Raw genomic sequence first — 57,671 nt, 5'->3', positions numbered from 1 at the left:
TTCGACGAGAACGACACGTCGTATTTCGTCATGGACTACATCGAGGGCATCTCCTTCAAGACCTACATCGCTAACCACGGCGGGAAGATCAGCGTGGAGGAGACCCTCAACGTGATGATCCCGGTGCTGCGGGCGCTGACCGCCGTCCATGCGGAGGGCTTCATCCACCGCGATGTCACGCCGGACAACATCTACATCACGAAGGACGGAATCGTAAAGCTGCTGGACTTCGGCTCCGCCCGGTACTCCATCGGCGATAAGTCCAAAAGTCTGGATGTCATTCTGAAGGTAGGCTACGCCCCGAAGGAGCAGTACATCAGAAGAAGCCGCCAAGGCCCATTCACGGACGTGTACTCCTGCGCGGCGTGCTTCTACGCCGCCATCACGGGCTTCCTGCCGCCGGAGTCTCTGGAGCGGCTGGACGAGGATACCCTCGTTCCCATCTCCCAATGCGGCATCGACATCCCGGAGTACCTGGACAAGGCGATTTTAAAGGGCTTGGCCGTCCAGCCGGAGGACCGGTTCCAGAGCGCGGCGGAGTTCCTGGACGCCATCGAGTCCCGGCAGGTGGTGGAGGTGCCCGTCTCCGGCGCCGCGGCCCCGGCCCCGGAGAAGAAAAAGGTGAAACCCGCCCGCATTGCCGCCATCGCCGCGGCGGCGGTGGTCGTGCTGGGGGTCGGCATCGCCATCGGCGGGGGCGGCAGCTCGGACGGAGACGGCGGAAGCTCCATCTCGGAGGCGCTGGCGCCCAAGGTCACCATCGCCGGGCAGGAGTTCTCCGCGGCGGAGGAATTTGTGGAGCTGAAAGACACGACGCTGACAGAGGCGGACATCACCACGCTCCAGGGAATGGAAAACCTCCGGAGGATCTACTTTGACAATGTGACGGTGGAAAACAACGATCTGTCCTGGGCAGCCCAGCTGAAAAACCTGACGGAGCTTACCTTCAACGGCTTTTCCGGTGAGGTGGACCTGGCGCCTGTTGCCGGTCTGACGAATTTGACGGAGCTGCGCATCCACAGCACACAGAACGGCGCCGGTTCCGGGGTCTATGTCAAGGATCTGTCTGTCCTGTCCGGCCTTACCCAACTGGAGTATCTTGAATTGGAAGCCCCGGTGCTGGAGTCTCTGGACGGACTGGAGGACATGTCAGCTCTGGAGGAGCTGCGGCTGACCATTGGCCCTGGCCTGCGGGATATCGGTGCACTGTCGGGCCTGACGGAACTGACCTCGCTGCAGATCTCCAACAACGGGGACTACCCCTATATCCGGGACCTGAGCCCCCTCTCCGGTCTGACCCAGCTGAAAACACTGGAGTTCTGGTCCTACGGCATCGAGGATCTGGCTCCGCTGGCCGGCTTGACCCAGTTGGAAGAATTGCGGATCATTGGCAGTGAGGCTGCCTATACCACCACCGCGCCCCTCAGCGGCCTGACCCAGCTGCGTGTCCTCAGTCTGCCCAGCATGGCGGACCCGGCCAACTATCTGGATCTGAGCGGGTTGTCCAACTTGACGGAGCTGACGGAATTCTCCTTCTACGGCGGCGTCACCAGCTATGCCCCCCTGAAAAACCTCACCAAGCTGCAGTCCCTGAGCCTTATGGGCAACTACTATGACGGCGAGGGTCCCGGGGACCTGAGCGCCTTCTCCGGTCTGACGCGGCTCACAGATCTGGAGCTGAGCCTCAGCGTCAATGCCACGGACATCACGCCGCTTGGAAATCTGAGCGATCTGCGTTCTCTCTATCTGCATACAGAGGGCGACCGCCTCCACCCGGGGCTGAAGGACATCGGCCCCCTGTCCAAGCTCCAGGATCTCCAGTCTCTCACCATCAACAGCCGCAGCATCACGGACCTGTCTCCCCTGCGGGAGCTGACAAATTTACAGACGGCGGATATCCGGGCCTACGGAGATGCGGAGATCACCGACTGGTCCCCGGTGGAGCACGTGCCCAATCTGATCAAGGGTTGACCGGCTGCCGGCGCGGGGCAGGGGACGGCTGTTCTCCTGCAGACGAAAAAAGCCTGTGTTCTTTTCGAACACAGGCTTTTCTTCTGCGAGAGGCGCGGCGGCCGCCTGGGGCTCAGCTCTGCTTGATCAGGCGGCGCAGCGTGGTGCGGCTGATGTCCAGCCGCTTGGCGGCGGCAGACTGGTTGCCGTTGGTCTCGGCCAGGACCCGCAGCGCCACGTCCTGGCTGATCTTGTCCAGCGTCTGGTTCAGATCCAGCGGCTCGGAGATGTCCCCCTTCCGGGACGCGTGGGTGTTGCCGTACTGCTCCCGCTGGAGGATGCCGCGGACGCTTTCGGCGGTGATGGTCTGCTGGGCCGAGGCGGTCAGCTCCTCAATCACCCGCTGGAACTGGACATAGTTGTGGGGCCAGGGAAAGGCCTGCAGCAGACGGATGGCCTCCGGCTCGACGCCCAGGACCGGATAGGAGCGGGAGGCGTTCAGAAGGCTCAGGGAAGAGGTGATCTGCGCGGGGATCTGCTCCCGCAGGTTCCGCAGGGGCTGGAGATACAGAACGCGGCAGTTCAGGCGGTTCAGGAACCCGGCGGCCTCCGGGGCCATCTGTTCGCCGGGGCGGCAGGTGCAGGAGAACAGCAGCCGGCTGCGGCGGCACACGCCGGACTCCGCCAGCGTGTCCATCAGCTGCAGGCGGCGGGACGGGGAGAGCGCCCCCACGCGGGAGAAATAGAGCGTGCTGCCGGACTCGGAGAGGGGAGAGTTGTGGCTCTCCAGCAGGAACTCCCAGCTCCTGTCATTCAGCAGGCAGCAGTTGATAAAGACCAGGGGCGCGTCCTGCAGGGGACTTTCCATATAGAGCCGCGCGGCCGTCCGGCTCATGCGGATGCCCTCCTCTCCCGTGATGAGCACGGGGACCATGCTGCCGGCCAGCTGGGCCGCCTCCTCTTCGGAGAGGCCATACATGTTCTGGAAGCTGAAGATGCTGCCGTAGGCCATGCGCTCCGCCTCCTGCCGGGAGAAGCAGCGGATCCCCGTCTGGCTCCTGCCGGAGGCGATCCTGCGGGCGGAGACGTAGACTGCCGTGTAGTCCTGCCCCGCCTCGATGGGGCGGATGCGGAGGCTGTACTGGGTCCCGTTGGCGCTGCGGGTGATGCGGCGCTCCCGGCCCTCGGGCAGCTCGTCCAGCTCCCGCTGCAGCAGGCCGAGAAGCTCCGGCGAGCGGTCGCTCCCCTGGAAAAAGACCGGGTTCTTCTCCTGGTCGAAAACGGCCACCTGGGTGTCCTGCCCGCTGAGCAGGGCGCGGAACAGGGCGTTCTCGTCCCGCAGGTGCTTCTGGCTGCGGCAGAGAGCCAGAGCTCGGTCCAGCGCCTGCCGGATGCTCTCCATCCCGGAGGTGATGAAAATGGTGTTGAGCCCAATGCTCCGCGCGATCATGTCCGCGGTCATGTCGCAGAGCACCGTGTCATACTGGTTGTCCTTCAGGTAGCGCAGGGTGGGCTCCAGCTCTTCGATGGAGTTCACGATGAAAATGTCCACCTGGTAATGCAGCAGATCGCAGAGCGCCTGGGCGCTGATGGCGATGTCGGCATAGGCCACCATGGCGAACTTGCTGTGCAGCCCGCCGGAGAGCTTCAGGGCGTACAGGATGTCATAGAGGGAGATCTCGATCTCCACCACGGGGAGGGGGAGCTCCCGCAGCAGCAGGGCGGTGCCGCCCCGGGAGATCACCGCGTCATACCGGCGGCTGAGATGTTCCCGGGCGATCTCCGCGCCCTCTTCCATATTGCCCACGAACACGTCCAGCTGGACCTGCGGGTACTCCTCCGCAAGGCGGAGCAGGAGCGTTTTCATCCCCTCATAAGGCACGATCCCAAGAAGATGGATCGAACTGTCCAAAATCAGACACCTCCTCTGGAAATTCACAGTCTGATTCTACCATATGGACAAAAATAATACAACAATTTTTATGCCTGGTCAAAAAATGTACAATTCCGACGGAGGAATTCAATTGAATCCCTGTGCAAACAACGGTAAGATAATGATACAGTAATGGACAGGCGGAGGATCGCTGCCCATTTCAAGCGGGACGTTCTCCGGCAGAGGGGCGGCAGCAGACACTGCCCCCTGCCGCATCCCGAGGCAGACCGGCGGGGCGCTTGCCCCGCTGTCGTCCGTCCGGAGGCGGCCCCTCCAGCGGCCCGGGGCGTGGCCAGTCGCACCACCCCCCGCGAACAAATTGAGGAGGAAGAAAGACCATGATCATGCGATTCCTGAAAAAGATCCCGGCCGGTATGATGGTCGTTCCCATGCTGTTGGGCGCGGTCATCAATACCTTCATCCCGGAGGTCACCAACATCGGCTCGTTTACCACGGCCATCTTTACCAGCGCGGGCGCCAACACCGCCATCGGTATCCAGCTGTTCTGCCTGGGCACCACCCTGCGGTTCCGGGAGATGGGCGGCGTTGTCAAGCGGGGCGGCGTGCTGCTGATCTCCAAGTTCGTCATCGGCGCCGCCATCGGCATCGTCGTCGGCAAGGTGTTCGGCCCCACCGGTGTGCTGGGCCTGAGCTCCCTGGCCATTATCTCCGCCGTGACCAACTCCAACGGCTCTGTGTACCTGGCCCTGATGAACTCCTACGGCGACAAGGTGGACCAGGCGGCCATGCCCCTGCTGGCCATCAACGACGGCCCCATGCTGACCATGATCGCCATGGGCATCGGCGGCCTGGCGGACATCCCCTTCATGGCTCTGGTGGCCGCCATCGGCCCCATCCTGGTGGGCATGATCCTGGGCAACATTGACCGTGACCTGTCCGATTTCCTGGCGCCCGCCGGCAGCATCCTGCTGCCCTTCGTGGGCTTCTGCCTGGGCTCCGGCATGAACCTGACCAACATCGTCAAGGGCGGCGCCCAGGGCATCCTGCTGGGCCTGATCACCTGCTTCATCGGCGGCGCCTTCATCGTGCTGTGCGACCGCTTCATCAGCCGCCGTCCCGGCTACGCCGGCTGGGCCGTGGCCACCACCGCCGGCAATGCCGTGGCGGTCCCCGCGGTCATCGCGGGGGCGGACCAGTCCTGGGCCGCCTATGCGGACCTGGCCACCTCTCAGGTCGCCGCCTCTTCTATTCTGACGGCTATCCTGGTGCCGATCATCGTCTCCTGGTGGGCGAAGAAGTTCGGCTGCCCCCAGTTCCCGAAGGACGAGGCACAGAGGGCCCTGTTTGAAAAGCAGGCATAACCGGAACCAACCATTTTTGTTGAGGAACGAAAGGAGTATTACAGTATGTTGAACGGCATGATCGTTGAGCCCGTGGACAACGTGGTGGTCGCCATCGAGCCCGTGAAGAAGGGCGAGACCGTCACCTACATGTGCGCGGGTGAGGAGAAGCACCTGACCGCGGTGGAGGACATCACCATCTATCACAAGCTGGCCGCCTGCGACATCAAGAAGGGCGAGCCCATCGTCAAGTACGGCGAGCACATCGGCCTGGCGGCCCGGGACATCAAGGCCGGCGAGCACGTGCACTGCCACAACCTGGAAGAGCACCGGGAAAACCTGGACAGCAAGGGCTGAGAAAAGGAGGAGACAAGTATGAATTTCTACGGTTACAAGCGTCCGGACGGCCGCGTGGGCGTCCGCAACAAGGTCCTGATCCTGCCCGCCAGCGTCTGCGCCTCTGATACCACCCGCATCATCTCCCAGCAGGTGGTGGGCTCCGTCACCTTCAACAACCAGCTGGGCTGCTCCCAGGTGGCGCCCGACCAGCAGTTCACCATGGACGTCATGGCCGGCTATGCCGCCAACCCCAATGTGTACGGCACCGTGGTGGTGTCCCTGGGCTGCGAGAACTGCCAGATGGACCTGGTGGTGAAGGCCATCCAGGAGCGCACCAACAAGCCCCTGAAGCAGGTCATCATCCAGGAGGCCGGCGGCACCCTGAAGGCCATCGACATGGCCGTCCGCTATGCCAAGGAGATGGTGGAGGAGGCCTCCCTGCTGCAGAAGGAGGAGTTCCCCATGTCCGAGCTGATCATCGGCACGGAGTGCGGCGGCTCTGACCCCACCAGCGGCCTGGCTGCCAACCCCCTGATCGGCCAGCTCAGCGACCTGATCGTCAAGGAGGGCGGCACCTCCATCCTGTCTGAGACCACCGAGTTCATCGGCGCCGAGCATCTGCTGGCCCGCCGCGCCATCAACAAGGAGGTCCACGACCGCATCTTCGAGATCGTCCACCGGTATGAGGACTCCCTGCGCCTGGTGGGCGAGGAGGTCCGCGAGGGCAATCCCTCTCCCGGCAACAAGGCCGGCGGCCTGACCTGCCTGGAGGAGAAGTCCCTGGGCTGCATCCACAAGGGCGGCCACAGCCCCGTCATGGCCGTGTATGACTACGCCAAGCAGGTGGAGGCCAAGCAGGGCCTGGTGATCATGGACACCCCGGGCAACGATCCCTCCTCTGTGGCGGCCATGGTGGCCGGCGGCGCCCAGATCGTGGTGTTCTCCACTGGCCGGGGCACCCCCACCGGCAACCCCCTGGCGCCCGTCATCAAGATCACCGGCAACAAGCTGACCTACGCCAACATGATCGACAACATCGATGTGGACGCCTCTCCCCTGATCTATGGCACCAAGACCATTGAGGAGCTGGGCCAGGAGCTGCTGAAGCTCACCCAGGAAGTGGCCTGCGGCAAGCAGACCAAGGCGGAGTCCCTGGGCTACACCGAGATGGCCATCGCCCGGGTGTGCAACTTCGTGTAAGCTGCGATCCCGGTGCCCATACACCGAACAGAAGGCAGAATGCCCCGCCGGGGCATTCTGCCTTTTTTCATCCGGCGGGGATCGGCCGGCAGAGGGGAAGGGGCGGAGGCTGCCCGCCCCCGTCCGGCTGCGGCCGCCGGTTTGGGGATCCCTTCCCTTGCATTGCGGGACGAATTGGCGTATGCTGAAGGGGAAGACACACGGAGGGGAGGGAGTGCCGTGGCCGGGAGCGCCAAGCGGGCCGCACTGGCCCATGCCGGACGGGCCTTTGTGCTGGCCCTGCTGATCGGCCTGGTCCTGACGGGGGGCGTGGAGTGGAGCCGTCTCCGGCAGGAGCGGGACCGCATGGGGTACATCGCCAGCGCCGTCGGCGCGGAGACCTATGAGTTCCTGCTCTCCGAGATGAGCAAGACCCGGGTGCTGGAGGCGTATCTGCTCCAGACCGGCGGAGATTACTCCGATTTTGAGCGGGTCTCCCACGTCCTGCTGCGGGAGGCGTATGTGCGCAACGTCCTGTTCGCCCCCGGCGGGATCGTGGAGGGCGTCTTTCCCCTGGAGGGGAACGAGGGCGTCCTGGGGCTGGACATGTACGGCGAGGGCGCCGGCAACCTGGAGGCCCGGGCCGCCATCGAAAAGGAGGAGCTGTACATCGCCGGCCCCTTCCCGCTGATCCAGGGGGGTCTGGGCATCGCCGGGCGGCTGCCGGTGTTTCTGACGGATGAACAGGGCCGGCGGTATTTCTGGGGCATCGTCTCCGTGACGCTGGACTTTCCGGAGGCACTGGAGGGCAACTCCCTCACCCGCATCAATGAGCAGGGCTATGCCTGCCGGATCTGGCGCGTCAACCCGGACGACGGGCAGAAGCAGGTGATCCTGGAGACGGAGCAGCCCCTGCCGGAGGGGGCGGAGACCGTGGACCATCAGCAGGCGCTGTTCAACTCCGTCTGGACCGTCTCCCTGGCGCCCCTGAAGCCCTGGTATCTCCGCACAGGGCTGTGGCTGGGGGCGGCGGTGAGCCTGCTGGTGGCGCTGCTGGCGGCGGCGGGGGTCTACTACGCCGGCCGTCTTCGGCAGCTGCAGGAGGAGCGGTCCCAGCGGGCCATCCAGCAGCTGCAGGAGCAGCTGGAGCAGGAACAGGGCAACATGCTGCTGAGCCAGATCCGCTCCCACTTCTTCTATCACACTCTCAACGCCCTGCAGGCGCTGATCGTCCTGAAGCCGGAGGCGGCCTACAAGATGGCCGGGGATTTCGCCCGGTACCTGCGCTTCAGCCTGGACTCCGTCACCGCCGACGGGGGGATCGGCTCCTTCCGGGAGGAGCTGCGGGCGGTCCGGGCCTATGCGGACATCAACCAGCAGCAGCTGGGGGACCGGCTGCACATGGTCTATCAGATCCCGGACGTGGACTTCCCCATCCCCCTGCTGACCATCCAGCCCATCGTGGAAAATGCCATCCTCCACGGCATCAAGCCCAAGGTGGGCGGCGGGACCGTCACCCTGACGCTGGAGGAGCTGCCGGACCACTGGCAGGTGACGGTGACGGACGACGGCACGGGATTCGATCTGGAGGCGGTCCGGAGCGGCGGATCCATCGGGCTGGAAAACGTGCGGCGGCGCATGGCCCGCTTCCCCGGCAGCCGGATGCAGATCACCAGCGCCCCGGGGAGCGGCACCCGGGTCACGCTGATCTATGGAAAACAGGGGAAAAACGAGGGGGATCCCGGGTGATCCTCCCCCAGAGCGTACGGTTTTCGTACGCTCCGTCTGATACAATGATAGAAAAGACAGGGGTGACCGGGCGTGAAGACCATTCTGGTGGACGACATGCTGCTGGATCTGCAGCTTTTTGAACTCAAGTGTGCGGACATGCCCGATTTTGAGATCGTGGGCAAGTTCACCGACCCCCAGGCAGCCATTGAGTATGCTTCCGGCCATGTGGTGGACTTTGCCCTGCTGGACATCGACATGCCGGGCATGGACGGCATCCAGCTGGCCCAGGCCCTGCGGCGGCTGCGCAGCGACATCATCATCGTCTTTGCCACGGCCCACCCGAAGTTCGCCGTGGAGGCGCTGAAGATGAAGGCCGACTACATCATCTTCAAGCCCTTTGACCGGGAGGACATCGCCGACGTGATGGAGCGGGCCAAGCTGCTGCGCCGCCGTCAGCGCAAACGCATCCATTTCCACACCTTCGGGGCCTTTGACATGCTGGTGGACGGGGAGCCGGTGAAATTCCGCTCCGGCAAGGCCAAGGAGCTGATGGCCCTGTGCGTGTATCAGAACGGGCGGCCGGTGTCCATCCACGAGATCGTGGAGAATCTCTGGGGGGAGAACGGCGACGGCGCCGGCTACCGCCGCACCATCAAGGAGCTGGCGGACACCCTGCGGGACTACGGCGCGGAGGAGATGTTCCTGCGCAGCCGGGGCAGCCTGCGGGTGCGGATGGATCTGGCGGATTCGGACTATCAGGCTTTCATGGGCGGCGATGAGGACGCCATCTGCCAGTTCCAGGGGGAGTTCATGCAGCAGTATTCCTGGGCAGAGCCCATGGTCTACACGCTTCAGGAGAAAAAAGAGCTGATGCTTGCCCGCATGGGGAAGCGCCATATGCAAGGAGGGGGCTGATCCTTTGGATGAATTACTGAGAATGGAGCATGTCAGCAAGCGGTTCGGCGACTTTTACGCCAACAGGGACATCAACCTGTCCGTCCGCAAGGGCGAGGTGCACACCCTGCTGGGGGAGAACGGCGCCGGAAAGAGCACGCTGATGAACGTGCTCATCGGGCTGTACCAGCCCACGGAGGGAAAGATCTTCCTGAACGGGAAGGAGGTCCGCATCGATTCCCCCGCCCAGGCGGTGAAGCTGGGCATCGGCATGGTGCACCAGCACTTCATGCTGGTGGAGGCCATGACGGTGTTCGAGAACATCATCCTGGGGGACCGGAACACCCGCGGCATCTTCATCGACAGGGAGGCCCGGCGGAAGGAGATCCTGGAGCTGGCGGAGCGGTACGGCCTGGACGTGGAGCTGGACCGGCCCATCACGGAGATCGCCGTGGGCGCCCAGCAGCGGGTGGAGATCCTGAAGACCCTGTACCGGGGGGCGGAGCTGCTGATTTTGGACGAGCCCACCGCCGCCCTGACGGACATCGAGGTGGAGGGCCTGTTCAAGATCATCCGCAAGCTGACGGAGGAGGGCAAGAGCGTCATCTTCATCAGCCACAAGATGCGGGAGGTGCTGCAGATCTCCGACCGCATCACCATCCTCCGCTCCGGCGAGGTGGTCACCACCCTGGACCGGTCCGAGACCGACGGCCAGGAGCTGGCCAACCTGATGATCGGCCGGGAGCTGTCCCCCTCCCACTATGAGAAGGTGGAGGAGCCGGGGGATCCCGTCATCCAGCTGCGGAACGTGGACTACCACAAGGCGTCCAAGCACGCGGGGCTCAGCGGCGTCTCCCTGACCGTGGGCCGCGGCGAGATCGTGGGTATCGCCGGCGTGGACGGCAACGGTCAGAGCCAGCTGGCCCAGATCGTCACCGGCGTGCTGACGCCGGAGGGCGGCGAGGTGGACATGAAGGGCTCCAAGGTGGCCCAGTTCACCCCCAACGGCTTCATTCTGGAAAACGTCTCCCACATCCCGGAGGACCGGAACAAGATGGGCCTCATCGGCAACATGTCCGTGAAGGACAACATCGTCCTCAAGGCCACGGATTCGCCGGAGTTCTCCAGCGCCGGGGGCTACTTTTTGAAGAAGAAGGCCATCCGCAGCTATGCCCTGCAGATGCAGGAGAAGTACGACATCCGCTGCACCTCCGTGGAGCAGGAGGCCCGGAACCTCTCCGGCGGCAACCAGCAGAAGGTCATCCTGGCCCGGGAGCTGGAGGGCGAGCCGGACCTGCTGGTGGCGGTCCACCCCACCCGTGGCCTCGACATCGGCGCCACCCGCTTCGTCCACGACACCATGATCGGCGCCCGGGACAAGGGCTGCGGCGTGCTGCTGATCTCCGCGGACTTCGACGAGATCCTGGAGGTCTCCGACCGCATCGTGGTCATGTTCGAGGGGCAGATCATGGGCGTGTTCTCCGGCAAAAATCCTCCCATCGAGGAGATCAGCCTGGCCATGGCCGGCAAGTAAGGAGGGAGCGAACGCATGAAAAACAGCGGAAAACTCGTCAGTTTCCTGGTGCCCATCATCTCCATCCTGCTGGCCTTCGTCATCGGGTGCATCATCATGGCCGTGCTGGGCGCCAATCCCTTTGTGGCGCTGGAGTCCCTGTGGATCGGCGCCTTCGGCAGCCTGCGGAACGTGGGCACCACCCTGGCCCGCTCCACGCCGCTGATCTTTACCAGCCTGTGCGCCTGCTTTGCCTATCGCTGCGGCGTGTTCAACCTGGGCGGTGAGGGCCAGTTCCTCATGGGCTCCATCGTCTGCTGCTACATCGCCACCCAGAGCGGGATCGAGGGCCTGCCGGCCATCATCCTCTGTCTCGTGGGCGGCGCCGCGGCCGGCGGCGTCTGGTCCCTGATCTCCGGACTGCTGAAGGTCTACCGGGGCCAGAACGAGATGATCATCACCATCATGCTCAACTACGTGGCCACGCTGTTCATGGGCGTGGTGTACACCAACTGGCTGCGGGACGGCAGCGTCCCCCAGACACAGGCCGTGCCGGACGCCACCCAGCTCAGCCGCCTCTTCGGCCTGCGGGTCACCTCCGCCTTCGTCATCGCCCTGGTGGTGGGCCTGCTGGTGTACTACTTCCTGTTCTACACCTCCAAGGGCTTCCAGCTGCGGGCGGTGGGATTGAACATGACCGCGGCGGAGTTCAACGGCTTTGCGGTGAAGAAGTACATTTTGATGAGCTTCATCGTCTCCGGCGCCATCGCCGGCCTGGGCGGCAGCGCCGAGCTGCTGGGCACCCAGTTCCGGCTCATCAACGGCTTCGGCAACGGCTACGGCTTCGACGGCGTGGCCATGGCCCTCATCGGCCAGCTGCATCCCCTGGCGACCATCCTGGTGGCCATCTTCTTCGCGGCGCTGCGGGTGGGCTCCACCACCATGCAGGCGGCCACCGGCGTGCCCACCAGCGTGTCCGACATCATTCAGGCCCTGGTGATCGTGTTCACCGTGGCGGGCCTGGCCATGGTGAAGCTGCCCGGGTTCAAGGCGTTCCTGGGCAGGCTGACGGAGAGACGGAAGGAGGCCGCGTAATATGGAATTCGTCATGAACATCATCCTCTCCAGTGTCCGCATGGCGACGCCCCTGATCTTCCTGGCGCTGGCGGAGCTGTACTCCCAGCGGGCGGGCCTGGTCCACATCGGACTGGAGGGCCTGGCCTCCATCGGCTCCCTGGTGGGCTTTCTGGTGAGCCTCATCACCGGCAGCCCCATGCTGGGGGTGCTGGCCGGCGCGGCGGTGGGCATCCTGGTGAACATGATCTTCGCCTACGCCACCGTCACTCTCTGCGCGGAGCAGATCGTCTACGGCATGGCCATCAACATCTTCGCCCCGGCCCTGGCGGCCTTCATCTACCGGGTGTACTTCGGCGCCGGGTCCGAGCTGGTGCAGGTGGGGCTGATGAACACCCTGTCCGGCTCCCTGGGCATCACCTCCGACAACTTCCTGGTCCGCCTCCTGCTGGACCAGACCCCCATGGTGTACCTGGCCTACGGCCTGGTGATCTTCACGGTCATCTATTTCAACCGCACCAAGTCCGGCCTGAACTACAAGGCCGTGGGAGAGTATCCCAAGGCGGCGGCCACCCTGGGCATCAACGTCATCGGCGTGAAGTACGCCGCCTGCGTCATCTGCGGCGCCCTGGCCGGCATCGGCGGCGCCTACCTCACCACCTGCTACGCCAACACCTATGTGGACGGCAACGTGGCGGGCCGCGGCTTCATCGCCCTGGCGGCGGTGATCTTCGGCCGGTGGAGCGGCGCCGGCGTGCTGCTGGCGTGCCTGTTCTTCGGCTTCTGTGACGCCCTGCAGATCCGCCTGCAGGTGGGCAGCTTCGGCGTGCCCTATCAGTTCTTCCAGATGATCCCCTATGTGGCCACCGTGGTGGTGCTGGCCAGCATCGGCATGAAAAAGGCCGGACCCAAGAGCTCCGGCAAGCCCTATCTCAAGGAAGAGCGCTGAGCGGATAATCGCCGCCAAAAGCGGCTGTTATCGATAGACCGATCCACAACATCTGAAGAAATTGGAGGAAAGAACATGAAAAAACTGCTTGCGATCCTTCTCACGCTGGCCATGAGCCTGTCGCTGGCGGCCTGCGGCGGCACCGGCACCGACACCACCGGCGGCACCGAGGACGGCGGCGACAGCTCCGGCGAGAGCGCCTACCGCGTGGCCATGATCTGCGACTCCAGCATCTCCGACGGCGGGTGGGGCATGTCCTGCTACAACGCCATGGTGGATGCCGCGGAGGAGCACGGCTGGGAGACCGAGGTCTCCGACAGCATCGCCCAGTCCGCCTACTATGACACCATCGTCTCCTACTGCGACCTGGGCTATGACCTGATCTACGCCCCCGGCAACCAGTACACCGACGCCGTGCTGCAGGCGGCGGAGGAGTTCCCCGATGTGGCCTTCGCCCTGCTGAACGGCGGCGAGGACACCCCCGCCCAGGCCGCCAACGGCAACGTGACCTCTCTGCTGCCCAACGCCCAGCAGGTGGGCTGGATCGCCGGCGCCCTGGCGGGCCTGATGACCCAGAGCGGCACCATCGCCTTCATCGGCGGCATGGAGCTGGACACCACCCTGGGCAAGTACCAGGGCTATCAGGAGGCCGCCGCCTATGTGGGCGAGCAGGAGGGCAAGACCGTCACCACCCTGGACATCGTCTACTCCGGTGACTTCTCCGCCACCGACAAGGGCATCGAGTTTGCCAAGGCCATGATCGACCAGGGCGCCGACGTGTTCTTCGGCGACGCCTCCGCCGTGGACTCCGGCGCCCGGCAGGCCATCGACGAGGCCAACGCCGCCAGCGGCTCCGTGACCATCTACGACATCGCCCAGCCCTCCGACCTGCTGGGCCAGAACGAGTGCATCATCGGCAGCCAGGTGACGGACAACGCCTCTCTGGTGGGCCTGTGCATGGAGGCCGTGGAGAACGGCACCTTCGGCGGCGAGGTCATCTACGGCACGCTGCAGAACGGCGCCCTGTCCGCCGGCGCTCTCAGCGACCTGGTGCCCGCCGACGTCCAGGAGAAGTATCAGAGCTACCTGGACCAGATGGTCAACGACACCTTCATGAAGTGATCTCTCCCGCAGGCTCTGCGGAACAGCACCACCGGCCCGGCCGGTGGTGCTGCTTTTTTCCGGCCGGGGCCGCCGCGTCTTTTCTGCGTGCCCGGCCGGGCGGAAACCGCCCGGAAATGTATTGACACAATGTCAAAACAGTGCTATAGTGCAGACAATGACACAGCGTCAGAACATCGCGGGAAGCCGGCGCGCTCCGCCCGCCCAGACCATCGGCGGGGCGCGGCGCCGGCCCGCGGGAAGTGAGACGGACCGGGCTGCAAGGCCGGAAAGGAGCAGAGTGAAATGAGCAGGATATTGGTGGCCTATTTTTCCGCCAGCGGCGTGACCGCCCGGGCGGCGCGGGAGGTGGCGGACGCCGTTCATGCGGACCTGTATGAGATCCGTCCGGCGGAGCCCTATTCCGCCGCGGATCTGGATTGGACGGACCGGAAGAGCCGCTCCACGCGGGAGATGAACGATCCGGCCTGCCGGCCCGCCATGGCCGCGCCGGTGAAAGACCTGGAGCAGTATGACACGGTGTTCGTGGGCTTTCCCATCTGGTGGTATGTGGAACCCCGGATCGTGGACACCTTTCTGGAGAGCTGCGACTTCTCGGGAAAGGTCCTCATCCCCTTTGCCACCTCCGGCGGCAGCGGCATCGGCGGGGCGGAGAAGAGCCTGCGGGAACACTGCCCCAGGGCCGACTGGAAGCGGGGCAGACTGGTGAACAGCGGCGCGGCGGCCTGGGCCAGATCCGCACTGGGACTGTGAGGCGGCCATGCCCAAGGGATCGGAAGCGCTGACCAACGCCCGGAAGGAAGAGATCATCGACGCCTGCGCCGCCCTGTATGAGACCATGGGGTTCCGGGACATCACCATCCGGGACATCGGGGCCCGGACCTCCTTCACCCGCACCTCCATCTATAACTATTTCCAGACCAAGGAGGAGATCTTTCTGGCCCTGCTCCAGCGGGAGCATGAGGCGTGGATCGCCGACCTGGAGGAGATGGTCCGGCAGGAGACGGCCCTGACGCCGGAGGGGTTCGCGGACCGGATGGCCTGCACGCTGGAGCGGCGGGCGTGCATGCTGAAGCTGGAGTCCATGAACCTCTATGACATGGAGGGCAGCAGCCGCATGGAGAACCTGGTGGCCTTCAAACGGACGTACGGCAGAGCCATGAAAGCGGTCGCCCGCTGCCTGGAGACGTTTTTCCCCGCCATGACGGAGCAGGAGGTGCGGGAGTTCCTCTACGCCTTTTTCCCCTTCCTGTTCGGCGTATATCCCTACGCCGTGCCCACGGAGAAGCAGCGGCGGGCCATGGCGCTGGCCGGTGTGGAGGCGGCCCGCTGCTCCATCCGCCAGCTGGTGCGGGTCTTTGTCCTGAAGATGCTGCGGCCGTTTCAGCAGCCTCCGGCGGAGGCGTGAGCGGCAGAAAGAGAGCAGAACATCGGACACGGCGGGCTTATCCGCCGTGTCCGATGATGTCAGAGAGCATATCCGTCCACACATCCGGCGCAAGGGGCTGTGACGAGGCCAGGGAGAAGGAAAAGTCCCCATCCGTCCAGGTGGCCAGGGAGATGAGGCCGCCGTCGCCCCGCACCGTGACCGGGATGCCGCCGATCTCCAGGATCTCCGTCTGCGCGTATGTCTGATAGTCGCCGCTGATGTCCGCCTGCCCGGGGGCCTTGCGGCAGGTCACCGTGTCCTCTCCCGCCCGGTACTGGACCTGGGCCAGGTCTCCGATCAGGGAGTAGGAGACCTGCTGGGGCACGAAGGGGAGCACATCCAGCTCCGGCGCCTGAAATCCGGCCAGACGGCTCAGCTCCTCAGCGGAGGCGGCCTGCGTGGGGCCGGGGGCCAGCACGCCTCCGACGTCGTCGGCGGGCTGGCGGACGGAGGGAAGGACCAGGGCCCCCAGCACTGCCACGGCCAGGCAGGCCGCCAGCGCGGCGGCACGTCTCCAGGCGGTCCGGCGGGCGGCGGACTGCCGGACGCGGCGCAGGACCCGCGCCCGCATGGCGGGGGTCACGCAGATGTGCGCCATCGCCTCTTCATACTTTCTCATCGAAGTCATACGCCTCCCCCAGGATCGCCCGCAGCTTTTCCCGGCCGCGGGCCAGATGCGTGCAGACCGTGGTCTCCTTCTGCCCCAGCAGCCGGGCGATCTCGCCGGTGGAGTACCCCTCCTGATAGAAGAGATGGAGGGTCTCCCGATAGCCGGGCGGAAGAGACCGGACCGCCTCCCACACGAAGGAGAGGTCCTCCCGCTCCTCCGCCACCAGCTCCTCTGCCAGCTGGTCCGTCCTGCGGCGCGCGTTGTACCGCAGGCGGTTCTTGCTCAGATTGGCCGCCGCCCGCAGCAGCCATGCCTTTTCGTGGGCCGGGCTCTGCAGGTCGGGGGCGGTCCGCAGGAATTGGAGCAGGGTGTCCTGCAGGACCTCCTCGGCGTCCTCGATGCTGTGGAGATAGGAGTAGGCCAACCGGAGGATGCTGTCCCCGAAGTCGTCCAGCAGCCGCTCCGCCTGGCGGTTGACCGCCTCACAGCGGTCTGCGCTCCGGGCGCCGGGGCGTTCCCGCCCTGCTGCCGCCGCTGTCCGCCAGACCGCCAGACGCCGCAGCATCCGCGGGAACAGAAGGGGCCGCAGGCCGGCCCCGGGTATCAGACAGCACACCAAACAGGATCTCCCCCATTCCTCCGGAGAGGCGGGCAGCTGCGGCCCGCCTCCCCGGAAGTTTTTTGCAGACTCACCGGATCTGCCGGATCAGCGCGGCCATGTCCCCGCCGGAGAGGGGCGTATCCGCGCAGACGGAATAGGCGTATCCGCCGTCCGTCCAGACAGCCAGGGAGAAGCGGCCATCCGCGCCCCGCATGGTCACGGAGCGGTCCCCCACGGCCGTCACCTGCTCCTGGGCATAGGCGGTGTAGTCGCCGCTGATGTCTCCGCTGCCGGGGGCCTTGCGGAGGATAAGGCGGTCATCCCCGGTGCGGCAGAGGACCTCCAGAAGCGGCGCGCTGCCGGAGGGCAGGACCCGATAGATCCGCTCGGCGAAGCGGTCCGCCTCCGCCGGAAGGGTGAGATCGAACCCGGCGGCCTCGGCGGCCGCCTCCGGCGTGTCCAGCTCCGTCCAGGGATCGGGGAGCTGGGTGCTTCCGGGATCAGACGCGGTGCGCACGATGATCCGGCCGCCGTCCAGCGTGACGGCCCCATTGCCCAGCAGCACATCGAACAGCTTCAGGGGCACATAGGTGGTGCCGTGGATCACATAGGGCGGCGCGCCCAGCTGCAGGGGGCCTGTGGCGCCCACTGCCCCCTCGATGCTGGTGACGGCCTGATAGCGGTCCTCGCCGATGGTGATGACGCTGTGCATCTCACCGCTGTCGACGGTCACGGTGCCGTCTCCGTTCCAGGTCACCGTAAAGCCCAGGGCCTCCGCCACTGCCCGCAGGGGCACCATCACCGGCACATCTGCGGCCACGGCCGTGCCGTTGCGCTCCAGGGGATAGCCGTATGCGGCGCTCTCCGGGGCGGGAGCGGTCTGCTCCGCGGCCAGCGCGGGCAGGGAGACGGCCCCGGCCAGCACCAGGGCTGCCGCCAGGGCGGAGACGGTCTTTTGAACGTTCATGCAGATCATCCTTTCCCGAGCGGCTTCCTGCCGCTCTGCCCTATATACAACCGGCGCAGCGGAAGTGTTGCAGCGGTGAGAAAATTTTTCTGCTCCCGCGGCGGGGTCAGAACACCCGGGTGAGCAGCAGCAGGACCGCCAGGCCGCCGAAGTTCACCGCGGAGAACCACAGCAGGAACCGGCCCGGCCGGGCGCCGGGGCTGCGGATGTAGAACTTCAGGGAGATCAGGCTGGCCAGGGAGGCGATGGGCGTGCCCAGGCCGCCCAGGTCCACCCCCAGCAGCAGGCCCCGCCAGTCCTCGGTAAAGCCCGCCAGCAGCAGCGAGGCGGGGACGTTGCTGATGACCTGGCTGGCCAGGGCGGAGGTCAGCAGGGCGCTGCGGTCCATCCAGCCCGCCAGCAGCTGCCGCAGGGCCGGGATCTGGCCGATGTTGCCGGCGAAGATAAAGAAGAACACGAAGGTCAGCAGCAGGCTGTAGTCCACCTTTTTCAAAAGTCCCGGCGCCAGCACCAGCAGCGCCGTCACCACGACGGCCGTCACCACGGCGTAGTGGACCACATGGAACACCGCCAGCAGGCACAGCGCGAACAGTGCCGCCAGCACTGCCAGCAGTCCCGGCCGCCGGATGGCCGCCGGCTGGGGGAAGCGGACGCAGACCGACTGGCGGCTGCCCACCAGGGCCCCGGCGGACAGGGCCAGCAGACTCACCGCCGTATAGGGCAGCAGGGTGGAGAAGAAGTCCCCGGCAGACAGGTGGAAGTGCCCGCACAGGAACAGGTTCTGGGGATTGCCCACGGGAGTGGTCATGCTGCCCAGGTTGGCGGCCGCGGTCTGCAGGATCACCGTGGGCAGGACCCGCCGGCGCTCCCCGGCCAGCTCCAGGATCTGGAGGGTGAAGGGGACAAAGGTGATCAGGGCCACGTCGTTGGTGATGAGCATGGAGGAGAAAAAGGGCAGCAGCACCAGAAGAAGCTGCAGCAGGCGGACGTTTTTCTCCCCTGCCAGCAGGCGCTGTGACAGCACCAGGAACACGCCGCAGTGCTGCAGGCCCGCCACCACGGCCATCAGGCACAGCAGCAGGCACAGCACCCGCAGATCGATATATCCCAGATATGCCGCAGAGGGGGGCACCGCCACCGCCGACACGGCGGCGCACACCGCCGCCGTCAGCAGGACCGCCTCTCCCCGGCACCAGGCCAAAAACTTCTTCCCACGCATGATTCGTCGCCTCGTTTGTACACAGATCGCCCCGGCGCGGCCGGGGCCCAAACCTATAGTATAACAGACGGCAGCGGGCTTGTCACCCCATTTCTGCCGCCCCGGCACTCCGGCCGAGGCAGAAAAACCCCGCTCTGCCGGAGGGAGGGCGGGGGGAAAGAAATTGCAGCACCGCCGGGATGGTCGGTGCTGCAGGGGGGAGAAAAGAAGTCATCTGCCGCGGTCTCTGTCTCCGCGGCTGACGAGGAAGCGGTGGGGGGCGCCGGAGCTCCGGCCCGCGGCGCTGATCTGATTATACGGGACGGCCTGCCCGCTTGAACAGGGACAAACGTGCGCAGCCGCCGGCCCGGCCGGAGCAGGGGGGAGGACACCCGGACTTTTTTGCGCTTTCGGCCTCCGGCGGCCCGGACGGCCGGGGACCGGGGACCCGGGCGGCGCCTTCGGAGAGGGTCGGTCCCGGCCTGCGGCGGCGCGCCGGGGGCAACGATCCCGCCGGTCGGGGGCCTGCGGCGGGCGGAAGGAGACGCAGCCGCGGCGCGGAGCGTCTGCCGCAGAAGGGCGGCAGGCCCTGCCCCGAAAAATCCGGGGATCCCGGGCGCATGTTCCGGGCGGCGGAAACCCCGCAAAAAAGTCCGGGCAGCGGGGAGCCGGAAACAGAAAGAGGGCCGGGCGGAGAGATCCTCCGCCCGGCCCGCCGGGTCTGTACAGATCAGATCATTCGTACCGGCTCCAGTCGGGAGCGCGGTTCAGGTCGGTCCAGCTCTCATAGACCCGGTCCTTGGCGACAAAGTCGTGGGAGTTGGTGGCCTCCTGGATGGCCAGGTAGAACCAGTCATCCTCATGGCAGTCGGTCCAGGTGTTCATACCGGAGAGCAGGTCGTCCGTGTCCTCCGGCAGGCGGCACAGCACGCGGTTGATCATGGTCACCGCCTGTGCCCGGGTGATGTACTGGTTGGGACGGAAGGTGCCGTCGCTGTAGCCCTGGATCCAGCCCAGCGCCGCGGCGCGGCTGATCTCGTCCTCCGCCCAGTGGCCCACGGTGTCCGTGAAGGTGGTGATGCCGTCCACGCCGCTGTCGTCGAACCGGGCGCAGATGGCCGCGAATTCGGCGCGGGTGATGTAGGCATCGGGGTCGAACAGGCCGGAGTTGCGGCCGTTGATGACGCCCAGGGACGCCATGGTGGAGATGGCCGTGTTGGCCCAGTAGTCCTCATCCACATCCGGGAAGGTGTTGTAGGTGGTCAGGTTGTCGTCCCGCACATCCTCGTCCAGCAGGCGGAAGAAGATGGTGGCCACCTGGGCCCGGGTGATGTTGGCGTTGGGCCGCACGGTGCCGTCGCTGTAGCCCTGGATGTAGGCGTAGTGGTCGTCGCCGTTCAGCATGGAGGGCACGGAAGTCTCCTCCCAGCCGGCGAAGACGGTCCTGTAGCTGGTGACATGGAGGATCTCGTCCTCATCGATCCGGGTCCGCAGAGTATTGGTGTTGTACCAGCCAGTGAAGCGGTAGCCGGGGCGGGTGGGAATGTGGTCGCCGTACTCCTTGTCATGATAGACGTTGATGGAGAAGTCCCTCCCGTTTTCGTCAATAGGATCGAACTCCGTGCCGCCGTTGGAGTCAAAGCGCAGGTAGGGCTTGCTCTCGCTGCCGCCGCCGGACCTTGTGAAGCGGTATGTGTAGATGACATTGCCGGTCAGCGTGGTCGTCGTATTGGGCTCCGTATCCCAGGAGCCGCCCGTGTACCCACTTTCGGGCTGCATGCCGGTGGGGACAGCGATACTGTTACTTGCAAGAGTAGTTCCCTTGTTGATGGTATACACAATGTTTCGAGAGCTTCCGTCGCTCCAAGTGCCGTTGTCGACCTTGAAGGTCACAGTCACCTGCTCCGTCGGCGTAGAGGTCTGCTCGTACACCAGCGCGAAGGGGGAGAAGGTGGAGGTGGTGAAGGTGATGTAATCACCGTCCTGAGTAGCCGCTTTTACCGTATTATTGATATTAGCCACGGCATTCTGATCAACAGGCGTTTCCCGGTCCATGCCATCGTGATAGTGGACCACATAGAATTCGCTGTCCTCAGCGGCATCTGCAGGCACCGGCCAGTGAATGGTCAGTTCGCCGGAATCCACAGTCACGACAGCATTGCCGTTCTGGGTGTCGACCAGGTCCAGATAGGCCAGGTCATACGCGGGGTTGGTGAGAGATACATTGAGGACCTCATCTGTCCGCACTTCGCTGATGGCGTCCTCGCCCAGAGCCTGATTGAATTCCTGGTTATCGGACACTTCATCCACCAGCAGATGCACGCGCTCAGCGGCCACCGGGACCTCACTTTCGTTGACATGGTAGGTCACGCCATTGCCAGCCTGGGCGATGATCGTGCCGCCAGTTACCGAGCCATCGCTCGCAATGATCGGAGTGGTCACTTCCCGATCGGGGTCCGTAATGCTGCGGATCGTAAGCGTTCCGGTGTCAATGAAGACGCTCCGCTCCACAGGTTGGCCACCATTCACAGTAAACACAGCCTTGATCGCTTTCTGGTCCAGGCCGCCGGGGTTGATGGTCATGGTATACTCTGCGGAGGGCGCATTCGCGGACATGTCGATCTGGTCATTTTCCTTGACGTTGCCTCCAGCATCCTTGAACAGCAGGCGGACTTCCGTGTCCGTCACGGTGTCCGCATTCAGGGAGTAGACGTAGCGGGTCGGATTGGTGGAATAGACGCCCATATAAGACATTCCCCAGTTCCGAGTGACAGTACCTTCTTCTCCATCCAAGCTGTCTTCGCCGCTGTAGGAGAAGGACAATTTACCCGCCAGGTCAATGCCATCTTTGAGCCCGAGTTCTGCCGCAAGGCCGGCAGGCAGGGTGATATGATAGCCGGGCTTCGGCAGGCCGCTGCCGCGGGTATCATCAATGATAGTCCCGTCGGCATTCGTCACACCGCCATAGCCCGTGCCGCCGGTGTAGATGGTGATGTCGGCGGGGGTGACGATGATCTCGTTGATGTCGGGCGTGCCGTCGTTGTCCTCGTCATAGCTCCACAGGGCGTAGACCGTGTCATTCTTGGTCAGGTCCACAGCGTCCACCGCGGCGGGGACAGACCCATTTTTCGCATCCTCGACGCTGTAGATTTTTCCTTCGGTATTGGTCAGCGTCCAGCCTGCGAAGAGGACATCCTCGGTTCCTTCATCGGCGTGCGTGGGATCAGCATAGGCGGGATTTTTTTCCTGGCCAAGTGTGTAGTTCTTGGCATCTGCCAGGGCAATACCGTTCACGACGAAGGTGTCCTCGCCGTTGATCGTACCGCCGTTGGCGTCATAGGTCAGTTTATACTTGGCGGAGATGTCCAGGGTTCCGTCCAGATGCCAGCAGAGACCACTGCTGGGCGCTTCGGTTTCGTATCCATCTGCACCAGAAGCTACTCCCAGATGATACCAGTCCAAAGTTTTGATCAGATCCTGATGATCGGCCGCACTCTTGTGTAGTTTAAATTTGTCGGCCGCAAATGCCGCCTGAATGACGTCGGCATAGTTGCTATCATTATAATAGTTCTGCCCGATATTCTGCTGAGATGCCAAGGGCAGGAGCACATTTTCCAGCTTGCCCAGGACGCAGTAGCCCTTCGCGTTCAGAGTGAGACCGTAGGTTTCTTCCAGAATTTTCTTCTCGGCCTCCGTCAGTGCATCATCCGCGCCGCTGCCGATAGGCTTGGCATAGACGTAGACGTTCTGCATTGCGAAGTCCTCGTCCTCATAATCGGGGATGCCGTTGTCGTCCGCGTCCTGCGCCCACACGGCGTGGACGGTGATGTTCTCATTCGAGAAGGTGACCGACGCAACCATGCCGGTCGGTTCCACCGTCGCCGGGGTGGACTTGGTGTAGTTGTTGGGCTTTTCAGTCCAGCCAACGAATACCACGCCGTCCTTATCGGTGTCGATGTCCGTACTGATCGTTTTGGGCAGATCCGCTGACTCATTCTCTGCGTATGTCTGATCAGCTGTATCAGAGGTGGTGCTGCCGCCGCCCTGATTGTAGTTATACGTCAGGGTGTAGCGATCTCCCACCTTATCATCGCAGGTCACTGTGAAGGTGACGGGGACGGTAGAGACAACCTCCCAGCTGCTATCGACCCATTTCAGGGTGATGGTCTTCGCACCCTGATCCGCAGGAGACAGGGCATGGCCGTCTTCGATAGTCGTATTGTACGCCGTCACATAGGCATCAGGTGCAATATTGGTGATATCCACATAGTAGGCGGCCGCATCGCCTGTGTCCCGCCATTCGACTTCGCCGATGGCATAGCCTTTTTTCAGGCCATAGGTCACACTTTCGTGATCCGCATCGGCCTTGATACACTCCACAGTGACTGCGCCATCACCCAAAAGCCCGGTATCGTCCGAGATGTCTGGGTCGCCGGTCAGGTCCTCATCGTCGGGGGCAGTGGGAGGGGCCTTGATAGTGAAATTCCAATACATGTCGTTTTGATCGATCACTGTACTGAAATCTCCGCACGCAGTTCCTTTGTTAATTGTGACGCTTTGAACATCGGAGCTTCCATTGAGAGATGCAAAAATCTCAATGGACTGGACTTCTGTGTAAGGGACATGGGTATTGTGCAGCTGGCTATCAGGATCAATCTCATCTGCATTACGATTGAAAACCAGATAGTATCCATCTTCCCATCCATTATGATCAATCTCGCTCACAAAATAATCGGGATTAGTAGAACCATTAGTTCCATGTACTGCAATTTTGACACTTTCGCGGTTAATATCGTTGATGGTAATATCGGGATCATTCTCGGCGTTGTAGAGTTCGACATATCTGGTAAGAATCGCATCATTTTCATTCATAATGCGGATTCTGGTGCCTGCATGTACATCAACACCAGACAGCTTCTGTGCGAATGCTTCGGTATCTGCATTGACAACGGTAGCCTGCGTAAATTGAGACCCGCCTTCTTTTTCTGTACTCCAGTTGCCGAACGTATAAGAAATATACTCCGGATCCTTGGGCCAGTTTGTCACAGTAGAATTGTTGTCAACAATGGCAACGTGATACAACCAAAATATACCGTCATCACCTGTTGAAGAATCTCTCGAGTCATAAAAAGCAACAATATGACGGCTGCTATCCTTGGCTTGGATATGATATAGTCCTGTTGCGTTAGTCCAAGGATGATCTCCAATCAATCGAAGTTCATTAGCATTTAAGGTAACGCTCTTTTCCTCATAGGAAATTTCAACAGATACCAAGTCGCTTGGATTTGCCTTCTGGGCCTGGATACCTAATATATTATGCCAGTATGCACTATAGATTTTATTATCCAATGGGTCCGTATTTGTCAATTCCCGTGATTCGTCTGTAAAATTAATCTTTACAGAATCAATATCTGTTTTGGCAGTTACAGAAGAATCTTTCAGCATTGCCATCTTATAGATGTCTGTAGTTCCAATATGAAAATATACCAAATTAGTACCTAAGCCATCATAAGGACCCTCGCCTGTCACTTCCGGCCCCTCCACCGCCAGGGCGGTGGCCGGGAGCAGCCCGATGCACAGACACAGAGCCATCAGGGCTGCAATGATACGTCGCTTCATTTTCATTCCTCCTAATTCCAAATTGTTCCTGCCCGCTCCGGCAGGAGTTCCCCAAATCTTACCGGCAGTTCACTCCCTCCCCCCATCCGGCAGCCAGCTGTTCGGCGTCCAGGACCCGCTCATAGGCCTGCTCCGCCAGGAGCCGCACGCTCCGCTCAATATCCGTCCGGGTGGCCAGGTACAGCTTCCGCAGGCACCGGGGGTTCCCCTTTGCCTCGTCCACCCGGGCGTCCCGGCAGAGAGACTGGATCTCCGACGTCACCTGGGTCCGGCTCATGGCCTTTCCGTTCCGGGTCACAAACACAGGGCCTGACAGCAGGCCGCGCCGGCGGATATACGCCCGCAGCTCCTGCTCCAGACACCTGGGGATGGCCTCATACCACTGCGCGCCGTTCCCGCGCGCCAACACCTGCCCGGCCTGCACCTGCTCCACCGTCAGCCGGGGCAGCTCGCCCACCGGCAGGCCCAGCAGGGCGAACACCTTTACCAGCAGGTACGTCCGCTCCTTCTCCAGCGACCGGGCCGCCTGCAGCAGCCGCAGATATTCCGCCCGGGTCAGCTCCGGCCGGACCGCGGGCTCCGGCTCCAGCTGGCCCACCAGCTGCAGATCCCTGCGGCCCAGATAGTCCAGCAGGCCGTTGGCGGCGGAGAGGTGCGTGTTGACGGTGCCGGGGGAGTAGCCCTGGGCCAGCAGCGTCTCCCGCCAGGCGGCCAGAGTCCCCGGGGAGATGCGCTTGTCCGGCGGCAGGCCGGCGTACAGCGCCTCCAGCCGGGCGGCATAGACCTGGATGGTGCCCCGGCTGCGGCCCCGGCCGGAGAGCGTGTCCAGATAGGCCCGGATCGCCTCCGGCGTGATCTCGGCGCCGGACCGGTCCGGCGCGGTCCGCGGCGCCCGTACCGCTGTGCTCCGCATCGCCCCACCCCCTATCAACGGAATCAACATTCCATCCCGCGTCGGTCCGGAGGACGGCGGGGGCGGAGGGAGGAGAGGGCAAAAAAACCGCCCATGCGGAGCGCATGGGCGCAAAAAAGACGCAAAAACAGAAGCCGGGCAAAATTCGACACATTTCCGGCTTTTTTCTGCTGCCTAAATCCGCAAAAGACACTTGCGGGGCGATATGCTTTGTGCTAAAATTTGGATATAAATATGTACGGTAGGTTATTTTTTTACTATTGATTATGTCGGAATGTTGATTCCGTCCTATTCCCGGCTAGCAGACCAGCCCCATCCGCTCCAGCGTGCCGGCGTGCTCCGCGCCGGTGGAGATCAGGTAGATGCGGGTGGTCTCGATGCTGCTGTGGCCCAGGACGTCCGCCAGCTTGGCCACGTCCCGGCAGACCCGGTAGAACGTCCGGGCGAACAGGTGCCGCAGGTTGTGGGGAAAGACCTTGGTGGGCTCCACCCCGGCCCGGGCGCACAGCGACTTCATCTCCGCCCAGATCTGCCGGCGGGAAAGGCCGCGGCCGCTTCTGGTGAGAAAGATCTCGCCGGAGGCGGTCTTTTGCTTCCGGGCGTACTTCAGCAGCTTCCGGCACAGCTTGCCGGGCAGCAGGATGGTGCGGATCTTGCCCTTCAGGCGGACCACGGCCCTGCCTGCCAGGGCGGCCTCCACCGTGAGATAGCGGACCTCGCTGACCCGGATGCCGGTGGCGCAGATGGCCTCCAGCAGCAGGGCCAGCCGCTCCCGGCCCAGGGCGCGGGCGGCGCCCAGCAGGCGGTCGTACTCCTCCCGGGTCAGGTCCCGGCTGTCATCCCGGAACAGCCGCCGCTGGATGCGCAGCGGGCGGACCCGCAGCTCCGGCCGGCCCAGAAAGGAGAAGAAGCGGTTCAGCGCCGCCAGCTTGGCGTTGATGGTGGCCGGGGCCTGTCCGCCGGCCAGCAGGGCGGCCTTCCAGGCCCCCGCCGCATCCTTGGTGAGGGGGCGCTCTCCCAGCCAGGCGGCAAAGGCCGCCACGTCCCGGCAGTACTTCTCCATGGTGCCGGGGCTCTTCTCCTCCCAGCACAGCTGGTCCCGGAATGCCTGCATCTGCGTTTTGGTGATCGTCGCGTCGTTCATCCACTCTGCCTCCTGCATGTATTCTCCTGCTATTTTACCCCGCGGCGGGGGAAGGATTCATCTGCTGAAGAAGAAACACAGGACAGAAAAGAAGAAAAGCCCCACGGCACTGGGCCGTGGGGCTTGCGGTTCTCTTAGGGCTTCGTACATGCCGCCCGCCCTTCCCGGGGATTTTGAGGCTGCCCACGCAGATGTGTACAAGCCTCCGTATCCCTTCTGCCGCAGGGATTTTGCGGGATTTTGGGGTGCGCGTCCGAAGTTCGGATCTCCCGTAAATCTACACAGATATGGATAAGTCTCGACGCAAATGGTGTAAGAAGCGGTGTATGGAAAATGTCCGGTTTTGATCCTGTCACAGGTTGGCTGCGATCTGATCAAAGGCGTGCTTGACGGAGTTGTAGTCCGTGTGGGTGTAGACATCCAGGGTGACGCTGGCGCTGGAGTGTCCCATGAGGTACTGCAAACTCTTGATGTCGATGCCCGCCCGCTGCAGATTCGTACAGAAGGTATGCCGCAGCACATGGGGCGTGACCACGGGAAAGTCCTCCCCCAGGGCCCACCGGTGTTTCCGCTGGAGAAGACGCATGTAGTTCTCCAGATGCATGGCCACCTTTGGCCTGCCGTCCTTATCCAGGAACAGGAAGCCGCTGCACCCGTCCACCACCATCTCTGTCTTGGGCGGCGTCCGATCCTTCAGCACCCGCTTGAGGGCCATGTAGACCATGTCCGTCATGGGGATGGTGCGGATCCCGCTCTTGGTTTTGGGGCTGGTGATGAAATAGGGCCGGTTGGCTGTTCGGCACAGCTGGCGCCTCACATAGAGACAGCGGCGGGTAAAATCCAGATCCGCCTTGGTGAGGCCGTACAGTTCGCTGACCCGCAGCCCGGTGCCCAGCAGGATCACGATGTCGTCGTAATAGCTCCCGCCGCCGTACTCCTGGAAAAACTGGAGATACAGGTCCTGTTGCTCCCGGGTGAGGGCCGTCCGCACAAAGGCATCCTTGGGGATCACGTCCGAGAGCTTGAATTTGAACGGGTTCTTGCGGATCATGTCATCGTCCACAGCCATTTCAAAGGCGGGGCGGACCACGCACTGCACCGTGCTGATGGTACTCTGCTTGTACCCCCGGTCGTGGAGGGAGACGAACCAGGCCTTGGCGTCGGAGGGCTTGATCTGCCGGATCTGCTTTTGGCTGAAGGGGTCCTTCCGCATACGGTTGATGACCGTATCATAGGCGCGATAGGAGTTTTCCTTCAGGGTGCGCTTCAGATCCATATACCGGGTGACAAGTTCGAGTACTGTCATCTCCCCGGCGGCATAGTCGATCCCGTCCGCCAGGTCCCTCTGGATCTCGGCCTCCTTCCGGCGCAGCTCCTCCAGTGACCTGGCATAGATGTATCTGCGCTGCTTTCGGGTGTCGGTATAGCGAAACATATAGAGGCCGTCTTTCCGGTGGCTCTCGCCTGTTTTCAGAATACGGCCTCTCTGATCCCGGCGCTTTTCGGACAAGTTTTGATCCTCCTTTCTCGAAAAGCGCTCGATAGGCTGTATCTGATTTTACCATACAGCCTTGGATTTTACCACCTATATGGAATAGGCAGTCTCCAAATATTTCTCCAGCGCTTTTCGTTTGATCAGCCGTTTGCTTCCATTCCAGAGCACGAAGGGACAGCTTTCCTCGTTGGTCAGATCCCGGAGCTTGTTGATGCCGATGCCGAAGTAGGCCGCGGCCTCCTCCAGGGTCAGGTTGGCTTTCTCCCAGACTGGAACTATCTCAGCCATCCCCATCACCACCGCTCTCTGATCCCAATGACGGTAATGACGGTATTTCCCCCGCGGGGGCGGAATCGTCATCATCGTCATCATCGTCACGCTCCTCATCTTCCTCCTCGTCCTCCGTGCGCAGGAAGGTGAGCTGCCGGCTCTCCGGTCTCCGGGACTTCCAGTATTCGATACCCTTCTCCTCCTTGAGCCGGCGGGTGAGGGCGTTGAGCTTCCGGGTCAGCGTATTGGCCCGGTAGGGGAGCTCCGGGTCCAGCCGGCGCAGCCGCTCCAGCAGCTCTGTGGCTGTCCCCTGCCAGCCCCCGCCAATCGCCTGGTCGACGAGATCCAGCAGCGGCTCAGGCGGCTCCGCGATCTCCGCCTCCCGGCTCACCACCGTCCACAGGCAGCGCTGCGGGTCAAAGTCCAGGATCATCCGCTGTCCCGGCAGATCCCGCCCGGTCTGGTCCAGGATCACACGACCCTTCTCCCGGTACAGCAGGAAGGCCCCGTCCGCCGCCCCCAGCAGGCCGTTGGTGCCGCTGATCCGGTCAAAGGAGTTCTCGCTCTCCGTGTTCTTCCGGGTGTGGTGGACCAGGATCAGCGCCACGTCGTGGATGTCGGTAAATTCCTTGAAGGGACGGATCTCCTCGTAGTCGCTCTGGTAGCTGTACTGGGCGCCGCTGCCCTCCCGCACCCGCTGAAAGGTGTCGATGACGACGAGGCGGACGCTTGGGTGACCCATGAAGAAACCCTCCAGCATCGCCAGCAGGTCTCTCCCACGCAGGTCGGTTCCAAATTTCAGATGGAGGCGTCCCACTGGGTGCTCCACACCGAACATCCGGATCAGCCTGCCCTGGACGCGCTCCCCCGTGTCCTCCAGAGACAGATACAGCACCTGGGAGCGGTGGGTGGGCTGTCCCAGGAAGGGGGTCCCCGTGGCCACGCACCAGCACAGCTGGGCCATGAGGAAGGACTTGCCCACCTTGGGTGCTCCCGCCAGAATGTAGCACCCGGCGGGGAGCATCCCGTCCACCACCGTGGAACGGGGCAGGAACTGCATATCCATCAGCTCGGCGGCAGTGATGATCTTATCACGATCCATTCCGCTCCCCCTCCTTCCGATCCAGACCGGCCAGCAGGCTGCCGGGCAGGGAGATCAGCTCCGCTCCGGTGTTGCACAGTCGCTTCATGGCAGGCATCTGGAAATCGAAGAAGCAGCCATAACCCGGCCGAACATGGTATTGACGTTCTCCCGGCGACTGATAGAATCCCGCCAGCAGCTCCAGGGGAAACAGGTACACAGGCTCGTTGGTGACCGGGCAGTGCGCCTCCCGCAGCAGGTACTGCTGGAGCCGGTAGAGGCAGTGCTCGTCCAGGATCGCTCGGAGCAGCCGGCGTCCGTTCTCGTCAAAGGCGATGTAGTAGAAGAAGTCCTCCCGGGCAAAGCGGATCAGTCGGCTGCGCGGATTCAGTGCATGGGGCACCAGGTCGGCGGCCTGCTCCCACGCTTCCCCCAGCAGGATGCTGCCGCTGTAGGAAAAGCCGGCCCCGGCCTCCGACTGCTCGAACTGATCCCGGAACAGCAGTTCCGTCTCGGGGTTCCACCGCATATTCCGGCGGCCCAGGTAATAGAGGGCGTAATAGCGCTCGCCAGGCGTCAGCAGCACCCCGGACACCCGGGCGGACTTGTTGTCCTTGCCGCAGACCTTGTTCAGCTCATAGGCGCTGTAATAGACCAGCTCCTTCCGCCTGGCGTCGTCCCTGCGCCTGCCCGGGACCCATCGTGCCCCCAGCTGGTGGGCCAGCAGCAGGCAGGCGGCGTTCCGGTGGAGCCGCTGGGTCCGTCTCCAGTCCCCCTGGCCGTCGGCCGGAGCCAGCAGGCGTGCCCGGATCTGTTCCGCCCGGCCGGGAGAGAGGTGTTGGATCTGGTTCAGCCCCCTGCTGGTCAGAGACAGGGAGCGGACCACACGGCGGCGCTCTCCCCGGAACTTCCGCTCCTTCAGATATCCCGTCCGCACCAGCTCCGTTACCACCCGCCGGCGATAGTCATAGCAGCCGCCCGCCTTCCGCAGCAGCGCCACCGGCACCTCGCCGCAGAACCCCACGAACACCAGCAGGCGAAAGCCAAAATATTCTGTATTCCATTTCATCTTGTATCATCCTCATATCTTAAGTACTGCGATCTCTACAGCCCGCGGCTCTTTTCACACTGAGCTCCTTGCCCAGACTGCCGCCATTCCCCGCGGGATCTGTCCGGCACAGGCTCTGTCCGACAGACTGCCGCTGCCGCACTGCCTCAAAACCATAAAGATCCCAACGGCGTTGGAAGTCCGCGGCCGGCCCCCTTGGGGATACTGGCTTTCCGGCCAAAAAGCGGCACCGAAAATCTGCAGGCGCGAAAAATCAGAAATCGGTATGTTTTTTCGGATCATTTTTCCGCTATTGTTTCAGGTTTCCGGTGGTCCGGCCCAGGACTCCCGATGGCTCTCCAGCCACTTGGGGAACGCCTCGGCGGGCAGGACCCAGATGCGGGTGGCGTTCCGTTCGCCCCGGTGGCTGCACTGGAAGGCGGAGCAGAGGGCGGAGGTATCGTTGGTGAGGAACGCCGCCTCCAGCACATCCTGGCAGTGCTTCAGCTCCAGGTTGTCGTGGTCCAAAAAGCGGCGGCCCGGGCCGTAGATATGTTCATAGGCCAGGACGCAGATGTGGAACTTGGGCGGCAGCCGGTCCGGGAACGCCCGGCGGATGGCTGCGCGCAGGGAGTGGGCCAGGAAGCGGCTGCGGTCGCTGTCGCCCCGGCGGGGCAGGACGGCCTCCAGGGTGACGGCCAGCCAGCCGCCCTCCAGCAGCTCCACCCTGGCAGGCGCCTCCTCGCCGATGGACGGGCCTCCCGCTGCGGGCGGTCCCGGCGGCAGGACGGTGGCGGCATAGTCCCGCAGGGCGAGCGTCGCCGTCTCCGCGGCTCGGAGAGCCTCCAACAGGCGCCGTTCGCTGCGGATCGGATCGTGTGATTTCATGGGAAAGACCTTCTCTCATAACAGGATAAGGGCTCGGGGCGGGAAGCCTCCTGAAAAGCCCCTTCATTAAGCATGTAGAAATGAAGGGAGTATTTTCACCCCCTCCCGGCAAAAATTTTTCAAAACTCCTGCCGGCGGAGGCGCCCGTGATTGCCCTTTCATAATAAATGGAGAAAAGGCTCCCTGTTTTTGCCCCCTTAGAAAAACTTTTTTGGAAAATTTCAGCCGGGCGCAAAAATACGTTCAGCGCAAACCTTCGGCGGCGCGGAAAACCGCGGCTCGACATTAGGTCTACGCTGAACGCAAATCAGAAAACCAGATACGCTGTACGAGGACTTTTGCGTTCACAGCCTGAGCGGCATGGTCCAATAAAATAGCTCCATGGAGACAAAATCCCCTTGCAATCCCGCGGAAATCTAATATAATAATTATCAGATTATTAGATTGCTTGTGGGAGGTTCATCATGTTCACGGAAAACAAAACGACCGAGCTGAAGCGGGAGTATGTGGACGACATCAAGAATACCGCCATCGCCTTCGCCAACTGCGACGGCGGCACCCTCTATGTGGGCATTGAGGACGACGGCACGGTGCGCGGCGTGGACGACGCAGACGGCACCATGCTCCGGGTCACCAACGCCATCCGGGACGCCGTGCGCCCGGACCTGACGATGTTCCTGGAGTGCCGCTGTGAGACCATGGAGGGAAAGCCGGTGATCTGCGTCCGGGTCCAGCGGGGAACGGCCCGGCCTTACTACCTCCACAGCAAGGGTATCCGCCCGGAGGGTGTCTTTGTCCGTCAAGGGGCCTCCACCGTCCCCGCCAGCGAAGCGGCAATTCTGGACATGATCAAGGAGACCAGCGGCGACAGCTACGAGGCCGCCCGCTCCCTGGAGCAGCGACTCACCTTTGAGCAGGCCTCGGCGTTTTTCCGGAGCCGGAACGTGGCCTTCGGCCCGTCTCAGATGCGCACGCTCCATCTGATAGGTCCGGACGGTACATACACCAACCTGGCATTCCTGCTCTCAGACCAGTGCAACCACACCGTCAAGCTGGCGGTCTTCGAGGGCAGCAAAAAGTCGGTCTTCAAGGACCGGCAGGAGCTGACCGGCTCTCTGCTCCAGCAACTGGAGGATGCCTACGGCTATATCGACCGATTCAACCGCACCCGGGCGGAGTTCTCCGGCCTGGACCGGGTGGATATCCGGGACTACCCGCCCGAGGCCGTGCGGGAGGCGCTGCTCAACGCCCTGGTCCACCGGGACTACGCCTTCAGCGGCCCTACCCTTATTAGTATCTTTGAGGATCGGATCGAGTTCGTCACCATCGGCGGCCTGGCCAGGGGCATCGGGCTGGAGGACATCCGCCTGGGCGTATCAGTGCTGCGTAACCCTGACCTGGCCAACATCTTCTACCGCCTGCGGCTGATCGAGGCCTACGGAACCGGCATTCTCCGTATCCACGAGTGCTACGCCGGCGCGGCGGTGCAGCCGGCTATCGAGGCCACCGACCATGCCTTCAAGATCACCCTGCCGAACCTGAATTTCAGCCGCGAAGCAGAAAATGCCCCGCCTGCCCGGCCAGCCACCAGTTTGGGCAAGAGAGAGGCCCGGGTGCAGAAGGTCATCGGGCTGTGCAGAGAGAACGGCTGGGTCGTCCGGAAGGACGTGGAGGCGGCGCTGGGCGTCTCCCAGGCCACGGCGATCCTGCTGTTGCGGGAGATGACCCGGGACGGCCTGCTGGAAAAGCAAGGAACGGCGAAGAACCTGCGGTATTATCTGGCGGAAATGTGACAACGGTGAAATTGCAATCAGGCCGCCGGTTCCGAAAGGAACCGGCGGCCTGATTTTTTCGTTTATCAAGCACCAAATTGGCGTGGATCTGTTCTGAAACTCATTCCATGTTCTTTCCCTGCGTCACTCCACCACCGCCGCGGCCTCATCCTGCCGCTCCCTTGCCGCCTCCAGGTCATCGAAATCCCCCAGGGCCCGCAGGTCCACATGGGAAGCGTCCACCCCGAACACCGGGCGTTCCGCCCACTGGGCCAGGGTGGCGGGATAGTCTCCTTCCAACTGTCCCCGGACGCTCTCCGAGCGCAGGCGGCACACCTCCAGCAGGGTGTCCACCGCCAGCAGGTGGTCCTCATAGGAGCAGAAGGCGGTGGGGTCGGCCTGGACATAGGGGGCGATCATGGCCTGGGTCTGCCGGATGACCGCCTCATACCGGCCGCTCTCGAAATACTCCGTGAGCAGATGGTCGAAATAGGCGTGATACCGAGCAAAATAGTCGTTGTTTTTCATCAGATTGTGATAGAGGGGGCGTTTCAGCATGGTCTCCCCCCGGGCGGGGGTGTTGATGGGCCAGTTGATCAGTACGTCGGGGTCCCGGATGGGATCGGTCATGCCCAGGGCGTAGGTGCCGAAGGCCAGGTTGTAGTCCCAGGGCAGGATGGAGATCACCCCGTCCTCCTCATAGAGGAAGTAGTTGTGTCCGGTGTGGCCCAGGTAGCTGTCCCAGTTCATGACGAACACCTGGACGGTAAAATACCGTAGCACCTCGTCCACGTTGATTGCTGTCTCCAGGTCCTCCCCGGTGGACAGCACCCGCAGGGCCTGGATCAGCCGCTCCCGGTCCGCCCCGTCGGTGGAGAACTTGGCGTTGTCGAAAATATTGGGGTAGAGGGCGGGATCGTCCCCTGTGTACCACAGGGCCACGTCGGCGTTCTCCGCGTTCAGGGAGTGGTAGTCCGGCTTATAGAGCGCTCCGTGATCCGGGCCGAAGTTCCGCCGGGCAAAAGCCTCCTCCGGTTCCTCGATGGCCAGGAACAGCCCCCAGGGGGCGCCGTTCACCGTCACCCAGGCATAGCTGCACAGAGGGGCCGGCGCCTCCATGTAGGCCATCATGTGGTAGGCCAGGTAGGTCTTGAGGTAGCTGTTGTCCTGGAAGGAGGCATCCAGGGAGAGCTTGTCCAGTCCGTGGTAATTCCCGCCGTCCACATAGTGGTCGAATTCCAGCTTCAGGCTGTACCGGGACAGGCCGTACTCCTCCGTCAGCCGGAGGGAGTTGTTCCCCTTGGCCCGCAGGCCCACCTGGTAAAATTCCTCTCCGTCGATGACCGCAGTGCAGGGGATATAAGCCTCCGCCGGGGCGTTTTCCAGAAAGCTCGCCCAGTCCTCCACCCGCAGGTCCACGGTGTGGACCTGTTTGTCGTCAAAGAGGCGATAGGCATACCCAGGCGCGGAGCTGGCGGGCCGGAGACCCAGGGCCTCCCCGAAGCAGAGCAGGCCGGTGAGAACCAGGGCCAATAAGATCGCCCCGCCGCAGATAAGATCGATATGCCGGTGGCGGATCATGACCTCACCCCATGTAGTCCCCGTTGTAGGAGACCAACACCACGTTCCTCACGCCCTCCATGGCCCCCAGCTCATTGACGAACTCCGTGTCGGCGTCCCGCAGGCGCACCTCGTAGTTCAGCTCGATTTGGCCCGGAGCCACACTTTTACTCTTCAGGTTCAGCCGCCGCACTCGGGCCTCCACCAGGGCCCGCACCTGTCCCTCCACATCCTGGTCGGCGCAGTGGATCACCAGGATGTAGGGGGACTCCCCGTTCTTCTGCCGGGAGAACACCAGCAGCACCACCCCCACAAATAGGCTACCCACCACCGCCAGGGGGATGAGCCCCGCCGCCAGCACGATGCCCGCCGCGATGGCCCAGAACAGGAAGGCGATATCCATGGGCTCCTTGATGGCGGTGCGGAAGCGGACGATGGACAGGGCGCCCACCATGCCCAGGGAGAGGACGATGTTGCTGGTCACCGCCAGGATCAACAGGGTGGTGATGAGGGTGAGGGCGATGAGGGTCACCCCGAAGCTGGGGGCGTACATGACGCCGGCGTAGCATTTTTTATAGACCAGGAAGATGAACAGGCCCAGGCAAAAGGCCAGCGCCAGGGCGATGACGGCGTCCGGCAGGGAGACCGCGTCCAGCCGCTCCAGAAAGCTGGATTTGAAGATGTCCTGAAAGGTGAACGTGGGCATGGCAACCACTCCTCTTTTCTTCGTTCTCAGTCGAACCGCCGGCACAGGGCGTATTTGGAACAGGCCGCCGCCCGGCGATTCGGGGTTTGGACGGCCAGGCGCACCAGGTCGGGGAGAAAGGCGTCGTACTTGACCTCCAGTACCGTCAAAGCGTCCAGAGGTTTCAGAGGGAACAAACCGGGGGACAGGAAGCCGGCGCTGTCCCCGCAGGTGCGCAGGTTCCGATCCAGGGTCACTCGGACATTTCCGGGGGCGTACAGGAAGGCCTCCCGGTCATAGCACACCACCGTCCTGGGCCGCAACAGCGTCCCATGGAGCTTGTGGTACAGCTCCGACAGCAGGGGCTCACCCCGCTCCAGAAGGAAGGCGTCCTCCCCGGAGAGCAGCCGCTCCGCCTCCTCCAAAGTCAAGCGGGCGGAACGCTTGCCGCACAGGCCGTTGACCTTCCACTTCTTCTCCAGCTTGAGAAAATCCGGGCGCTCCCCGTAGTATCGCAGGCGGAACTTCTCCCGCCGGTCCACCCCGTCCAGCTTCTCCCGGAGGGCGGTATCGTAGGGGGTGTCGAAATACAGGCTGGTCACCCGGTAGGAGCCGTCCGGCCCGGCGTGGCCGTCCCGGGGAAAGAGCTTCTGAAGCCGGGAGGTAAGCACCAGATCCTCCTGGGGAGAGAGCTGGTGCTTGACCTCGTGGCGCAGGCGGAGGGGCTCAGTCGTCCCAATCGTCGTCCCAGTCGTCATCGTCGTCCCGGTCGGCGTAGTCCGTGTCGTCCCAGCCGTCGTCATCGTCGTCCCAGTGATCCTCGCCGGTGGGGTCGCCGTACCAGTCGTCGTCATCACCCCAGTCGTCGTAGTCGGTGATGCCATCGGCATTGGGACCGTAGTCGGTATCGTCGTAATCGGTGATGCCGTCGGCGTTGGGGCCGTAGTCCGTGTCGTCGTAATCGGTGATGCCATCGGCATTGGGGCCGTAGTCCGTGTCGTCGTAATCGGTGATGCCATCGGCATTGGGGCCGTAGTCCGTGTCGTCGTAGTCGGTAATGCCGTCGGCGTTGGGGCCGTAGTCGGTATCGTCGTAGTCGGTGACGCCGTAATCGGTAATCCCGTCGCTGTTGGGGCCATAGTCGGTGTCGTCATAGTCCTGGAACTCCGCATCCATCTCGGTGACCTTGCCGGTGTAGGCATTCACCTCGTACTCGTACTCCACGCCGTCCAGAACGAACTCCACCTCGTACTCCCCGTCGTCCAGGTCGTACTCCTTCTCCACGAACTGCAGGTCGTCCCGGCCCAGCTGGGTGGAGAGGATGCTCTGGGCGGCGGAGGCGTTGATGTACCCCTTGTCCCCGTAGGCGTCGTCGTAGTCGTCCTGGTCCAGGGTCACGGGCTGAGAGCCGATCTGGTCGGTCTCCACCACCAGCCGGACCGCCTCGGCCAGTTCATTGAGGAACTGGTCATTGGGGTAGGCGGAGCCCCGCTCCAGCTTCAGGATGATGTTCTTCTCGTGGCCGCCCACGGTGGCGTCGAAGTAGCCCAGGGCATTGATCTCGTCCACCAGCTCTCCCACCACCTGGGTACAGGGCCGGCCCTGGTAGCCGGTGTAGGAGGCCAGCAGGGTCTGGGCCTCCTGGTTGCGGCCGGTGAGGGCCACCACGTTGCCAGCGTCGTCATAGTCCATCTCGATCTCCGGGTTCACACTGAGCAGGACAGTGCCCACGGCGCCGCCGCTCTCTTCCAGGAGGGGGGTGCTGGTGCCGGAGGTCTCGGGGAGGGCCGCTGTGCCGGCGCTGTTCCCGCAGGCGGTCAGAGCGGTCAGGGCCAGGGCGGCGGTCAGAGTCAGGCCAAACAATTTGATGCGGATGTTCTGTTTCATGTCTTTCATCTCCTCAAAAAATGGTGTTTCAGTTTTGTGTTCTGATTTTAGATTACGGAGCCGTTGCCGAAAAACCGGGGTCTGGGAAAACTTTTTTATGTTCCAATTCTTTTATGTGTTCCCGCCCCCGCAGGGGGCGGGAACGCTATGGAAAATTTTGAATTCAGGAACACAAAAGGGAAGTGGGAGTTTTTGATTTTCCTTGGCTTACACTAGAAGGATACGGCGGCCGATCTCCAAAACCGGGGCCGCGGCGGAAATTTTTCTGCGTTAATCGTCATCATTCCAATCTTCGTCATCGTCGCCGTCGTCATCATCGTCGTCATGGTTCCCGTCATCATCGTCATCGTCCTGGTCGTCGCCATCGTCCCGATCTTCATAGTCGGTGACGCCGTCGCTGTAAGGACCGTAATCCGTATCTTCATAGTCGGTGATCCCATCCGCGTCAGGGCCGTAATCGGTATCCTGATAACCGGTCGCACCGCCGCTGTCGGGGCGGTCATCCGTATCATCCGGGGCGGCGGGTGGATCGACCTGCTCCGGAGGCGGTTCTGGGGTAGGCTCCGGTTCGGGGGGCGTCACCGGGATGACTACCTCAGTGACCGGCGGCTTCTCGTCAGTGGGGCCGATCTGGATCACGATGGTCTCCCCGTACCGCTCCTCCAGATCCTCCCGGGCCGCCTGTTCCTCCCGGGCCTGCCAGTCGGCGTCGGCGCTGGTAACTGTGATGGACACCGTCTCCCCGCCGGAGAGGTAGCCCATATCGATGGCCCGCTCCACCAGCTCCTCCGTCACGTCCTCCCGGTCCTTGCCCCCATAGTCGTAGCCCTCGATCAGGACCCGACCGTCCGCGTTGAGCCCCTCCAGCTCCAACACCCGGTCGGTGCGGCTGAGGGTGAGCTCCACGTCTGGGTTGATCTGGATGCGCAGGGCGCCGTAGGGGGTGAAGTTGGGCTGGTAATAGCCGAAGAATACGATGCACAGGCAGGCGGCCAGGCCGGCAACGCCGGACAGGGGCTTCCACAGGGCGGGGCGTTTTTCCTTGGGACGCCGTAGCTCCACGATGTCCCGCACCGTGTCCCCCACCTGATAGCGCAAGTTGGCGGCCTTCAAAAAGCGGCCCTCCTCGTCCAGCACCACCGCGTAGGCCGGATGCACCTCCATGACCAGATAGTTCACGCTTCGTCGCCCCCTCTCTTGGGGCCCACCTGGCACAGGTGGCCCCGGATGATCTCATAGCCGTTGGTGAAGGCCAGCAGGATGGCCACCAGGTACTTCCGGTGCCGCTCCATGGTCTTTTTGTCGGTGCCGGAGCCGGCGGACAGCTCCCCCATGGGCAGCTTGCCCGTGTCCTCCACCCGCTTCAGCAGCTCCGGCTGGGTCCGGGCGAAGTCCAGCACCCGGCGGCAGGCGGCGAAGGTCCGCTCCTGGCGCGGGCAGTTGTCCGCCACATCGGAGAAGGTCAGGCCGAACTGGGCCAGCTTCTCCGAGAACTCCTGGATCTCCCGCTGGCTGGCGGTGCGCACCACATAGTCCCCGGCATGGTCCACGGTGTCGGGGATGGTGTCCAGCAGCTCGCCGCCGTCCTCCTCCCCGCCCAGAGGGGTGTGGAGGGAGATCACGTTGCCGTGGTGCTTCTCTGTCCGGTAGTGGTCGATGAGCTGGTTTTTAATAGCACGGGCGGCGTAGGGCAGAAAGGCGCCCCGGCTCTTCTCATAGGCCAGGATCGCCTCATAGAAGGCCAGCATGGCGATGCTCAGCTCGTCCTCGTGGCCGTTTTCCGGGGCGGTGTGGAGAAACTTCACCGTCTCCGAGCGGATAAAGCCCATGTACTGACGGATGAGGGCGTCCGCCGCCTCTGAGTCCGTCTTGGCCGATTGCACCTGGGAAACGATGTCGTGCTCCGTGCGCACCATTGCCATCCCTCCATCCCCCTCCGGCAGAAGGATACGGATACGCCGCCGGATTTTCGGGGTCACAGCAGAAAATTTCAAAGGGTAAAAAACGCTATTGTAAAGTTTAGCGGCTGCGAAACGGAAACGCGACCGTCTGGATGTCAAATCTTTGTCAAATGTATGTAAAGAAACGGATGGGGCGGTCTTGCGTTCCCTTGGATGGGTTGTGTATCGAAGCCCTCTGTGATAGGATAGGGACACAAAAGCAGAGAGGGGTGCGCAGGATGAAACAGATCATTTCTTTCGGTTTGACAGCGGCGCTTTTGCTGGCCTGCCTGACCGGCTGCGGCGGACAGGCGGGCGATACCGCACCCGGCGGGACAGCTCCCTCCGGCGGCCAGACTCCCCCGGCGTCCTCCGTTCCGGAAACGCCCGCCGGCCAGGGGCAGACGCCGCCTGTGTCCCCCGCCCCGGAGGGGGAAGTCGCCGCCGGGGAAATCAGCCGGGAGGAGGCCCTGGCCATCGCTCTGGCCAACGCCGGGGTGCCGGAGGGGGACGCATACAACGTCAAAACCGAGACCGACAGCGACAACGGCATCCCCCTCTACGACATCGAGTTCGAGACGGACTACGGCGACTACGACTTTGAGGTGGCCATGGCCGACGGACGCATCGTGGGGGCGGACTACGAGGTGGACGAGGAGTGGCTGGACGCCCTGGGCGGCTCCCCCGTCACGGCGGAAGAGGCCGCTTCCATCGTGGCCGGCAAGATCCCCGGCGCCAGCGCGGCGGACGTGGACATCTGGGAGGAGTCCGGCGACGGCCGGGGCCGCTACGAGGGAGAGCTGTTCCTGGATGGCATGGAATATGAGTTTGAAATCGATCCGCAGACAGGGCGGATCTTCGACTGGAACGCTGACCTGCGGGATTGATGCCCACAGCCTGCTGCAACATGCGGATTTGGCTGCAGGTACCGGAAACAGGCATCTGTCCTGCGGAGACCCCGGAATACTATACCGTCCAAGGGAAAACAGGTAAGGGAGTGTCCTATATGAGCATCCGAGAGGCACTGATCCATATGTTTACAGACGATCCCGTCAACTGGCTCAAATGGGCGCTGGTATTTGCCGTCCTGATCGGAGGGTATTTTGTCGCGGTCCCGCTGTATGGGAGACTCTCCCACGGTATGAGCTGGGAGCGCAAACGGGACATCGCCAGGAGCCGAAACCACATCATCAAAGCGTCGATCGTGAAGAAATGGCCATCCGGGGATGTGGGCCACTACAACTGGCACGCTACCTACCGTTATACGCTCCAAGGCGAGGAGCGTAGGTACACTGCCTATTTCAAGCACCCGTCCACGCCGCCCCTGTATCTGTATCTCTACTACATCAACGATCCCTGTAAACTCTTTTCCTGTGATGAATACCACTATCAGAACCACAAGGGACTGCTTCTTCTGCCGGTCATCTTCCTGCCCTGGATTTTGGCTCTGGTCGTCTTTGCCCTTTTGGGTGTGGAGCCGCCGCAAGCAATCTAAGAGAGGGAACCGCTGCTGGACGGCATGAAGTATGAATTTACAATTGCCCCACGGTTCTTCGATTGGAATGCCGGCTGGCAGGACTGGCTGGCACAGAAAAGCAACGGGGAGAAGGCACATATGCCTACTCCCCGTTACTTCATTTTGTTCTTTTTTAGGACGGTTCCTTGGGTGAGAGCCCCAGTTTGGTCTCCAGTTCCCGCATTTTGATCTCCGCCTCGTGCAGCGCCATGGACGGCGTTTTTTCCTGCCTGGTCACCATCTTGACCAGGAGCTCGGCCAGAATGGACGCATTCGTCCGCTCCAGCAGTTCCATGGCCCGCTCCAGCGTCTGGCCGGTAAATCCGGCCTTCTCCAGCTTCCGGCGTTCCTTATCCAAGCTCTTCATGGCCTTCGCCCCTCCATGCGCCTGGTTATTCGGCGATTTGGGACAGGGCCAGCAGAGCCTGGGCAGTCTGTACTCGAGTGGCCGCCTGGCCGGGGGCCAGGGCGCCGTCGAGCCCGGTGAGCACCCCGGCCTCCACCACCCAGGTCATGGCCTCCAGGGCGTAACCGGAGATCTGGGCGAAGTCTCCAAACTCACGAATAGCCATGCCGCCCTGGGCGGTGTCATAGCCCTCATGCCTGGCGTAGCGATAGAGCATGACCGCCAGCTGCTCCCGGGTGATGGGATCGTCCGGGCCGAACAGGCCGCCGCCGTAGCCGCCGGCGATCCCCTGAGAGGCGGCCCAGCGGACAGCCTCACCATAGGAGGCCGCCGGATCCACGTCGGAGAAGGTCATCAGGTAGTTTACCACCGGGCGGCCCTCCAGCGCCCACAGGGTCGCGACCGCCTCGCCCCGGGTCAGCGTTCCATTGGGATCAAAACGATCCGCGCTGATGCCGGCCATCAGGCCGTTCTCACAGACATAGCGCACCGCCTGGACGTCCCGGGCATCCACATCGGTGAAGGGCAGGACAGACAGGGCCGCGCCACCCACCTGATAGACGGCCACGGTGCCGGACACCTCGCAGGCGGCCAGTAGCAGGGCCTCGCCGGTGGGGCTGACGGAGGCGTCCAGGAACAGCAGGCCCTCGGGGGCCACGTCGCCGCCGGTGACCCACTTGTCCAGCTCCCCGTCCTCGTATTCCTCGGAGCCCTCCACCACGGAGGCAAAGTCCCGGGTGTTGATGTAGTTGACATACTGAGCGGAGGCGGGCTCGGTCACGTCATAGACCATGACGCCGCCGGTGCGCTCCAGGGCCACAAAGGCATAGGTACGGCCGTCCACCGTGCCCACGGTGACGCTCTCCGCCTCCGGCCCTTTCTTGCCGGAGCGGTCGTCCACCACGGCGTTGTCGTTGGAGCAGTTGTAGTAGTCGGGCAGGTACTGGGCGGTGAGGGCCTCGAAGTCGTCCCCGCTGGTAAACACCTCGGTCAGGCCGTCCGCACCGGCCTCATAGAGGGTGAAGGTGCGGCCGCCGAAGAGGTAGTCCTTACCGGTATCCAGACCGTCAAAATCCCCGCTCTTGAAAAAAACCACCTTGCCGGTGAGGCCGGAGTTCTCCGCTGTGATGGCCCCAGTGGGGGAGGTCACGCCCTCGTCACCGAAGTCCCGCTCGTCCTCATTGAGGTAAAAGGTGCCCAGATCCTCGTCCCCCCACTCCCGGGCGTCCCCCTCGTTGGCAGTGACCAGATAGGTTTTGCCCTCCGCCTGGAAGGCGGCGATGGCATCGGGCATCCGGATGCCCATGAGGCCGCCGTAGGTCTTGGGGGCGTAGGCGTCGTCCTTCTTGTCGATGTCGACGGGGGTGACGCCGTAGTCCTCAAAGCCCGCGGAGTAGATCCCGTCAAAGGTACGGGAGGTCAGATCCAGCACCGCGATGGCGTTGTTCTCCTGTAGGGTGATATAGGCCTTGCCGCCAGAGACGGCGATGTACTCTGGCTCCAGGTCGGTGGAGGGGTTCACGCCCTTCTTCAACACCACGCCGGAGGCCGCCAGCTCGTCCCGCCGGCCGTCAAAGGCGTCAAAGCCCACCACCTCACTGGTGAGAGCAGACACGTCCACCACGGTGACCGAGCCTCTGGGGTCGGCGATCCCGTCGCCGTACCCCTCCCGAGGCTCCCCCTCGTCGGCGGTGAGGACGGTGTTGTTGTCGGCGAAGGTCACCATATCCGGCTGCGCGCCGGTCTCCACCAAATCCTTCAGGGTGAGGGTGCCGTCGGCATTACAGGTGAACAGGGCCACCCGGCCGGCGTCGTTGTACCCTTCCGCCTGGAGGGCGGCGGCCAGGGTGGCGCTGTCCGGAGAGACGGCCACAGAGGTCATATCTCCATAGCGGAAGGAGCTGTCCGCCGCCTCTACCAGGGCCTTCACGTCAATGTCCGTGCCGCTGAGCCGGGCGACGGAGCTCCCGGCGGCGAGATTTTCCAGAGAAATGGCCGCCAGCAGGCCGCTCTGGCCGTTGATGGCGTAGGCAAAGCTGTTGGCCCGGTTATAGGCCACGATCTCCATGACGCCGCCGTCCACGTTGAACTGGCCAGAGGTGTACCGGGCGATCTGGGTTAGGTTCAGGGGAGAATTACCGTTTTCATATCCGGCGGTGGCGGTAATGTCCGCCGCTACCGCCGGCACTGCGGCGCCCAGCTGGAGCGCCAGAGCGAGGGCCAGGGCGGTGGCCGCCGGCCTTCTTGCTTTTCTCATGCTGTTTCCTCCTGCGATTTTGTTTTGGACAGGGAGCCGAGTATCCTCCCAATTTAGAATAGTATAATCCCGCCGTTGTAAAATCCGAAAGTAGTAGCATGTAAATTCTTTGTAACCGCCTGCGGGCCGGAACGATACCTGGCCCGCAGGCGGCGTGCTTCACATAGATTTAGCGGTCTCTTTACGGAAACACCGTCGCGCGCCGTGAGCGGCGTTTGCTATACTGGATACAGATGCGGCAGGCATCGGTTGGGAGCGGCAGTATGGAGCACAGGTTCAGAAAGCCCAATCAAAATCAACAGCGTGTGATCAGCGCCGGTTTGCGCCCTTGTGGGGCGAACCGGCGCTGTTTTTCCGGGCACCGCTCCCAAGCATGAAAAACAGAAAGGCAGGCGCAACGTATGCAGAAGACCTATGTGCTGGACGCCAATGTCCTCCTCCAGGCCCCCTACGCTCTGGAGTCCTTCGAGGACAACCACATCGTGCTGCCTCTGGCGGTGCTGGAGGAGCTGGACGCTCTGAAAGGGGCCGACGGCGAAGCGGGAAACAACGCCCGGCAGGCACTCCGATTCCTGGAGGACCTGCGGCTCCGGGGCGATTTGGTAAAGGGCGTGACCCTGCCCAGTGGAGGCACCGTGCGTCTGGAGGTCAACCATGTGGACGCGGCCCTCCCCCAGGGGATAGAACCTGACAGCCGGGCGGGAAGGGTGCTGAAGGTGTGCCAGGGCCTCATGGACGAGGGGACGCCGGCGACGCTGGTGAGCCGGGATATGGTCGCCCGCATCCGGGCCCAGATGATGGGGGTGCCGGCGGAGGACTTCACCACCGACCGGCTGCCGGACGGCGCCCAGCCCTACACCGGGCGGACGGAGGTCTATATCCCGGACGGTCTGCTTACGACCTTTAAGAAAAAAGGGGCGCCAGCGGAGGAGCTCTATACCGTGGACGGTGCGGGGGAGCGGAAGCCGGTTTCCTTGACCGAGAACCAGTTCGTCCTTCTGCACTCGGATACCGAGCCGAAAAAGACCATGCTGGGCCGCTTCCGGGAGGGGAAGGTCACCGCCCTGCGCTTTGGCGGCGTCCGCCCATTCGGCGTCAAGCCCCGGAGCGTGGGGCAGCAATTCCTGCAGGAGGCCCTGCTGCTGCCGGTGGCGGAGGCGCCCCTGGCCATCATCCAAGGGCCGGCGGGCACCGCCAAGACCTTTTACGCCCTGGCTGCAGGGCTGGAGCAGGTGCTGGAGGCGGAGGAACGGCCCTATCGGAAGATTCTGGTGTGCCGCCCCAATGCCCAGTTTGACGCGGACATCGGCTTCCTCCCGGGCAGTGAGCAGGAGAAGATCTCCCCCCTCATGCGGCCTATCGTGGACAATCTGGAGATCCTGCTGGATCTGGAGGGAAAGAAAAAGGAGCGGCGCAGCGAGGAGGAGCTCCGGGGGCGCATCGACTACCTCTTCGACACCGGCGTCATCACCGCCGAGGCCATGAACTTTATGCGGGGCCGGTCCATCACCGACACCTGGCTCGTCATCGACGAGGCCCAGAACCTCACCCCCCGGCAGGTCAAGGGCATCATCACCCGGGTGGGGAAGGGCACCAAGGTGGTGCTGCTGGGGGACCCGGCCCAGATTGACCACCCCCTGCTGGACACCCGGAGCAACGGATTGACCTACGCCAGCGCCCGCATGAGGGGCAGCCCCCTGTGCGCTCAGCTGACCATGCTCCCGGACGAATGTGAGCGTTCCTCCCTGGCCCTGGATGCGGCGGTGCGGATGTAAATGAATTTGGAACTTTCATAACACGGCGTGAAAGAAAATTTATTTACATTTTACAGGGCTCTGGAAGAAGAATTTACATCCCGGTGGTACACTGTGCCTGTGTGAGCGAGAAACACACCATCATAGGGAGGAAAATATGCTATGAGTATCGCACAGAAACAGACTGCCACACAGTCCCAGAAGCTGATGATCTTTGTCCTGTCCATGTCTTTGTACGGGCTGGCCACCCTGTTCACGGAGCTGATCCCCAAGTTTCAGGTGGGGGTCGTGGAGTTCTCCGTGGAGTACTTCCTGTTCATTCCCCTGACCCTGGCCATGCTGTTCGACCCCCTGTCCGCCGCTTTGGGCGCCGCCACCGGCGAGCTGGTATTCAGTGAGATCATGCTGGGCCAGTTCGGCGGCCTGGGCGAGCTGGAGAAGTTCCTCACCGTCACCATCGGCGTGTACATTGCCGGGCGCCTGGTGAAGGACCCCAAGAACCGCGCCATGGTGGGCGTGGCCGCCATCACCGGAACCGCCGCCCAGCTGCTGATGGGCACCGTGGTGGACATCCTGAAGGTCCAGCTGGCGGTGGAGGACTTCGAGGCCGTGGCCGGCCTTCCCGAGAGCGTGTTCGCCACCGAGGGCTTTGCCTTCCTCAACGATCTGCTGTTCTCCGGGATTCTGTTCTGCCTGCTGCCCGCCCTGTATCTGGTGCCCAAGCTGTACGGCAAGATCGAGCCCCTGCTGGGCATGGCCCCCCGCACCCCGGAGAGCGCCGTCAGCGGCATCAGCCCCAAGGCTCTGATCGTGTGCGCCGTCGGCTTTGCGTGCGCCATCGCGGCCGAGCTGGCCGCCACCGCCGGCATGTCCCTCATCGACTGGGAGGCCGAGTGGGCCGAGAGCGGCACCGCCCTGGCTGTGGGTATGGTAGCCGCCGCCGCGGTGGCCATCATCGCCCTGCTGGTCATCAAGAAGAACGCAGGGAAAAAGTCCGCGGTGAACTGAGATGAACGCGGTTGAGATCGGCGGCCTGACCTACACCTACCCAGGCGTCCCTCAGCCCACACTCCGGGACATCAGCCTCCAAATTCCCAAAGGGGACTTCCTGGCGGTCGTTGGCAACAACGGCTGCGGGAAGTCCACTTTGTGCAAGGCCCTCAACGGCCTGATCCCCCACTTCATCACGGGGACCATGGAAGGGAGCGTCCGGGTGTGCGGCCTGAACACGCTGGAGTACGACGTGGGCGTCCTGGCCCAAAAGGTGGGCTATGTGTATCAGGACTTTGAAAACCAGATCGTCCGGCCCACCGTGCTGGACGACGCCTCTTACTCCTGCCTGAACTACGCCTTTCCCGATTACCTGGAGCGGGGCAGAGCCGCGTTGAAGCAGTGCGGTCTGGAGGGCCGGGAGGAGGAGTACGTCTGGCAGCTCTCCGGCGGTCAGACCCACCTGCTGGCCCTGGCCGGCGCGGTATCCCTCCGGCCGGACATCCTGATCCTGGACGAGCCCATCGCCCAGCTGGACCCCATGCACGCCGACCGGATCTATGCGGTCCTCCGGGATTTGAACGAGAACCACGGCAAGACCATCCTCGTCATTGAGCACCACACCGAGTACATCGCCGACTTCTGCAAGCACGTGATGCTGATGAAGGACGGACAGGTGCGGTGGATGCTGCCCACGGAGGAGGCCCTCCAGCGGGTGGAGGAGCTGGAGGCCTGCAATATCTTCCCGCCCCAGGTGACCCAGGCGGCCTACGGCCTGCGGAAGGGCGGTATTCTCCCGGCGAATGTCCCTCTGCCCACCACGGTGGCGGACGGAGAGAAGGCTTTTGCCGGCCTGCGATACATCCCCCGGGAAAAGCCGGCGCCCGCCGCTCCCGGCGGTGAAAGCGCCGTGTCCGTTCAGAACGTGTCCCTCTCCTACCGCTCGGTGAAGGGGGAGCCCCACACCGTCTTTGACGGGCTGGATCTGGACATCCGCAAGGGGGAGAAGGTGGCCCTCATCGGCTCCAACGGGGCGGGCAAGTCCACCCTGATGAAGCTGATGGTGGGCCTGCTGAAGCCCAATGCCGGCACGGTGTCCCTGTTTGGGGAGGCCATCGGAGACAAAAAGGCTGAGGATCTGTCCCGGCAGATCTCCCTGGTCTACCAGAATCCGGAGGAGATGTTCATCAAGGACTCCATCCGGGCCGACATCGCCTATGCCATGGAGGTGCGGAAGGTCCCGGAGTGGGAGAAGCGCACCGCGGAGCTGCTGGAGCGGTTCCGGCTGACAGAGCTGGCGGACCGGGACGGCCGCCTCATGTCCGGCGGCCAGATGCGCCGGGCCAGTTTGGCCATCGGCATCGCCCTGAACCCGGGCATCCTGCTGCTGGATGAGCCCACCGCCAATCTGGACATCGCCACCCGGCGGGAGATCATGGCGGTGCTCTCGGATATGAAGGACATCATCCAGACCGCCATCATCGCCACCCACGACATGCAGCTGGTGTGTCAGTGGGCGGAGCGGATCATTGTGCTGCGGGGCGGGCGTGTGGTGGCGGACGGGCCCCGGGACGAGATCTTTGCCCGGGCCGACCTGGTGGAGCAGGTAGGCATCCGCCCGCCGGAGATCTTCACCATGGGGCAGGCTTTAGACAGGCGAGCCCTGTGCTATACCATCGACGAGTTCCTATCGTCTTTTCAGGAGGCGTGACCGCTGTGGAAAAATTGACCGCAAAACTCTCGGAGAGCATCCTGGATAAGCTCTCCATGGACTTCCTGCGCAATCAGGTGCTGAAGAACGCCTATGGCAACGATGACACCGTGATCGCCGGCCTGGACCCCCGAATCCTGCTGGCCTGGTATCTGTTCTTCGGCCTGGTGCCCTGGTTCGTGAGCGACATTCCCTTCCTGCTGGGGTGCTTCCTGCTGGTGATGGCCACCACCCTCCTGGCGAGAGTGGCAGGGCTGGTGCTGTTCCTCTTCGCCCTGGGGGTGTTCTCCCAGACAGGGTATCTCTTTGTGGTGACCCTGCTCTTTGGAGGCGACGCCTCCGCCATTGCCCCGTTGCTCATCCTCACGTTGAAGGTGGCCACCATCTCCCTGGCCTCGGTGACCGTGTTCTCCGGGCTGGACCCGGACAAGCTGTCCAACGGTCTCATGTGGTACGGCTGCCCGGAGCGGCTGAGCTTTTCCATTTCCTACGCCTACCGGATGCTGCCCATGCTGATGGAGGAATTCCAGAACGTGCTGCTCTCCTACCGGCTGCGGGGCAATCCCCCCGCCCACGAGACCTTCGGGGGCAAGGTGAGGTATCTGATTTATCAGGTGAAGATCATCATGCAGTCCTTCTACCCCCTGATGCTCAACACCGCCAAGCGCTCCCGCACCACGGTGGAGGCCCTGGAGCTGCGGGGCTACCGGTACGCGGCGGTGAACAAGTCCGTGAAAAAGATCAAGCTGGCCGCCCTGAAGGTGTCCTGTAATGACGGGATCTTCCTGGCAGTTTCCCTGCTGGTGGTGGCGGTGGCGGTTCTGATCTCTACATTGCTGTAAGAAAGAAGGTTTTCTCTTGCGCCTGGATTTTCACACCCACGGGAAGCTGGCGAAAAAGCTCCCCTTCTCCACTGCCTATACCGACTGGCTCTTCGGCGAGGCCAAAGCCGCCGGTCTGGACGCCCTGTGCCTGACGGAGCACTTCAACACCCTCCAGTTCGCCGATGTGTACGGCTACATCGCCTCGGTGAGCCGCAGGACCGGGGATGCCCTGGAGCTGGAAAACGGCCTGAAGGTGTTCCCCGGCATGGAGACGGATGTGGCGGAGGGCGGTCATATCCTGTCCATCGGGCCCCTGGAGGCCATTTTGGAGCTGAACCGGCGGCTGGAGCCCCACAAGGAGAAGAGGGACTTTCTGCCCTTCTCCCGGCTCATGGATTTGTTTGAGAAGTACCCAGTGGTGGTGGGCTGCGGCCACCCCTTCCGCGCCGGCGGCCATGTGCCCGAACTGCCGGAGGAGCAGCTCCGCCGCCTGAAATTTCTGGATCTGAACGGGAAAGACCTGGCTCTTGACCGGGAGAGGACGGAGCGGCTCACCCATGACCTGGGGAAAAAGCTGGGCATCCCTGTGGTGTCCGGCAGCGACACCCATCAGGCGGTGCAGTACGGCTGCGTCACCACGGTCTTTGAACGGGAGGTGGACACCGTCCCCGCCCTCTATGGGGAGATGACAGCCGGCCGCTACGCCATCGATCTCTCCGACACTGCCGCCTTCCAGGTGCGCACCGCCTGCCTGCTGAAGCGGTCCTTGAAGGAGATCCATGCCCTGGGAGGCGACTACGTGGCCATTCTGACCCGGGAGGCCACCGCATGACCGCCCTGACGGATTCCCTGGCGGAGGGGGCCGTCCAGACGGTATTGGAGGCGGGGGAACTGCTGACCGATCCCGCCGCCGTTCAGAGCATCCGCTCCAAGGGCGAAACGGACTATGTGACCAATGTGGACGTGGCGGTACAGGCGTTTCTGCGGAAGCGTCTGGCCGCCCTGGCCCCGGATGTCCAGTTTATGGGAGAGGAGCAGGACAATACGGGGCTGGACTGGAGCCGCCCCTGCTGGATCCTGGATCCGGTGGACGGCACCACCAACCTGATCCACAGCTTCCGGCACAGCGCCATCTCCTTGGCTCTGGCGGAGGGTGGACAAATCGTCTTCGGTGTGGTATACAATCCTTATACGGAGGAGTGCTTCGCCGCCTGCCGGGGCGGCGGAGCGCTCCGAAACGGAGTCCCGATCCACGTCAGCGATGTCTCCCGGCTGGAGGACAGCCTCCTGTCCACGGGCACCGTCCCAGGCCGCCGGGAGCTGGCGGATGCGGCTTTCCGGCAGATGCGGGCGCTGTATGACCGGTGTCAGGACGTGCGCCGCACCGGCTGCGCCAGCCTGGACCTGTGCTGGGTGGCCTGCGGACGGCTGGACGGCTATGTGGAACTGTCTCTCCAGCCCTGGGACTACGCCGCCGGAATGCGCATCGCGGCGGAGGCTGGAGGAAAAGTCACCGCCCCCGACGGCAGCCCCCTATCCCTCCGGGAGGGCGGGCCTCTGCTGGCCTCTAACGGGCGGCTCCACAGCGCGCTGCAAGCAATTTTGAAAGAATGAGGGGGTTGTCATGGACCTGCACCTTCCCACCCCGGCCGGGGAACTGACCCGGGCGGAGCAGAAGATCCTGGACTATATCAACACCAACACGGATGCTTTCCTGTTTTCTTCCATCGGCCAACTGGCCCAGCAGCTGGAGCTCTCCGACGCCACGGTCTCCCGCTTCGCCCGCCATGTGGGCTGCCGGGACTTCAAGGCGCTGAAATCTCTGGTGCTGGAGCAGTCTCCCGGCCCGGCGGTAAAACTGACGGCCACGCTCAGTCAGGGGGATCATTTCGCCCCCCAAGCCTGGCTGGAGCGGCAGCGGGCATACTTGGAGAAGACCATACAACAGCTCTCCACCGGGGAATTTGACCGGGCGGTGGAGGCTCTCTGTTCTGCCCGGCGGGTGTCTCTTCACGGAAAAAACGCCTCCGCTTCCATGGCACAGCTGCTCCATTTCCGCCTGCGGCGGCTGGGCTTACAGGTGTCTCTCCTTCCCTCCGGCGGTTCTGAACTGCTGGAAGGACTCGCGCAAGCGGCGGAGAACGATCTGGTGGTGCTGTTCAGCTTCTCCAAGCTCTCCCGGGAGGGCCGCATCCTCCTGGAGCACAGCCGGTCCGCCGGCTATCGGACCTTGGCCTTTGTGGGCCGCACCTGCCTGCCCGCGGAGGAGCGGGCGGACATCAGCCTCTTTGCCTACCGGGGGACAGAGAAGGAGTATCACTCTATGGCAGCTCCCGCCGCCCTGCTGGATGCTCTGGCAGTCGCTGTGGCGGAACGGTTGGGAGACGAAGGTACGCAGCGTCTCCAGTCGCTGCACCGGATGAAAAAGGACTATTTTCCAGACGGATGAACGCATCCCCCATGCCCGCACATGGGGGATGCGTTCATTTTCCAGGATGATGCACAAATTTTACACGCATTTTACTGCGCCGCGGTAGTGGGCGCAAGCCGGCTGTGATATGGTAGATTAGGATTATTTTATATATTCCGCGCATGGGCTTGCGCTGCCTGCGCACCACATCTGAAAAGGAAGGATCTGCTGCTATGAAACGCGCGGTTTTATCTGTATGTATCCTGGCATTGGCATTGATTCTGACAGCCTGCGGTCCGACGCCGTCTGACAGTGCAGTCTCCACCGGCGATTCCGCCAGCGGAGATCACGCCTTCGACTATGGCGGTGACGTGACGCTGCGCATTCTCTCCGGCTCGGAGAACCAGGAGCTGGAGGGTATCCTGGATGACTTCGTCCGGGAGCGGGGCGTGAACATCGAGATGGACTACCAGGGCTCCCTGGACATCATGCGCGCCCTCCAGGGGGAGACCATCGACTACGACGCGGTGTGGCCGGCCAGTAGCCTGTGGCTCACCGCCGGGGACACCCAGTACCGGGTGAAGCACGCCCAGTCCATCTCCATCACCCCGGTGGTCTTCGGCATCCGCCAGAGCCTGGCGGAGGAGCTGGGCTTTGTGGGCCGGGAGGTGTCGGTGGGCGACCTGCTCTCCGCCATCCAGGCGGGGGAGCTGGAGTTCTGCATGACCTCCGCCACCCAGTCCAACTCCGGGTGCAGTGCCTACATCGGCTTCCTCTACGCCCTGCTGGGCAATCCGGATGTGATCACGTCGGAGAACCTCCAGACCCCGGGCCTGGCGGAGCAGATCACCCAGCTGCTCTCCGGCGTGGATCGATCCTCCGGAAGCTCTGACTGGCTGAAGGACCTGTTCCTCACCGGTGGCTACGACGCCATGGTGAACTATGAGTGCCTCATCATCAGCGCCAATCAAGAGCTGGAGGCGCGGGGGGAGGAGACGCTGTATGCCCTCTACCCCTATGACGGCCTGTCCATCGCCGACTCCCCCCTGGGCTATGTGGACAACGGGGACACCGAGAAGGAACAGGCCTTTCTGGATTTACAGGAGTATCTCCTGTCCGACGAGGTGCAAAACGAGATCCAGCGCACCGGCCGCCGCACCGGTTACGAGGGGGTGTCGGCGGAGAACGCCGACGTGTTCCGCGCCGACTGGGGCGTCCAGCCGGACCGGGTGCTCTCCCCCATCCGGATGCCCTCCACCGATGTGCTCATGGAGTGTCTGAACCTGTACCAGACGGAGTTCCGCAAGCCCTCCCTCACGGTCTACTGTCTGGACTACTCCGGCAGCATGGAGGGGATCGGCCGGGAACAGATGGTGGAGGCCATGAGCCAGATCCTGATCCAGGAGAACGCAGAGCAAAATCTGCTCCAGGCCTCGGAACACGAGGTCAATATCCTCATCCCCTTTGAGGGCTACCCCCGGGACGTCTACACCGCCGTTGGGAACGGAGAGGAGCTGGAAGCCCTCTATACTCAGGTGGAGGCGGAGGAGGCCGTGGGCGGCACCGACATCTATTATGCCGCCATGGAGGGCCTGCGGCAGCTGAAAAACTACGACCTGAGCCAGTACACCCCTGCCATCATCCTGCTGACGGACGGGGTATCCGACGGGAGTTTTTCCGACTTCCGGGACGGCTACGAGGTCTTCGGGGCGGATGTGCCGGTGTTCTCTATCATGTTCGGCTCCGCCGATCCCACCCAGCTGGAGGAGCTGGCGGAACTGACCCACGCCCGGGTCTTCGACGGCCGGGAGGACCTGATCGGGGCCTTCCGCAGCGTGAAGGGGTACAACTGAGATGAAGAAAGGACAGCTGCGGCAACTGGTACTGTCGCTGGGCGTGGGGGGCGCGGCCTTTTTGATCCTGGCCCTGGGCCTGCGCTGGAATTTCCTGTTCAGCGCCGTGCTGGGGGTGGGAATCTATCTGGGAGTGTGGTTCCTGCTGGCCCCAAAGGCGGACCCCATCACCCTCTATTTCGCCCAGCGGCCAGACGGCGGCGAGATGCAGGCCCTGATGGAGGAGGCGGAGCGGGATCTGAAGGCCATCCGGTCGGCCGCCGGCCGCATTACGGACGTCCGGACCCATGAGGACGCCCTGGCCCTCACGGAGACGGGGGATCGCCTCTACTGCTATCTTCGGGAGCATCCGGAGAAGATCCCGTCGGCCAACCGCTTCCTCACCTACTATCTGGACACGGTGGGCCGGATCCTGGGGCAGTATGTGAAGTTCCAGGATGCCGGGCTGGGGACTTCCGAGGTGCGGGAGTTCCAGCGGAAGGTGCGGGCCATTCTGCCCAAGCTGAAGACTGGGTTCGAGGAACAGCTCAGCCAGTTGATGGCCTCGGAGCGGTTTGACGCGGAGGCGGACATGAAGGTCATGGAGAGCCTGCTGAACACGGAGGGATTCCAATGGGAAGCAAATCAAAATGGATCGGTCTGATCATCCTGCTGGTTGTCATCGGGGCGGCGGCGGTCTATCTGCTGCTGGGCGGCGGCCCCCGGCCGGAGCCCACCGTCCTGCGGGGCTATGTGGGGGGCGAAAAGATCGGCCTGCTGGAGGACGAGGCGGTACAGGACATTCTGGAGCGGGAGTACGGGCTCACCCTGGATTACGCCAAGGCTGGCTCCCTGGACATGGTCACGGCGGACCATGAGGGCCGGGATTTTCTCTTTCCCTCCAGCCAGACCGCCCTGGAGTACTACCAGCAGCTCTGCGGCGCGCCGGGCAAGAGCCAGATCGTATTCAACACCCCCATCGTCCTCTACACCCACCGTCCCATCCTGGAGACGTTCCAGAAAGAGGGACTGGTGACAGAGCGGGACGGGGTCTACTACATGGACATGGCCGCTCTGGTGGCGGAGATCGAGGCGGGCACCACCTGGGCGGATCTGGGGCTGCCGGAGCTCTACGGCACCGTGGCGGTCAACACCACCGACCCTGTGCGCTCCAACTCCGGGAATATGTTCGCGGGGCTGCTGGCCAATGTGCTGTGCGGCGGGGTGGCGGATGCGGACAGTGTGGAGGCCGTGCTGCCCCGCCTGAAGGCCATCTTCGAAAAGCTGGGCTATATGGAGGCGTCCTCCTCTGACCTGTTCGACCAGTTCCTCAAGACCGGCATGGGGGCCAAGCCTGTGATCGCCGGCTATGAGAACCAGCTGCTGGAGTTCGCTGTGGAGAACCCGGAGGACTGGGCGCAGCTGAAGGATGACATCGTGCTGCTCTATCCCACCCCCACCGTCTGGTCCTCCCATGTCTACATCGCCCTGGATGAGGCAGGAGAGGCGGGCATCGACGCCCTGCTGGACGAGGAGGTCCAGCGCCTGGCCTGGGAAAATCACGGCTTCCGCACCGAGGTATCCGGCACGGACGCCGACGAAGACCACTTCGGCGTCCCTCACCTGGCCGCGGAGATCACCCAGGTGGCCGCCATGCCCAGCTACGCCGCCATGGAGAAGATCATCGCCGCTCTGTCGTAAACGTAAATTTTACCGCAGGGCTGGATAAATGCGCTGTGCAAAGGGAGGCATTTTCACAGATGGACGGGATCATTGTCTATGGCAGCAAATACGGCACGACCCGCCGGTATGCGGAGGAGCTCTCCCGGCTCACCGGCCTGTCCGCCATCCCCTGTGGGGAATTCCACAGGCTGGCTGAGGGGAGTATCCTTGTCTATCTTGGGGCGCTCTATGCCGGCGGGGTGCTGGGGCTCAAGCAGGCAATGAAAGGACTTTCCCTCGGGGATGGCCAGCGGCTGATCGTGGCCACTGTGGGTCTGGCCGACCCTGCGGAGCCGCAGAACCGGGCGCATATTCGCGCGGCACTTCAAAAGCAGCTGCCGCCGGAGCTTTCGGAGCGGGCCGTTCTCTTCCACCTCCGGGGCGGTATTGACTATGCCGTTCTGTCCCCACGCCACCGGGCCATGATGGCCGCAATGTGCTTCTCCCTGCGCAGGAAGCCGGCGCGGCAGAGGTCCGCTGAGGACCAGGCGCTGCTGGAGACTTACGGAAAACAGGTGGACTTCACGGATCTCTCTGCGCTGGCTCCCATCGTCAGAGAGATCCTGCGCGGATAAGATATGTTGGGAAAGAAGTGCCTTCAACCAGAGCGGCCGATGGGCATCTGATCGCGTACAGGGGTCGGTGATCCAAACCCGTTAGCAGCTATCCCCAAAATGGCATTGAGTGATTTTCAGATACTTACGGTCTGAAGAATTTACGACCAGAGTTCTTGTGGTCACGACTGAAAAGTGGATACATAAACATGATCAGCCCGCCGGCTCCGAAAGGAACCGGCGGGCTGATATTCTGCCTATCAAGCGCTGAATTGGTGTAGATTTGGTGTAAATCGGGGACACCAGCCACAGAAGATCCAGCGGTATCAAGGGTCAGCGGCTATTTTTTAGTACATGCCGCCCATATCGCCGCCGGCGGGGGCAGCGGGTGCGGGGGGCTCGGGCTTGTCGGCCACCAGGGACTCGGTGGTCAGCACCATGGCGGAGACGCTGGCGGCGTTCTCCAGGGCGCTGCGGGTCACCTTGGCGGGATCGATGATGCCGGAGGACACCATGTCGCAGTACTCCTCCTTATAGGCGTCGAAGCCGTAGCCGTTCTTGCCGGAATTGCGGACCTTCTCCAGGATCACGGAGCCGTCCAGGCCGGCGTTGGCGGCGATCTGACGGATGGGGGCCTCCAGGGCCTTGGCCACGATGCGGACGCCGGTCTTCTCGTCGCCCTCCACGGTGTTCAGCAGAGCCTCCACCGCGGGGATCACGTTGACGAAGATGGTGCCGCCGCCGGCGACCACGCCCTCTTCCACAGCAGCGCGGGTGGCGTTCAGAGCGTCCTCGATGCGGAGCTTCTTCTCCTTCATCTCGGTCTCGGTGGCGGCGCCCACCTTGATGACGGCCACGCCGCCGGCCAGCTTGGCCAGCCGCTCCTGCAGCTTCTCCTTGTCGTAGTCAGAGGTGGTGACGGCGATCTGGGCGCGGATCTGGCCCACGCGGTCCTTGATGGCCTGGCTGTCGCCGGCGCCGTCCACGATGGTGGTGTTCTCCTTGGTGACCTTCACCTGGCGGGCACGGCCCAGCATATCCATGGTGGCGGTCTTCAGCTCCAGGCCGACTTCCTCGGAGATCACAGTGCCGCCGGTGAGGATGGCGATATCCTGCAGCATCTCCTTGCGGCGGTCGCCGAAGCCGGGGGCCTTGACGCACACCACGTTCAGGGTGCCGCGCAGACGGTTCACGATCAGGGTGGACAGGGCCTCGCCCTCCACGTCCTCGGCGATGATCAGCAGCTTCTTGCCGGACTGGACGATCTGCTCCAGGATGGGCAGGATGTCGGAGATCACGGAGATCTTCTTGTCGGTGATCAGGATATAGGGATCGTCCAGGTTGGCCTCCATCTTCTCCATGTCGGTGGCCATGTAGGGGGTGATATAGCCCCGGTCGAACTGCATGCCCTCCACGACCTCGGAGTAGGTCTCGGCGGTCTTGGACTCCTCGATGGTGATGACGCCGTCGGAAGAGACCTTCTCCATGGCGTCGGCGATCAGCTTGCCGATCTCCTCGTCACCGGAGGACACGGCGCCCACACGGGCGATGTCCTTGGAGCCGTCCACGGTCTTGGCCTGCTTCTTGACCTCGGCAACGGCGGCCTCCACGGCCTTGGCCATGCCCTTCTTGACCACCACGGGGTTGGCACCGGCGGCCAGGTTCTTCAGACCCTCGTGGATCATGGCCTGGGCCAGCAGGGTGGCGGTGGTGGTGCCGTCGCCGGCCACGTCGTTGGTCTTGGTGGAGACTTCCTTCACCAGCTGGGCGCCCATGTTCTCAAAGGGGTCGTCCAGTTCGATCTCCTTGGCGATGGTGACGCCGTCGTTGGTGATGAGGGGAGCGCCGTACTTCTTGTCCAGGACCACGTTCCGGCCCTTGGGGCCCAGGGTGATCTTGACGGTATCGGCCAGAGAGTTGACGCCGGCTTCCAGGGCCTTCCGGGCCTCGTCGCCGCGCTTGATGAGCTTAGACATAGTAATCAAACCTCCTGTAATAGAGCTTCATGCTTCATGAATTAGGAATGAGGAGTTAGGAATTAGGAATTCCGGTGTCCGGCGGAGCCGGACGATTTGGAATTGGCCGCCGGAGGCGGCTCCACAATTCCTCATTCCTAATTTCTAATTCCTAATTGCGATTGGGGAATTTACTCCACGATCGCCAGGATGTCGTTCTGCCGCACGACCACGTACTCGACGTCGTCCAGGGTGACCTTGGTGCCGGCGTACTGGCTGGTGATGACCTTGTCGCCGGGCTTCACGGTCATGACCACGTCCTTGCCGTCCACGTTGCCGCCGGGACCCACGGAGATGACTTCGGCCACGGAGGGCTTCTCCTTGGCGCTGCCGGTGAGGATGATGCCGCCCTTGGTGGTCTCTTCGGTCTCCACCATCTTCAGGATGACGCGGTCTGCAAGCGGAGTGAGTTTCATAACGGGTTCCTCCTTATAGAAATAAAAATTTGAAAAAACAAGTTCAGCGTTAGCACTCATATCATTCGAGTGCTAACGCTGCTATCATAGCGCAATGCGTTCCTTTTGTAAAGGGGGTATCTATGAAGAATTTGTGAATTCAAAAAAATTTTCCCTGCCGGAGGGGGAGGGG

Annotated in this window: 49 protein-coding genes and 1 pseudogene (1 of these 50 running past the window's edge); 26 read left to right on the top strand and 24 right to left on the bottom strand. The window is 63.0% G+C overall.

Annotated features, from left to right (window positions below):
* Positions 1–1,971, top strand: the 3' portion of a protein-coding gene (locus tag H9X91_RS08920) for a protein kinase domain-containing protein (protein WP_204804439.1). It extends 402 nt beyond the left edge of the window; only the last 1,971 of its 2,373 coding nucleotides appear in the window; its start codon lies off the left edge, out of view; its stop codon occupies positions 1,969–1,971.
* A 112-nt stretch (positions 1,972–2,083) separates the two neighbouring features.
* Here the strand turns inward: H9X91_RS08920 and H9X91_RS08915 are convergent, their stop codons facing one another.
* Complete coding sequence (locus H9X91_RS08915; protein ID WP_204804438.1) at positions 2,084–3,862, bottom strand: sigma-54-dependent transcriptional regulator; 1,779 nt, start codon at positions 3,860–3,862, stop codon at positions 2,084–2,086.
* Positions 3,863–4,221: 359 nt separating this feature from the next.
* On the opposite strand from H9X91_RS08915, the gene H9X91_RS08910 reads away from it, so the two are divergent.
* The 11 genes from H9X91_RS08910 to H9X91_RS08860 all read left to right on the top strand — a co-directional run bounded on the left by H9X91_RS08910 (position 4,222) and on the right by H9X91_RS08860 (position 15,393).
* Complete coding sequence (locus H9X91_RS08910; protein ID WP_204804436.1) at positions 4,222–5,205, top strand: 2-keto-3-deoxygluconate permease; 984 nt, start codon at positions 4,222–4,224, stop codon at positions 5,203–5,205.
* Between the two features lie 45 nt (positions 5,206–5,250).
* Positions 5,251–5,541: a UxaA family hydrolase gene (locus tag H9X91_RS08905; RefSeq protein ID WP_204804434.1), complete on the top strand. Its 291-nt coding sequence runs from the start codon at positions 5,251–5,253 to the stop codon at positions 5,539–5,541.
* An 18-nt stretch (positions 5,542–5,559) separates the two neighbouring features.
* Entirely contained in the window at positions 5,560–6,723 is a 1,164-nt protein-coding gene (locus tag H9X91_RS08900; protein WP_021749725.1) for a UxaA family hydrolase, read from the top strand.
* Between the two features lie 219 nt (positions 6,724–6,942).
* Positions 6,943–8,451: a histidine kinase gene (locus H9X91_RS08895; protein WP_204804432.1), complete on the top strand. Its 1,509-nt coding sequence runs from the start codon at positions 6,943–6,945 to the stop codon at positions 8,449–8,451.
* A gap of 72 nt (positions 8,452–8,523) precedes the next feature.
* Positions 8,524–9,348, top strand: a complete 825-nt coding sequence (locus H9X91_RS08890; RefSeq protein WP_204804430.1) for a response regulator — start codon at positions 8,524–8,526, stop codon at positions 9,346–9,348.
* 4 nt (positions 9,349–9,352) lie between these two features.
* Complete coding sequence (locus H9X91_RS08885) at positions 9,353–10,861, top strand: ABC transporter ATP-binding protein (RefSeq protein ID WP_204804428.1); 1,509 nt, start codon at positions 9,353–9,355, stop codon at positions 10,859–10,861.
* Between the two features lie 15 nt (positions 10,862–10,876).
* Positions 10,877–11,935 (top strand): ABC transporter permease, encoded by a 1,059-nt coding sequence (locus tag H9X91_RS08880; RefSeq protein ID WP_204804426.1) that lies wholly within the window; start codon positions 10,877–10,879, stop codon positions 11,933–11,935.
* A 1-nt stretch (position 11,936) separates the two neighbouring features.
* Positions 11,937–12,863 (top strand): ABC transporter permease, encoded by a 927-nt coding sequence (locus H9X91_RS08875; RefSeq protein WP_204804424.1) that lies wholly within the window; start codon positions 11,937–11,939, stop codon positions 12,861–12,863.
* 75 nt (positions 12,864–12,938) lie between these two features.
* Positions 12,939–13,985 (top strand): BMP family protein, encoded by a 1,047-nt coding sequence (locus tag H9X91_RS08870; protein WP_204804422.1) that lies wholly within the window; start codon positions 12,939–12,941, stop codon positions 13,983–13,985.
* Between the two features lie 285 nt (positions 13,986–14,270).
* Positions 14,271–14,738: a flavodoxin gene (locus tag H9X91_RS08865; RefSeq protein ID WP_204804420.1), complete on the top strand. Its 468-nt coding sequence runs from the start codon at positions 14,271–14,273 to the stop codon at positions 14,736–14,738.
* 7 nt (positions 14,739–14,745) lie between these two features.
* Positions 14,746–15,393 carry a TetR/AcrR family transcriptional regulator gene (locus tag H9X91_RS08860; RefSeq protein WP_204804418.1) on the top strand — a complete coding sequence of 216 codons (648 nt, stop codon included), beginning with the start codon at positions 14,746–14,748 and terminating at the stop codon, positions 15,391–15,393.
* 37 nt (positions 15,394–15,430) lie between these two features.
* On the opposite strand, the gene H9X91_RS08855 is transcribed toward H9X91_RS08860, so the two are convergent.
* The 13 genes and pseudogenes from H9X91_RS08855 to H9X91_RS08800 all read right to left on the bottom strand — a co-directional run bounded on the left by H9X91_RS08855 (position 15,431) and on the right by H9X91_RS08800 (position 31,248).
* Positions 15,431–16,033, bottom strand: a complete 603-nt coding sequence (locus H9X91_RS08855) for a hypothetical protein (protein WP_204804417.1) — start codon at positions 16,031–16,033, stop codon at positions 15,431–15,433.
* Positions 16,020–16,640 carry an RNA polymerase sigma factor gene (locus H9X91_RS08850; protein WP_338111967.1) on the bottom strand — a complete coding sequence of 207 codons (621 nt, stop codon included), beginning with the start codon at positions 16,638–16,640 and terminating at the stop codon, positions 16,020–16,022. Before H9X91_RS08850 ends, H9X91_RS08855 begins: the two co-directional genes overlap by 14 nt.
* 73 nt (positions 16,641–16,713) lie before the next feature.
* A complete protein-coding gene (locus H9X91_RS08845) occupies positions 16,714–17,592 on the bottom strand; it encodes a copper amine oxidase N-terminal domain-containing protein (RefSeq protein ID WP_204804416.1) in 879 nt (292 codons plus the stop codon).
* 106 nt (positions 17,593–17,698) lie between these two features.
* A complete protein-coding gene (locus H9X91_RS08840; RefSeq protein WP_204804415.1) occupies positions 17,699–18,811 on the bottom strand; it encodes an SLC13 family permease in 1,113 nt (370 codons plus the stop codon).
* A gap of 714 nt (positions 18,812–19,525) precedes the next feature.
* On the bottom strand, positions 19,526–23,302 hold the full coding sequence (locus tag H9X91_RS14720) for an S-layer homology domain-containing protein (protein ID WP_338111966.1): 3,777 nt from the start codon (positions 23,300–23,302) through the stop codon (positions 19,526–19,528).
* 429 nt (positions 23,303–23,731) lie between these two features.
* Positions 23,732–24,235 (bottom strand): annotated as a pseudogene (locus H9X91_RS14800) (hypothetical protein); the annotation flags it as partial.
* Positions 24,236–24,467: 232 nt separating this feature from the next.
* Positions 24,468–25,322, bottom strand: coding sequence for a tyrosine-type recombinase/integrase (locus tag H9X91_RS08830; protein WP_204804413.1), 855 nt, complete (start codon positions 25,320–25,322; stop codon positions 24,468–24,470).
* A 298-nt stretch (positions 25,323–25,620) separates the two neighbouring features.
* A complete protein-coding gene (locus tag H9X91_RS08825) occupies positions 25,621–26,466 on the bottom strand; it encodes a tyrosine-type recombinase/integrase (protein WP_243414500.1) in 846 nt (281 codons plus the stop codon).
* A 352-nt stretch (positions 26,467–26,818) separates the two neighbouring features.
* Positions 26,819–27,976 carry a tyrosine-type recombinase/integrase gene (locus H9X91_RS08820; RefSeq protein ID WP_204804410.1) on the bottom strand — a complete coding sequence of 386 codons (1,158 nt, stop codon included), beginning with the start codon at positions 27,974–27,976 and terminating at the stop codon, positions 26,819–26,821.
* A gap of 75 nt (positions 27,977–28,051) precedes the next feature.
* Positions 28,052–28,249, bottom strand: coding sequence for an excisionase (locus H9X91_RS08815; protein WP_204804408.1), 198 nt, complete (start codon positions 28,247–28,249; stop codon positions 28,052–28,054).
* Positions 28,242–29,333, bottom strand: a complete 1,092-nt coding sequence (locus tag H9X91_RS08810) for an AAA family ATPase (protein ID WP_204804407.1) — start codon at positions 29,331–29,333, stop codon at positions 28,242–28,244. The genes H9X91_RS08815 and H9X91_RS08810 overlap by 8 nt, the downstream gene beginning before the upstream one ends.
* The gene (locus H9X91_RS08805) at positions 29,323–30,381 is read right to left on the bottom strand and encodes a hypothetical protein (protein WP_204804406.1); all 1,059 of its coding nucleotides are present in this window, start codon (positions 30,379–30,381) and stop codon (positions 29,323–29,325) included. The genes H9X91_RS08810 and H9X91_RS08805 overlap by 11 nt, the downstream gene beginning before the upstream one ends.
* A gap of 297 nt (positions 30,382–30,678) precedes the next feature.
* The gene (locus H9X91_RS08800; RefSeq protein WP_204804405.1) at positions 30,679–31,248 is read right to left on the bottom strand and encodes a DUF6100 family protein; all 570 of its coding nucleotides are present in this window, start codon (positions 31,246–31,248) and stop codon (positions 30,679–30,681) included.
* Positions 31,249–31,712: 464 nt separating this feature from the next.
* Here H9X91_RS08800 and H9X91_RS08795 point away from each other — a divergent pair, with 464 nt between their 5' ends.
* The gene (locus H9X91_RS08795) at positions 31,713–33,041 is read left to right on the top strand and encodes an RNA-binding domain-containing protein (protein ID WP_204804404.1); all 1,329 of its coding nucleotides are present in this window, start codon (positions 31,713–31,715) and stop codon (positions 33,039–33,041) included.
* A gap of 123 nt (positions 33,042–33,164) precedes the next feature.
* Here H9X91_RS08795 and H9X91_RS08790 read toward each other — a convergent pair whose 3' ends face one another.
* The 6 genes from H9X91_RS08790 to H9X91_RS08765 form a co-directional block, all read right to left on the bottom strand.
* Positions 33,165–34,601 carry a CotH kinase family protein gene (locus H9X91_RS08790; protein ID WP_204804403.1) on the bottom strand — a complete coding sequence of 479 codons (1,437 nt, stop codon included), beginning with the start codon at positions 34,599–34,601 and terminating at the stop codon, positions 33,165–33,167.
* A 4-nt stretch (positions 34,602–34,605) separates the two neighbouring features.
* Complete coding sequence (locus H9X91_RS08785) at positions 34,606–35,286, bottom strand: DUF4956 domain-containing protein (protein WP_204804402.1); 681 nt, start codon at positions 35,284–35,286, stop codon at positions 34,606–34,608.
* A 26-nt stretch (positions 35,287–35,312) separates the two neighbouring features.
* Positions 35,313–36,023: a polyphosphate polymerase domain-containing protein gene (locus H9X91_RS08780; RefSeq protein ID WP_204804401.1), complete on the bottom strand. Its 711-nt coding sequence runs from the start codon at positions 36,021–36,023 to the stop codon at positions 35,313–35,315.
* Positions 35,992–37,152 (bottom strand): PepSY domain-containing protein, encoded by a 1,161-nt coding sequence (locus H9X91_RS08775; protein ID WP_204804399.1) that lies wholly within the window; start codon positions 37,150–37,152, stop codon positions 35,992–35,994. Before H9X91_RS08775 ends, H9X91_RS08780 begins: the two co-directional genes overlap by 32 nt.
* A 270-nt stretch (positions 37,153–37,422) precedes the next feature.
* Complete coding sequence (locus H9X91_RS08770; protein ID WP_204804397.1) at positions 37,423–38,331, bottom strand: anti-sigma-I factor RsgI family protein; 909 nt, start codon at positions 38,329–38,331, stop codon at positions 37,423–37,425.
* Entirely contained in the window at positions 38,328–39,074 is a 747-nt protein-coding gene (locus H9X91_RS08765; RefSeq protein WP_243414499.1) for a sigma factor, read from the bottom strand. Before H9X91_RS08765 ends, H9X91_RS08770 begins: the two co-directional genes overlap by 4 nt.
* Before the next feature lie 257 nt (positions 39,075–39,331).
* Here H9X91_RS08765 and H9X91_RS08760 point away from each other — a divergent pair, with 257 nt between their 5' ends.
* Entirely contained in the window at positions 39,332–39,979 is a 648-nt protein-coding gene (locus tag H9X91_RS08760) for a PepSY domain-containing protein (protein WP_204804395.1), read from the top strand.
* A 119-nt stretch (positions 39,980–40,098) separates the two neighbouring features.
* Positions 40,099–40,587 (top strand): hypothetical protein, encoded by a 489-nt coding sequence (locus H9X91_RS08755; protein ID WP_204804394.1) that lies wholly within the window; start codon positions 40,099–40,101, stop codon positions 40,585–40,587.
* 154 nt (positions 40,588–40,741) lie between these two features.
* Here the strand turns inward: H9X91_RS08755 and H9X91_RS08750 are convergent, their stop codons facing one another.
* Positions 40,742–40,975 carry a hypothetical protein gene (locus tag H9X91_RS08750; protein WP_204804381.1) on the bottom strand — a complete coding sequence of 78 codons (234 nt, stop codon included), beginning with the start codon at positions 40,973–40,975 and terminating at the stop codon, positions 40,742–40,744.
* Between the two features lie 25 nt (positions 40,976–41,000).
* Positions 41,001–43,271 (bottom strand): choice-of-anchor I family protein, encoded by a 2,271-nt coding sequence (locus tag H9X91_RS08745; protein ID WP_204804379.1) that lies wholly within the window; start codon positions 43,269–43,271, stop codon positions 41,001–41,003.
* 401 nt (positions 43,272–43,672) lie between these two features.
* Between H9X91_RS08745 and H9X91_RS08740 the strand changes: the two genes are divergently transcribed.
* The 11 genes from H9X91_RS08740 (at position 43,673) to H9X91_RS08690 (ending at position 55,089) form a co-directional block, all read left to right on the top strand.
* Complete coding sequence (locus tag H9X91_RS08740) at positions 43,673–45,046, top strand: PhoH family protein (protein WP_204804377.1); 1,374 nt, start codon at positions 43,673–43,675, stop codon at positions 45,044–45,046.
* A gap of 141 nt (positions 45,047–45,187) precedes the next feature.
* Positions 45,188–46,033, top strand: coding sequence for a DUF8171 family membrane protein (locus tag H9X91_RS08735; RefSeq protein WP_087239157.1), 846 nt, complete (start codon positions 45,188–45,190; stop codon positions 46,031–46,033).
* Between the two features lies 1 nt (position 46,034).
* Positions 46,035–47,726: an ABC transporter ATP-binding protein gene (locus H9X91_RS08730; protein WP_204804376.1), complete on the top strand. Its 1,692-nt coding sequence runs from the start codon at positions 46,035–46,037 to the stop codon at positions 47,724–47,726.
* Positions 47,727–47,731: 5 nt separating this feature from the next.
* A complete protein-coding gene (locus tag H9X91_RS08725) occupies positions 47,732–48,568 on the top strand; it encodes a CbiQ family ECF transporter T component (protein ID WP_204804375.1) in 837 nt (278 codons plus the stop codon).
* A 16-nt stretch (positions 48,569–48,584) separates the two neighbouring features.
* Positions 48,585–49,382 (top strand): PHP-associated domain-containing protein, encoded by a 798-nt coding sequence (locus H9X91_RS08720; RefSeq protein WP_204804374.1) that lies wholly within the window; start codon positions 48,585–48,587, stop codon positions 49,380–49,382.
* A complete protein-coding gene (locus H9X91_RS08715; protein WP_204804373.1) occupies positions 49,379–50,164 on the top strand; it encodes an inositol monophosphatase family protein in 786 nt (261 codons plus the stop codon). Before H9X91_RS08720 ends, H9X91_RS08715 begins: the two co-directional genes overlap by 4 nt.
* Positions 50,165–50,174: 10 nt before the next feature.
* The gene (locus H9X91_RS08710; protein WP_204804371.1) at positions 50,175–50,999 is read left to right on the top strand and encodes a MurR/RpiR family transcriptional regulator; all 825 of its coding nucleotides are present in this window, start codon (positions 50,175–50,177) and stop codon (positions 50,997–50,999) included.
* A gap of 194 nt (positions 51,000–51,193) precedes the next feature.
* Positions 51,194–52,813, top strand: a complete 1,620-nt coding sequence (locus H9X91_RS08705) for a VWA domain-containing protein (RefSeq protein ID WP_204804370.1) — start codon at positions 51,194–51,196, stop codon at positions 52,811–52,813.
* A 1-nt stretch (position 52,814) separates the two neighbouring features.
* Entirely contained in the window at positions 52,815–53,456 is a 642-nt protein-coding gene (locus H9X91_RS08700; protein ID WP_204804369.1) for a 5-bromo-4-chloroindolyl phosphate hydrolysis family protein, read from the top strand.
* Entirely contained in the window at positions 53,426–54,493 is a 1,068-nt protein-coding gene (locus H9X91_RS08695) for a hypothetical protein (RefSeq protein ID WP_204804368.1), read from the top strand. The genes H9X91_RS08700 and H9X91_RS08695 overlap by 31 nt, the downstream gene beginning before the upstream one ends.
* 59 nt (positions 54,494–54,552) lie before the next feature.
* Positions 54,553–55,089, top strand: coding sequence for a flavodoxin domain-containing protein (locus tag H9X91_RS08690; protein ID WP_204804367.1), 537 nt, complete (start codon positions 54,553–54,555; stop codon positions 55,087–55,089).
* A gap of 326 nt (positions 55,090–55,415) precedes the next feature.
* Here H9X91_RS08690 and groL read toward each other — a convergent pair whose 3' ends face one another.
* Together groL and H9X91_RS08680 are read right to left on the bottom strand one after the other, a co-directional pair.
* The gene (gene groL, locus H9X91_RS08685; protein WP_204804366.1) at positions 55,416–57,044 is read right to left on the bottom strand and encodes a chaperonin GroEL; all 1,629 of its coding nucleotides are present in this window, start codon (positions 57,042–57,044) and stop codon (positions 55,416–55,418) included.
* 170 nt (positions 57,045–57,214) lie between these two features.
* A complete protein-coding gene (locus tag H9X91_RS08680; protein WP_204804364.1) occupies positions 57,215–57,499 on the bottom strand; it encodes a co-chaperone GroES in 285 nt (94 codons plus the stop codon).
* Between the last annotated feature and the right edge of the window lie 172 nt (positions 57,500–57,671).

It is taken from the genome of Oscillibacter valericigenes, from assembly GCF_016902445.1.
Taxonomy (GTDB): Bacteria; Bacillota; Clostridia; order Oscillospirales; family Oscillospiraceae; genus Oscillibacter; species Oscillibacter avistercoris.
This window is presented reverse-complemented; position numbering and strand designations above follow the sequence as displayed.

Excerpts from the sequence above, each read along its gene's own strand:
- H9X91_RS08865 (WP_204804420.1), top strand. The coding sequence starts at position 14,271 with ATGAGCAGGATATTGGTGGCCTATTTTTCCGCCAGCGGCGTGACCGCC.
- H9X91_RS08805 (WP_204804406.1), bottom strand. The coding sequence starts at position 30,381 with ATGAAATGGAATACAGAATATTTTGGCTTTCGCCTGCTGGTGTTCGTG.
- H9X91_RS08825 (WP_243414500.1), bottom strand. The coding sequence starts at position 26,466 with ATGAACGACGCGACGATCACCAAAACGCAGATGCAGGCATTCCGGGAC.
- H9X91_RS08905 (WP_204804434.1), top strand. The coding sequence starts at position 5,251 with ATGTTGAACGGCATGATCGTTGAGCCCGTGGACAACGTGGTGGTCGCC.
- H9X91_RS08745 (WP_204804379.1), bottom strand. The coding sequence starts at position 43,271 with ATGAGAAAAGCAAGAAGGCCGGCGGCCACCGCCCTGGCCCTCGCTCTG.
- H9X91_RS08780 (WP_204804401.1), bottom strand. The coding sequence starts at position 36,023 with ATGACGACTGGGACGACGATTGGGACGACTGAGCCCCTCCGCCTGCGC.
- H9X91_RS08795 (WP_204804404.1), top strand. The coding sequence starts at position 31,713 with ATGTTCACGGAAAACAAAACGACCGAGCTGAAGCGGGAGTATGTGGAC.
- H9X91_RS08855 (WP_204804417.1), bottom strand. The coding sequence starts at position 16,033 with ATGAGAAAGTATGAAGAGGCGATGGCGCACATCTGCGTGACCCCCGCC.
- H9X91_RS08765 (WP_243414499.1), bottom strand. The coding sequence starts at position 39,074 with ATGGCAATGGTGCGCACGGAGCACGACATCGTTTCCCAGGTGCAATCG.
- H9X91_RS08695 (WP_204804368.1), top strand. The coding sequence starts at position 53,426 with ATGGGAAGCAAATCAAAATGGATCGGTCTGATCATCCTGCTGGTTGTC.
- H9X91_RS08730 (WP_204804376.1), top strand. The coding sequence starts at position 46,035 with ATGAACGCGGTTGAGATCGGCGGCCTGACCTACACCTACCCAGGCGTC.
- H9X91_RS08755 (WP_204804394.1), top strand. The coding sequence starts at position 40,099 with ATGAGCATCCGAGAGGCACTGATCCATATGTTTACAGACGATCCCGTC.
- H9X91_RS08830 (WP_204804413.1), bottom strand. The coding sequence starts at position 25,322 with ATGCGGAGCACAGCGGTACGGGCGCCGCGGACCGCGCCGGACCGGTCC.
- H9X91_RS08680 (WP_204804364.1), bottom strand. The coding sequence starts at position 57,499 with ATGAAACTCACTCCGCTTGCAGACCGCGTCATCCTGAAGATGGTGGAG.
- H9X91_RS08700 (WP_204804369.1), top strand. The coding sequence starts at position 52,815 with ATGAAGAAAGGACAGCTGCGGCAACTGGTACTGTCGCTGGGCGTGGGG.
- H9X91_RS08845 (WP_204804416.1), bottom strand. The coding sequence starts at position 17,592 with ATGAACGTTCAAAAGACCGTCTCCGCCCTGGCGGCAGCCCTGGTGCTG.
- H9X91_RS08740 (WP_204804377.1), top strand. The coding sequence starts at position 43,673 with ATGCAGAAGACCTATGTGCTGGACGCCAATGTCCTCCTCCAGGCCCCC.
- H9X91_RS08860 (WP_204804418.1), top strand. The coding sequence starts at position 14,746 with ATGCCCAAGGGATCGGAAGCGCTGACCAACGCCCGGAAGGAAGAGATC.
- H9X91_RS08785 (WP_204804402.1), bottom strand. The coding sequence starts at position 35,286 with ATGCCCACGTTCACCTTTCAGGACATCTTCAAATCCAGCTTTCTGGAG.
- H9X91_RS08750 (WP_204804381.1), bottom strand. The coding sequence starts at position 40,975 with ATGAAGAGCTTGGATAAGGAACGCCGGAAGCTGGAGAAGGCCGGATTT.
- H9X91_RS08690 (WP_204804367.1), top strand. The coding sequence starts at position 54,553 with ATGGACGGGATCATTGTCTATGGCAGCAAATACGGCACGACCCGCCGG.
- H9X91_RS08705 (WP_204804370.1), top strand. The coding sequence starts at position 51,194 with ATGAAACGCGCGGTTTTATCTGTATGTATCCTGGCATTGGCATTGATT.
- H9X91_RS08715 (WP_204804373.1), top strand. The coding sequence starts at position 49,379 with ATGACCGCCCTGACGGATTCCCTGGCGGAGGGGGCCGTCCAGACGGTA.
- H9X91_RS08900 (WP_021749725.1), top strand. The coding sequence starts at position 5,560 with ATGAATTTCTACGGTTACAAGCGTCCGGACGGCCGCGTGGGCGTCCGC.
- H9X91_RS08710 (WP_204804371.1), top strand. The coding sequence starts at position 50,175 with ATGGACCTGCACCTTCCCACCCCGGCCGGGGAACTGACCCGGGCGGAG.
- H9X91_RS08790 (WP_204804403.1), bottom strand. The coding sequence starts at position 34,601 with ATGATCCGCCACCGGCATATCGATCTTATCTGCGGCGGGGCGATCTTA.
- H9X91_RS08735 (WP_087239157.1), top strand. The coding sequence starts at position 45,188 with ATGAGTATCGCACAGAAACAGACTGCCACACAGTCCCAGAAGCTGATG.
- H9X91_RS08815 (WP_204804408.1), bottom strand. The coding sequence starts at position 28,249 with ATGGCTGAGATAGTTCCAGTCTGGGAGAAAGCCAACCTGACCCTGGAG.
- H9X91_RS08875 (WP_204804424.1), top strand. The coding sequence starts at position 11,937 with ATGGAATTCGTCATGAACATCATCCTCTCCAGTGTCCGCATGGCGACG.
- groL (WP_204804366.1), bottom strand. The coding sequence starts at position 57,044 with ATGTCTAAGCTCATCAAGCGCGGCGACGAGGCCCGGAAGGCCCTGGAA.
- H9X91_RS08880 (WP_204804426.1), top strand. The coding sequence starts at position 10,877 with ATGAAAAACAGCGGAAAACTCGTCAGTTTCCTGGTGCCCATCATCTCC.
- H9X91_RS08840 (WP_204804415.1), bottom strand. The coding sequence starts at position 18,811 with ATGCGTGGGAAGAAGTTTTTGGCCTGGTGCCGGGGAGAGGCGGTCCTG.
- H9X91_RS08870 (WP_204804422.1), top strand. The coding sequence starts at position 12,939 with ATGAAAAAACTGCTTGCGATCCTTCTCACGCTGGCCATGAGCCTGTCG.
- H9X91_RS08810 (WP_204804407.1), bottom strand. The coding sequence starts at position 29,333 with ATGGATCGTGATAAGATCATCACTGCCGCCGAGCTGATGGATATGCAG.
- H9X91_RS08800 (WP_204804405.1), bottom strand. The coding sequence starts at position 31,248 with ATGAAATCACACGATCCGATCCGCAGCGAACGGCGCCTGTTGGAGGCT.
- H9X91_RS08760 (WP_204804395.1), top strand. The coding sequence starts at position 39,332 with ATGAAACAGATCATTTCTTTCGGTTTGACAGCGGCGCTTTTGCTGGCC.
- H9X91_RS08775 (WP_204804399.1), bottom strand. The coding sequence starts at position 37,152 with ATGAAACAGAACATCCGCATCAAATTGTTTGGCCTGACTCTGACCGCC.
- H9X91_RS08910 (WP_204804436.1), top strand. The coding sequence starts at position 4,222 with ATGATCATGCGATTCCTGAAAAAGATCCCGGCCGGTATGATGGTCGTT.